The 57,671-nt window shown below is 38.0% G+C and carries 59 protein-coding genes (1 of these 59 running past the window's edge); 30 read left to right on the top strand and 29 right to left on the bottom strand.

What is annotated here, in order from left to right:
• The 3 genes in view from hisS to JWG40_RS04445 are tightly spaced (at most 30 nt apart) and all read right to left on the bottom strand, a layout consistent with a single transcriptional unit that may run on beyond the window.
• Positions 1–822: the 5' portion of a histidine--tRNA ligase gene (gene hisS, locus JWG40_RS04455; RefSeq protein WP_205284661.1), read on the bottom strand. It extends 492 nt beyond the left edge of the window; only the first 822 of its 1,314 coding nucleotides appear in the window; its start codon is at positions 820–822; its stop codon lies off the left edge, out of view.
• A 30-nt stretch (positions 823–852) separates the two neighbouring features.
• On the bottom strand, positions 853–1,977 hold the full coding sequence (locus JWG40_RS04450) for a DUF1577 domain-containing protein (RefSeq protein WP_205284660.1): 1,125 nt from the start codon (positions 1,975–1,977) through the stop codon (positions 853–855).
• Positions 1,978–1,979: 2 nt separating this feature from the next.
• Positions 1,980–3,992, bottom strand: a complete 2,013-nt coding sequence (locus JWG40_RS04445) for an OmpA family protein (RefSeq protein WP_205284659.1) — start codon at positions 3,990–3,992, stop codon at positions 1,980–1,982.
• A gap of 94 nt (positions 3,993–4,086) precedes the next feature.
• On the opposite strand from JWG40_RS04445, the gene folP reads away from it, so the two are divergent.
• Positions 4,087–4,902: a dihydropteroate synthase gene (gene folP, locus JWG40_RS04440; RefSeq protein ID WP_205284658.1), complete on the top strand. Its 816-nt coding sequence runs from the start codon at positions 4,087–4,089 to the stop codon at positions 4,900–4,902.
• A 36-nt stretch (positions 4,903–4,938) separates the two neighbouring features.
• Here the strand turns inward: folP and JWG40_RS04435 are convergent, their stop codons facing one another.
• Both JWG40_RS04435 and JWG40_RS04430 read right to left on the bottom strand, forming a co-directional pair.
• On the bottom strand, positions 4,939–5,862 hold the full coding sequence (locus tag JWG40_RS04435) for a tetratricopeptide repeat protein (protein ID WP_205284657.1): 924 nt from the start codon (positions 5,860–5,862) through the stop codon (positions 4,939–4,941).
• 1 nt (position 5,863) lies between these two features.
• Positions 5,864–6,769, bottom strand: coding sequence for a tetratricopeptide repeat protein (locus JWG40_RS04430; RefSeq protein ID WP_205284656.1), 906 nt, complete (start codon positions 6,767–6,769; stop codon positions 5,864–5,866).
• A 107-nt stretch (positions 6,770–6,876) separates the two neighbouring features.
• Here JWG40_RS04430 and mpl36 point away from each other — a divergent pair, with 107 nt between their 5' ends.
• The 3 genes from mpl36 to JWG40_RS04415 all read left to right on the top strand — a co-directional run bounded on the left by mpl36 (position 6,877) and on the right by JWG40_RS04415 (position 11,823).
• Positions 6,877–7,761 carry an RlpA family plasminogen-binding lipoprotein MPL36 gene (gene mpl36 / locus JWG40_RS04425; RefSeq protein WP_205284655.1) on the top strand — a complete coding sequence of 295 codons (885 nt, stop codon included), beginning with the start codon at positions 6,877–6,879 and terminating at the stop codon, positions 7,759–7,761.
• A 123-nt stretch (positions 7,762–7,884) separates the two neighbouring features.
• A complete protein-coding gene (locus JWG40_RS04420) occupies positions 7,885–11,112 on the top strand; it encodes a SpoIIE family protein phosphatase (protein WP_205284654.1) in 3,228 nt (1,075 codons plus the stop codon).
• Between the two features lie 186 nt (positions 11,113–11,298).
• The gene (locus JWG40_RS04415; protein ID WP_015681222.1) at positions 11,299–11,823 is read left to right on the top strand and encodes a DUF2147 domain-containing protein; all 525 of its coding nucleotides are present in this window, start codon (positions 11,299–11,301) and stop codon (positions 11,821–11,823) included.
• Between the two features lie 83 nt (positions 11,824–11,906).
• On the opposite strand, the gene dcd is transcribed toward JWG40_RS04415, so the two are convergent.
• Positions 11,907–12,431, bottom strand: coding sequence for a dCTP deaminase (gene dcd / locus JWG40_RS04410; protein WP_205284653.1), 525 nt, complete (start codon positions 12,429–12,431; stop codon positions 11,907–11,909).
• Between the two features lie 3 nt (positions 12,432–12,434).
• Complete coding sequence (locus JWG40_RS04405) at positions 12,435–13,208, bottom strand: enoyl-CoA hydratase-related protein (RefSeq protein WP_205284652.1); 774 nt, start codon at positions 13,206–13,208, stop codon at positions 12,435–12,437.
• A 69-nt stretch (positions 13,209–13,277) separates the two neighbouring features.
• Here JWG40_RS04405 and JWG40_RS04400 point away from each other — a divergent pair, with 69 nt between their 5' ends.
• On the top strand, positions 13,278–13,970 hold the full coding sequence (locus JWG40_RS04400; protein ID WP_205284651.1) for an LIC10067 family putative lipoprotein: 693 nt from the start codon (positions 13,278–13,280) through the stop codon (positions 13,968–13,970).
• Positions 13,971–14,088: 118 nt separating this feature from the next.
• Here JWG40_RS04400 and JWG40_RS04395 read toward each other — a convergent pair whose 3' ends face one another.
• The gene (locus JWG40_RS04395) at positions 14,089–14,439 is read right to left on the bottom strand and encodes a VOC family protein (RefSeq protein WP_205284650.1); all 351 of its coding nucleotides are present in this window, start codon (positions 14,437–14,439) and stop codon (positions 14,089–14,091) included.
• A 100-nt stretch (positions 14,440–14,539) separates the two neighbouring features.
• Between JWG40_RS04395 and JWG40_RS04390 the strand changes: the two genes are divergently transcribed.
• Positions 14,540–15,043 carry a DUF3347 domain-containing protein gene (locus JWG40_RS04390; RefSeq protein ID WP_205284649.1) on the top strand — a complete coding sequence of 168 codons (504 nt, stop codon included), beginning with the start codon at positions 14,540–14,542 and terminating at the stop codon, positions 15,041–15,043.
• Between the two features lie 3 nt (positions 15,044–15,046).
• Positions 15,047–15,967 carry a cyclic nucleotide-binding domain-containing protein gene (locus JWG40_RS04385; protein WP_205284648.1) on the top strand — a complete coding sequence of 307 codons (921 nt, stop codon included), beginning with the start codon at positions 15,047–15,049 and terminating at the stop codon, positions 15,965–15,967.
• 42 nt (positions 15,968–16,009) lie between these two features.
• Here JWG40_RS04385 and JWG40_RS04380 read toward each other — a convergent pair whose 3' ends face one another.
• Positions 16,010–17,233 carry an MFS transporter gene (locus JWG40_RS04380; protein WP_205284647.1) on the bottom strand — a complete coding sequence of 408 codons (1,224 nt, stop codon included), beginning with the start codon at positions 17,231–17,233 and terminating at the stop codon, positions 16,010–16,012.
• A gap of 87 nt (positions 17,234–17,320) precedes the next feature.
• On the opposite strand from JWG40_RS04380, the gene JWG40_RS04375 reads away from it, so the two are divergent.
• Both JWG40_RS04375 and JWG40_RS04370 read left to right on the top strand, forming a co-directional pair.
• Positions 17,321–18,100 (top strand): SDR family NAD(P)-dependent oxidoreductase, encoded by a 780-nt coding sequence (locus JWG40_RS04375; protein WP_205284646.1) that lies wholly within the window; start codon positions 17,321–17,323, stop codon positions 18,098–18,100.
• Position 18,101: 1 nt separating this feature from the next.
• Entirely contained in the window at positions 18,102–19,295 is a 1,194-nt protein-coding gene (locus JWG40_RS04370) for a pyridoxal phosphate-dependent aminotransferase (RefSeq protein ID WP_205284645.1), read from the top strand.
• Here the strand turns inward: JWG40_RS04370 and JWG40_RS04365 are convergent.
• Both JWG40_RS04365 and JWG40_RS04360 read right to left on the bottom strand, forming a co-directional pair.
• Positions 19,283–20,245 carry a patatin-like phospholipase family protein gene (locus JWG40_RS04365; RefSeq protein WP_205284644.1) on the bottom strand — a complete coding sequence of 321 codons (963 nt, stop codon included), beginning with the start codon at positions 20,243–20,245 and terminating at the stop codon, positions 19,283–19,285. The genes JWG40_RS04370 and JWG40_RS04365 overlap by 13 nt on opposite strands.
• Positions 20,221–20,496: an LIC_11321 family protein gene (locus JWG40_RS04360; RefSeq protein ID WP_232369169.1), complete on the bottom strand. Its 276-nt coding sequence runs from the start codon at positions 20,494–20,496 to the stop codon at positions 20,221–20,223. The genes JWG40_RS04365 and JWG40_RS04360 overlap by 25 nt, the downstream gene beginning before the upstream one ends.
• Before the next feature lie 181 nt (positions 20,497–20,677).
• Here JWG40_RS04360 and JWG40_RS04355 point away from each other — a divergent pair, with 181 nt between their 5' ends.
• Both JWG40_RS04355 and JWG40_RS04350 read left to right on the top strand, forming a co-directional pair.
• Entirely contained in the window at positions 20,678–21,634 is a 957-nt protein-coding gene (locus tag JWG40_RS04355; RefSeq protein ID WP_205284642.1) for a YjgN family protein, read from the top strand.
• A gap of 3 nt (positions 21,635–21,637) precedes the next feature.
• Positions 21,638–22,834, top strand: coding sequence for a M48 family metallopeptidase (locus JWG40_RS04350; protein WP_205284641.1), 1,197 nt, complete (start codon positions 21,638–21,640; stop codon positions 22,832–22,834).
• Here the strand turns inward: JWG40_RS04350 and JWG40_RS04345 are convergent.
• The gene (locus JWG40_RS04345; protein WP_205284640.1) at positions 22,792–23,712 is read right to left on the bottom strand and encodes an NAD-dependent epimerase/dehydratase family protein; all 921 of its coding nucleotides are present in this window, start codon (positions 23,710–23,712) and stop codon (positions 22,792–22,794) included. The two genes, JWG40_RS04350 and JWG40_RS04345, sit on opposite strands and share 43 nt — an antisense overlap.
• An 86-nt stretch (positions 23,713–23,798) precedes the next feature.
• On the opposite strand from JWG40_RS04345, the gene JWG40_RS04340 reads away from it, so the two are divergent.
• From JWG40_RS04340 to JWG40_RS04325, 4 genes are read left to right on the top strand one after another with little or no spacing between them, the layout of a single operon-like run.
• The gene (locus JWG40_RS04340) at positions 23,799–24,818 is read left to right on the top strand and encodes an LIC_10202 family protein (RefSeq protein ID WP_205284639.1); all 1,020 of its coding nucleotides are present in this window, start codon (positions 23,799–23,801) and stop codon (positions 24,816–24,818) included.
• Entirely contained in the window at positions 24,815–25,882 is a 1,068-nt protein-coding gene (locus tag JWG40_RS04335) for a glycosyltransferase (protein ID WP_205284638.1), read from the top strand. Before JWG40_RS04340 ends, JWG40_RS04335 begins: the two co-directional genes overlap by 4 nt.
• The gene (locus JWG40_RS04330) at positions 25,879–26,928 is read left to right on the top strand and encodes a glycosyltransferase family 4 protein (RefSeq protein ID WP_205284637.1); all 1,050 of its coding nucleotides are present in this window, start codon (positions 25,879–25,881) and stop codon (positions 26,926–26,928) included. The genes JWG40_RS04335 and JWG40_RS04330 overlap by 4 nt, the downstream gene beginning before the upstream one ends.
• Positions 26,929–26,930: 2 nt before the next feature.
• A complete protein-coding gene (locus tag JWG40_RS04325; RefSeq protein ID WP_205284636.1) occupies positions 26,931–28,100 on the top strand; it encodes a glycosyltransferase family 4 protein in 1,170 nt (389 codons plus the stop codon).
• Here the strand turns inward: JWG40_RS04325 and JWG40_RS04320 are convergent.
• The 3 genes from JWG40_RS04320 to JWG40_RS04310 are packed head-to-tail and all read right to left on the bottom strand — an operon-like array spanning position 28,081 to position 30,834.
• Positions 28,081–28,893: an inositol monophosphatase family protein gene (locus JWG40_RS04320; RefSeq protein WP_205284635.1), complete on the bottom strand. Its 813-nt coding sequence runs from the start codon at positions 28,891–28,893 to the stop codon at positions 28,081–28,083. The two genes, JWG40_RS04325 and JWG40_RS04320, sit on opposite strands and share 20 nt — an antisense overlap.
• A complete protein-coding gene (locus tag JWG40_RS04315; RefSeq protein ID WP_205284634.1) occupies positions 28,893–29,762 on the bottom strand; it encodes a magnetosome magnetite crystal formation protein family in 870 nt (289 codons plus the stop codon). Before JWG40_RS04315 ends, JWG40_RS04320 begins: the two co-directional genes overlap by 1 nt.
• A 1-nt stretch (position 29,763) precedes the next feature.
• On the bottom strand, positions 29,764–30,834 hold the full coding sequence (locus JWG40_RS04310; protein ID WP_205284633.1) for a toxic anion resistance protein: 1,071 nt from the start codon (positions 30,832–30,834) through the stop codon (positions 29,764–29,766).
• A gap of 192 nt (positions 30,835–31,026) precedes the next feature.
• Between JWG40_RS04310 and JWG40_RS04305 the strand changes: the two genes are divergently transcribed.
• The 4 genes from JWG40_RS04305 (at position 31,027) to JWG40_RS04290 (ending at position 34,129) form a co-directional block, all read left to right on the top strand.
• Positions 31,027–31,644, top strand: coding sequence for a tyrosine-type recombinase/integrase (locus tag JWG40_RS04305; protein WP_205284632.1), 618 nt, complete (start codon positions 31,027–31,029; stop codon positions 31,642–31,644).
• A gap of 55 nt (positions 31,645–31,699) precedes the next feature.
• Entirely contained in the window at positions 31,700–32,038 is a 339-nt protein-coding gene (locus JWG40_RS04300; protein ID WP_002975971.1) for an STAS domain-containing protein, read from the top strand.
• 7 nt (positions 32,039–32,045) lie between these two features.
• The gene (locus JWG40_RS04295) at positions 32,046–33,482 is read left to right on the top strand and encodes an ArnT family glycosyltransferase (protein ID WP_205284631.1); all 1,437 of its coding nucleotides are present in this window, start codon (positions 32,046–32,048) and stop codon (positions 33,480–33,482) included.
• A 119-nt stretch (positions 33,483–33,601) separates the two neighbouring features.
• The gene (locus JWG40_RS04290) at positions 33,602–34,129 is read left to right on the top strand and encodes an SGNH/GDSL hydrolase family protein (RefSeq protein ID WP_205284630.1); all 528 of its coding nucleotides are present in this window, start codon (positions 33,602–33,604) and stop codon (positions 34,127–34,129) included.
• Here JWG40_RS04290 and JWG40_RS04285 read toward each other — a convergent pair.
• Together JWG40_RS04285 and JWG40_RS04280 are read right to left on the bottom strand one after the other, a co-directional pair.
• Positions 34,118–34,909 carry a type III pantothenate kinase gene (locus tag JWG40_RS04285; RefSeq protein WP_205284629.1) on the bottom strand — a complete coding sequence of 264 codons (792 nt, stop codon included), beginning with the start codon at positions 34,907–34,909 and terminating at the stop codon, positions 34,118–34,120. The genes JWG40_RS04290 and JWG40_RS04285 overlap by 12 nt on opposite strands.
• A complete protein-coding gene (locus tag JWG40_RS04280; protein WP_205284628.1) occupies positions 34,910–35,665 on the bottom strand; it encodes a biotin--[acetyl-CoA-carboxylase] ligase in 756 nt (251 codons plus the stop codon).
• A 59-nt stretch (positions 35,666–35,724) separates the two neighbouring features.
• Between JWG40_RS04280 and JWG40_RS04275 the strand changes: the two genes are divergently transcribed.
• Positions 35,725–36,540, top strand: coding sequence for an SDR family NAD(P)-dependent oxidoreductase (locus JWG40_RS04275; RefSeq protein WP_205284627.1), 816 nt, complete (start codon positions 35,725–35,727; stop codon positions 36,538–36,540).
• A gap of 12 nt (positions 36,541–36,552) precedes the next feature.
• Entirely contained in the window at positions 36,553–37,440 is an 888-nt protein-coding gene (gene metF, locus JWG40_RS04270) for a methylenetetrahydrofolate reductase [NAD(P)H] (protein WP_205284626.1), read from the top strand.
• On the opposite strand, the gene JWG40_RS04265 is transcribed toward metF, so the two are convergent.
• Entirely contained in the window at positions 37,405–37,902 is a 498-nt protein-coding gene (locus tag JWG40_RS04265; RefSeq protein WP_205284625.1) for an MORN repeat-containing protein, read from the bottom strand. The two genes, metF and JWG40_RS04265, sit on opposite strands and share 36 nt — an antisense overlap.
• An 85-nt stretch (positions 37,903–37,987) precedes the next feature.
• Between JWG40_RS04265 and JWG40_RS04260 the strand changes: the two genes are divergently transcribed.
• From JWG40_RS04260 to JWG40_RS04250, 3 genes are read left to right on the top strand one after another with little or no spacing between them, the layout of a single operon-like run.
• On the top strand, positions 37,988–38,347 hold the full coding sequence (locus JWG40_RS04260; RefSeq protein ID WP_205284624.1) for a response regulator: 360 nt from the start codon (positions 37,988–37,990) through the stop codon (positions 38,345–38,347).
• Positions 38,348–38,349: 2 nt separating this feature from the next.
• Positions 38,350–38,952, top strand: coding sequence for a chemotaxis protein CheC (locus tag JWG40_RS04255; protein ID WP_205284623.1), 603 nt, complete (start codon positions 38,350–38,352; stop codon positions 38,950–38,952).
• Positions 38,952–40,562 carry an ATP-binding protein gene (locus JWG40_RS04250; protein ID WP_205284622.1) on the top strand — a complete coding sequence of 537 codons (1,611 nt, stop codon included), beginning with the start codon at positions 38,952–38,954 and terminating at the stop codon, positions 40,560–40,562. The genes JWG40_RS04255 and JWG40_RS04250 overlap by 1 nt, the downstream gene beginning before the upstream one ends.
• Before the next feature lie 24 nt (positions 40,563–40,586).
• On the opposite strand, the gene JWG40_RS04245 is transcribed toward JWG40_RS04250, so the two are convergent.
• The 3 genes from JWG40_RS04245 to prfA form a co-directional block, all read right to left on the bottom strand.
• Positions 40,587–41,174 carry a hypothetical protein gene (locus tag JWG40_RS04245; protein WP_205284621.1) on the bottom strand — a complete coding sequence of 196 codons (588 nt, stop codon included), beginning with the start codon at positions 41,172–41,174 and terminating at the stop codon, positions 40,587–40,589.
• A gap of 3 nt (positions 41,175–41,177) precedes the next feature.
• Complete coding sequence (locus tag JWG40_RS04240) at positions 41,178–42,869, bottom strand: S8 family serine peptidase (protein ID WP_205284620.1); 1,692 nt, start codon at positions 42,867–42,869, stop codon at positions 41,178–41,180.
• Between the two features lie 80 nt (positions 42,870–42,949).
• Positions 42,950–44,011, bottom strand: coding sequence for a peptide chain release factor 1 (prfA, locus tag JWG40_RS04235; RefSeq protein ID WP_205284619.1), 1,062 nt, complete (start codon positions 44,009–44,011; stop codon positions 42,950–42,952).
• A gap of 67 nt (positions 44,012–44,078) precedes the next feature.
• Between prfA and JWG40_RS04230 the strand changes: the two genes are divergently transcribed.
• On the top strand, positions 44,079–44,699 hold the full coding sequence (locus tag JWG40_RS04230; RefSeq protein ID WP_205284618.1) for a hypothetical protein: 621 nt from the start codon (positions 44,079–44,081) through the stop codon (positions 44,697–44,699).
• On the top strand, positions 44,696–45,826 hold the full coding sequence (locus JWG40_RS04225) for a hypothetical protein (RefSeq protein ID WP_205284617.1): 1,131 nt from the start codon (positions 44,696–44,698) through the stop codon (positions 45,824–45,826). The genes JWG40_RS04230 and JWG40_RS04225 overlap by 4 nt, the downstream gene beginning before the upstream one ends.
• Here the strand turns inward: JWG40_RS04225 and JWG40_RS04220 are convergent.
• From JWG40_RS04220 to JWG40_RS04190, 7 genes are all read right to left on the bottom strand, one after another.
• Positions 45,823–46,020, bottom strand: coding sequence for a hypothetical protein (locus JWG40_RS04220; protein ID WP_205284616.1), 198 nt, complete (start codon positions 46,018–46,020; stop codon positions 45,823–45,825). The genes JWG40_RS04225 and JWG40_RS04220 overlap by 4 nt on opposite strands.
• A gap of 99 nt (positions 46,021–46,119) precedes the next feature.
• Positions 46,120–47,259: a carbon-nitrogen hydrolase family protein gene (locus JWG40_RS04215; protein ID WP_205284615.1), complete on the bottom strand. Its 1,140-nt coding sequence runs from the start codon at positions 47,257–47,259 to the stop codon at positions 46,120–46,122.
• On the bottom strand, positions 47,252–47,674 hold the full coding sequence (locus JWG40_RS04210) for an NUDIX domain-containing protein (RefSeq protein ID WP_205284614.1): 423 nt from the start codon (positions 47,672–47,674) through the stop codon (positions 47,252–47,254). Before JWG40_RS04210 ends, JWG40_RS04215 begins: the two co-directional genes overlap by 8 nt.
• Entirely contained in the window at positions 47,671–50,121 is a 2,451-nt protein-coding gene (locus tag JWG40_RS04205) for a hypothetical protein (RefSeq protein ID WP_205284613.1), read from the bottom strand. The genes JWG40_RS04210 and JWG40_RS04205 overlap by 4 nt, the downstream gene beginning before the upstream one ends.
• Positions 50,122–50,125: 4 nt before the next feature.
• Positions 50,126–51,568: an MDR/zinc-dependent alcohol dehydrogenase-like family protein gene (locus JWG40_RS04200; protein WP_205284612.1), complete on the bottom strand. Its 1,443-nt coding sequence runs from the start codon at positions 51,566–51,568 to the stop codon at positions 50,126–50,128.
• Positions 51,568–52,230 carry a rhomboid family intramembrane serine protease gene (locus tag JWG40_RS04195; RefSeq protein ID WP_002972506.1) on the bottom strand — a complete coding sequence of 221 codons (663 nt, stop codon included), beginning with the start codon at positions 52,228–52,230 and terminating at the stop codon, positions 51,568–51,570. Before JWG40_RS04195 ends, JWG40_RS04200 begins: the two co-directional genes overlap by 1 nt.
• Before the next feature lie 2 nt (positions 52,231–52,232).
• Complete coding sequence (locus tag JWG40_RS04190) at positions 52,233–53,051, bottom strand: adhesin OmpL37 family surface protein (protein WP_205284611.1); 819 nt, start codon at positions 53,049–53,051, stop codon at positions 52,233–52,235.
• 82 nt (positions 53,052–53,133) lie between these two features.
• On the opposite strand from JWG40_RS04190, the gene JWG40_RS04185 reads away from it, so the two are divergent.
• Together JWG40_RS04185 and JWG40_RS04180 are read left to right on the top strand one after the other, a co-directional pair.
• Positions 53,134–53,757: a hypothetical protein gene (locus JWG40_RS04185; protein ID WP_205284610.1), complete on the top strand. Its 624-nt coding sequence runs from the start codon at positions 53,134–53,136 to the stop codon at positions 53,755–53,757.
• Entirely contained in the window at positions 53,754–54,791 is a 1,038-nt protein-coding gene (locus tag JWG40_RS04180) for a zinc-binding dehydrogenase (protein ID WP_205284609.1), read from the top strand. The genes JWG40_RS04185 and JWG40_RS04180 overlap by 4 nt, the downstream gene beginning before the upstream one ends.
• An 84-nt stretch (positions 54,792–54,875) precedes the next feature.
• Here the strand turns inward: JWG40_RS04180 and JWG40_RS04175 are convergent, their stop codons facing one another.
• Entirely contained in the window at positions 54,876–56,828 is a 1,953-nt protein-coding gene (locus JWG40_RS04175; protein ID WP_205284608.1) for a PP2C family protein-serine/threonine phosphatase, read from the bottom strand.
• 35 nt (positions 56,829–56,863) lie between these two features.
• Here JWG40_RS04175 and JWG40_RS04170 point away from each other — a divergent pair, with 35 nt between their 5' ends.
• Positions 56,864–57,160, top strand: coding sequence for a hypothetical protein (locus JWG40_RS04170; protein ID WP_205284607.1), 297 nt, complete (start codon positions 56,864–56,866; stop codon positions 57,158–57,160).
• Between the two features lie 18 nt (positions 57,161–57,178).
• A partial coding sequence (locus JWG40_RS04165) for an NAD(P)H-dependent flavin oxidoreductase (RefSeq protein WP_205284606.1) occupies positions 57,179–57,671 on the top strand: 493 nt, incomplete at its 3' end.

The following is a 57,671-nucleotide window of genomic DNA, read 5'->3' as shown; positions in this document are numbered from 1 at the left end:
TCCGCGAACCACTGAGGGATCAAAATAGACGATATCTTCTAATCTTATCGTTTTAAGATCTTCAAACAAAGTCTGGATGGCATTTAAAGTTTCTTCTTTAATACCAGGAATTTGATTCAATGTCTCGGTAGTAGCTGCCAAAAACAAATTGATTTTAGAGACCGCTGTTGGGTCGTTCGGAATTGTTTTCGAAACAAGGGCAATATACTCGTCTTCTGTAATTTTATTCTTTTTGTCTAAAATTTTAGAAACTTCATGCGCTTGGTTTGGACTTACTTTTAAACCATCTAACAGAAATTCGTCGAGAAGAGATCTATGAGAAATGGTAACTTTAAAACTATTCCTCGGTGCTCCGAAGGCAAAAAGAATATCACAAGCTAAAGACAAAATTTCTAATTCAGCTCTCTGGCTTGTCACACCAAACATATCTACATTCAACTGCCAGTGTTCCCGAAGGCGACCAAGGCCAGGTTGTTCATATCTCCAAAGGTTGGGAATGGAAAACCACCGGATAGGACGAGGAAGGTCGCGTAATTTTTTTGCCACCATCCGAGCCACGGTCGGTGTCATTTCGGGGCGAATTGCCACTTCACGATCCCCTTTATCAATGAAATTATAAATTTGTTTTCCTACAATTTCTTCCCCAGTTTTGGCTCGGTATAAATCCAATGACTCCACCATGGGGCCATCATACTCTTCATATCCGTATGACTTGACCACATCTTTCATTACTGAAAATAAATAATTACGAAGGCGCATATCTTCCGGATAAAAATCCCTTGTGCCTTTATAGTTTTCTGTTGTTAGTTTTTGTTCTTTCAATGTATGGCCCCTGTGAACCGGTAGCGAAGATCAGCCAAAAAACTCAATAAGACTATGGTAAATCTCTTTGGCTTTTTTATCTCCGCTGACACCTGTGATCCTGCCACCCAATCTAAAATAATCATTCACCTCTTCCAGATGTCGTAATTCTACTGCCATCCGAATCGGTGCCTGCAATTTGAAATTGATATCTAAAGTAAATGTAGGTTTCACTTTCAGTGCTTTGATAATTTCCATATCGTTAACTTCCAAGGCGACTCCACCTCGGGAAACGTTCAGTACGTTTTGTCTGATATCAAGAATATGGGTATTTGAGTCCATGATTCTTTCTTGAAACGTACGTTCAACCTCTTTAAACAAATCCAATACTTCACCAGGAATTCCTGGCCTTTCAGTCTCTAGGGAAAGATATGCAAAAAAATGCATGTCTTTCATTTGTATGAATAGAGGGTAATAAATAAAAGAACCGATTTTTCTCTTTTTGTATTCTTGGATTTTATCATCCAATAAAAACTCATCTTCGAATGTTTTTTTAGGATCAAACACATCTTCAGAAGAAAAGGATTCAAACGTTTCAGTATCTAAGATAAAAAGAGGTTTTTTATGTTCTTTCATTAAATCAATTTCATCACTATGAATTGATACAGAAAGAAATACCACTTTTGACTGCGGGTAATCTTTTAGGACAGTTCGTTGGATATCAGAAAGAATTACCTGCGAACTAACTCCAGTTAGTTTCGAAAAATCTATATTTGTTTTGGCAACTAAAAAGTTGGAGGCGACTACATTACCCCGAACCTTCTCATTTCTCGGATCTTGTCTCGTAGCATAGGTTTGTCTTCGGTCTATAATTTTTCCAAGAAGGAGATTATCTTTCTGGTTTATGAGTTCATAATCCACTTCCACATGGAATGCTGGTGTGGCCTGGACTGTAAAAATTGTCTCAATCAATTCAGGAATAGTTTCCAGTTCCCAAATATGGGCTCCGTCCTGTCTCTCACCTTTGAACTTAACACGGATAGGTGTGTCATATCCTTTCAAATACAATCCACCGGCACCCATCATTTGTTTGAAAAATTCAGGTAAAGCGCGTACCGCTTCTAAGGGAAGGTACTCTCTCTCTTGGTCGAAATGAATTTTAACACGATTGATCATAATTAGTCTATCTTTTTGAAATTCACACGTCTATTTCGAGATCGTCCTTCTTCCGTTTCATTTTCGGCCATTGGCTGAGAATAATGGTAAGCTTGTACCTTCATTCGTTCCTTGGGGACACCTTTGAGTCGCAAGTATTGATAAACAGAAAGAGCCCTATCTTCGCTCAAACTGATGTTGTATTCCTTATTCCCTATATTATCAGTATGTCCACCAATTTCAACTTTTTCATTTTTATGTTGTATGAGGAAGTCAGCAAAAAGATCCAATTTTTTCTTATCTCCATCACTCAAAGTTCGTTCATTGAACGGGAAATAAATAATTGCATTGTACAGATTATCAAAATCATTTAGATTTCTTAGATAAAGTACGGTCTCCTTTCCTTCCATGCTAGAAATTTTGTCTTTGGAAAAGAGGAAAGTTTCTTCTTTAAATCCTTTGGCTCTCACCAAAATCTCAAAATCCATGGTAGGAGATTTATCCAAATCAAAACGCGCATCTTTTGATTCTAAAGATTTTCCTTTACGAGTTAGGTCATCAAAATAATAACAAATAGCGTTCGGAATGACAAGGTCTGTTTTCCTATCTTTGACAATGAACCGAATTCCTTGGATGGTTTTGTCTGGTCGTTCGTCTTTTGTAGGGCGTATAGGCTGTAAGATGATTTGAGAATATTGTTCTTTTTCCTTACCCACGTTCCCTCTCAAATCTAAGAGTAATTCCGTAGGGTGGAATCCAGGAGAAGAAACTTCTACACGGTATAATTTTCCTGTTTTGATCGTTGTACGAAAATTCTCCGCATCCGCAATGGATAAGTCTCCTCCAATCCTTTTGGAAGTGATCACTTGGATGGGTTTTGTATCGTCATAGATTTTGAGAGTAGAATCAAGCCCAATCATGATGGCTTCTGATCCATCCAGAACGAGTCCACGAAAGACAAATTCATAACTACGTCTCAAGTCTTCTGGAACCATAGTTCTGTAAATATCGAACTGACCTTCCCCACCAGGTCTGTTGGAAGAAAAATAAAACCACAAATCATCAAAGGTGACAGAAATACCCTCGTTATCACTTTCTTCCCAAAGACTATAAGTGGAATAATCGGAGGGAGTATCAAATGGGAATCCTGTCGATTCACCTGACAACTGTTGGTTGGTATTAAATGGAGATCCTAATAATATAGGAGTTTCAAAAAGATTTTGTGCTTCATTGAACTCACTATAGTAAAAACTAAATTTACGATTTTTATCCCCACGATTGGAACTAAAATACAAACGAAGTCCATCCCAGTGGTAATTGGGACTAATCTCATCATCTTTTGTATTAATCATGGTTCCCACAGAAATCGGTTTTTGCCAAATTCCATCTCGACATTTAATTTTAGGTTTGTCCGGGATTATTTCTTTTGTAACTGTTGTAGGTTCTCTTTTCGAAATCCAAAGGTCAAATCCCCCAAGTCCCCCTGGACGGTTGGAAGAAAATACCATAGAACAACCATCAGGCGAAACTGCCGGCATTTTATCTTCAAAATGAGAATTGATTTCATTCACATGGATGGGTATAGACCAAAGACCGGTTCTTTGATTGATTTTTGTATAATAAATATTAAGGCCATCATACCCTTCTCGATTCTTTTTCGGATCAGCCTGTGATTTGTCACGAACAGAAGTAAAGTAGAGTTCGTAAGGTTTTTCCTCTTCATCAAAGAGGATGGAAAACATTCCTTCAAAATTGGTTGTATTGAGTTCGCGAAAGTTCTTTGGAGGAGACCAAACAGGTAATTTCATCCGATCAGGAAAACTTAAATTTTCTGAAATCCAAACATCCATCCCCCCCTCACCCCCAGGTCGATTGGATTGGAATACTAAATACCGACCTGTTGGAGAAATGATCGGGTTGTATTCCACATTTTGGGTGTTCAGTGGCTGGTAAAACCTTACGTCCTTCGCCTTTGGTAAAGGCTGCGCCAGAAGTGGGAATGCCAAAATGATTAAGGAAATAAGGAGTTTTTTCATCTGCCGTCTCTCCTATGTATCGGCTAATCGGAATTTTCTGCCAAGGGAAAAATAAGGCTTTTAGGGCAAGGTTTACCGATAATCCTTCTCATTCATGGCCGAAATCTTCGGAATTTTAAACATTACCACAGACTCATTTAGTGATGGGGGAAAATTTCTTAACCCAGATGACGCAATCAATCAAGGAATTAAACTGTTACAAGAGGGGGCTGATTGGTTGGACGTGTCAGGCCAATCTTCAAACATCGATGCCACTCTAGTTTCCGAAGCAGAGGAATGGAAAAGAGTCGAACCAGTCATTCATTATTTTGTTCCCAAGGGAGTGCGTATCAGCCTCGACAGTTTTCGTCCGGAAGTACAAAAGAAAGGAATTGAAGCAGGTGTTCGCTGTATTAACGACATCACCGGTTTTACCTATGAAGGTGAACGTAGTTTTCTAAAACCTGCGATTGAAAAACATCCAGACTTAAAATTCATAATCATGCATTCGCATAACAAAAATATTGCGAAATACAAATCAGATCTCACTCCAGAAAAAGTAGTTAGAAAAATCCAAACTTTTTTCAGAGACCGTCGTTCGGATCTTATATCATTCGGAATTCCTGAGCCTTCCCTATATTATGATCCAGGAATGGGTTTTTTTTTGAGTGACGATCCGATGGTTTCTTTTCAAGTTCTGCAAGAATTGGAAATCCTTAAATTAGAATTTCCGCAATTGATGGTGGGAGTATCTAGAAAGTCTTTTCTTGGGAATGTACTTGGTAATTTACCAATCGCAGATAGGGAGTTTGCCACTTTGGCCTGTGAACTCCATCTCTTAAGGTATAAAATTCCTTTCATAAGAACGCATAACGTTCTTAAACTCCGACAAGCAGAAAAAATTTGGAATTTATGCCAAGATCGGGAATGAACTCTATCTTTAGGATTTGAATTTTTAATTTAATGGCTAACTTCTTCCGGAACGAGAAGCTTTCCTTACATCCTTTCCTTCTTTGGAAAGAGTAGGAAAGAATACCGACTCTGGAACCGAATACCCTTTTTCTATCGCCTTACGGTAGTAAGGCAAAAGCCCATCCCATTTTGGGAAATCTTTCAAAACAAGTAAAGTATCACGCCAAATTTCTAAAAATCCGACTTGTGTTTTTTCACTCGCAGTAGCCGATTCTGCCCACTTCAAAGCCTCTTCATAACGACCCAATTCATAATTGGCCTTTACAAAGTAAAAATGAAATTCCTTATTCTTTTTAGAGGCAACTTCCAAGGATTTTGCATAATCCAATAAACTATACCAATTATTTTTTTGGACTTGGATGTCTGCCATTCCATAAAGTGCGTTCTCATGGAAGGGGACTACTTCTAAAATTTGATTGAAATAACTTTCCGCATAAGCATAGTTACCTGTTTGCAAATAATAATTTGCTAACTCTTCATAGGCAAACAATTCCCATCCCTTTACGCGCGATAGGGCATCAAGTAAAACAACCTTCTCATCATTCCGCAAACGAACTTCCAATTCTTTTAAAATATTGGTGTAGGTGACAGAAGACCTTGAGGGAGCTTCTTTCGCCACTTTTTGCTTTAAGAGTTCGTATTCATCTAACAAAAAATAAAATCGAATTCGGTTCAAATGGACGGCTACTTCGTTCGGATTGGTTTGAATGCATTTATCCCAAACGGATTCTGCTTGGTCCAGTTGAATGGTTTTGGACAACCGAATTCCTTCTGCATTGCACTCTGTAGCACGGGAACCCGTCACTTCTATAAACAAGGAATCGGATTCCAAATCCTCTTGTTTTGCAATAGGATATCTACATCCCATTAGAATTAAAATATTACAAAGAAATAGAATGTATAAAATACGAAATTTCAATCTAGGATGGCCTGTCTGGATCTGTCTTTTCCTTCATCTTTTGAGCAAATACCAAATATTGCATCGCTTTTTCGGGGTTGCCATTGAAAAGATATAACAAACTTAAATCCAAAGCTTCTTGTGCATCCGGTGGAGAAAACTCATCTGGATTCTCTTTAGAAAGTTCTAATTTGGTTTGGAATTCCTTTAATTTCATTTTGGCCTTGGATTGGATCCGATGCAAACTTTCATTTGCAATTCCATCTTCCTCTTTCCAAGCAGCTTGCAAACTTTCGTTAAAGTTTGTAAATCCCGCATCCTCTTTGACCATTGTGGCAAGCAAAGTGGCCGATGCTTTATAGTTTCCCTGTTTGGCGAGGATTTCAGATTGTATGATCTTTAATTGAGCATTTCCGGGATACAGAATCAAGTAACGTTCAATCATTTTTAAACTTTCTGGAAAACGATTCCTTTCGTAGTAAAACATCGCAAGCCCTCCTAAAGCTGATTTATGGTCTGGTTCGATTTTAATAACATTAGTTAGATATACTTCGGTTTTTTCATCATTGCCTAACTTCTGATAGGCCTGTGCGAGCAATAGGTGTGCAGAAATAAACTTCTTTTCGAAGGTTAAGGTTTGTTTTAAAAAACTAATGGCTTTTTCTGTTTCCTCGTGTTTGTAAAGGGAAACAGCTAAATTATAACAGTTTTTGACATTTGCATGGAGTTTGTATGCTTTAGAAAACAAAGGAATTGCTTCTGCATGTTTTCCTTGTTTGGCGTAAATTACACCCAAGTTTTGTAAGGCCAGATGATAATTCGGGTCTTTTCCGAGCAAAATTTTGTATTGGGTTTCGGCACGATCAAACTCCCCGTTTCGCTCCAAACGGACTGCCTCATTGAATAGAGTTTGGATTTCTTGTGCCATACTAGCCATTATCGTTTCAGAAACGAATCTCCCTCGAGAAAAATTATCAGGAGATTGGAAAAACCTTCCGAAAGGTACACACAAGAGTCCAGAGGAAGGGGAAAGTTATGCAAAGACTCATACTTATATCCATAGTATTGTGGCTAGTGTCCTGCAGTTCTGCAGATGCTACCCGAAGAGATTATAGTGCTTCCGGCGATCCGGAAGATATTTTTTTCGAACGGTCTGGAAAGTCAAAACCGGCAAGTAACACTAAATCGGAAGATCCAGTGGCTCGCTCCATCATTGACGATTTAGATTCTAATGCAAAAACAGCAACACCTGTTGTTGCCGCAGCAATCCCAACCAAAAAACCAGCGGATCAGTTTGATGAAGTTGGATTGTCTTCTTGGTATGGACAAAAGTTCCAAGGTCGTCCTACCGCGAGTGGTGAGCCTTTTGATCGAATGAAGATGACGGGTGCTCATAGAACATTACCCATCGGAAGTGTGATCAAAATCCAGAACCTGGAAAACAATAAGGAAGCGGTAGTTCGTATCAATGATCGTGGGCCTTTTGTGGATGAACGAATTGTTGATGTATCTGAAAAAACTGCGGAGATTCTTGAGTTTAAAGACAAAGGGATTACCAAAGTAGGGATCAAAGTTCTCAAAAAAGGGGAAGATGATCTTGGAGATGATTTAGATGATGCGGATCTTTTGGATGATGCTCCAACAAAACCAGAAAAACTGACACCGGTAAAACCAGGTGTAGCGAAACCAGTAGCAGCTGGGAAAGGTTTTACTGTTCAAGTTGGTGTCTTTCAAGAAAAAGAAAGAGCATTAAAATACCAAGAAAACATGAAATCTGAATACAACCAATCTGTGTTCGTAACTCCACGAGATGGAAAGTTCGTAGTTCAAGTTGGGGATTTTGCAGACCGCACAAAAGCCGAATCTCTCAAATCAAAATTGAAATACGACGGGATTGATTGTTTTATCGCAAATCGTTAATTTTTATCCTTCCCTCCGGGCAAAAAGGCGACTGACTGATTTGCTCGGGAAGGTAGGAAAATGGATTGATTTCGAATTTCTGCCTGTTACGATTTCGTATTAAATTAGCAACTAGAAGACCCTATGAGTGAAAGCATTTTATCCCTTGACCACATACTAACAAATTATTATACATTCGGTAGTTTAATTGTCACTGTCCTCCTTGCGGTCTTGACTACATTCTTTTTCTCGCTGAAAGACAAAACTGTGGCCACAAAACACATGGGGTTGGCTTGTTTGTTTTTGTGTTTGTTTCAGTTCGGATACCTTTTAGGAGCCTTTTACTACCATCCCATTGCTTCTTACCATCGCTGGATCACTGGCGGTTTTATCATCTTCGGGATCATTCATTTCGGACAGTTCTTTTTTCGTTTTCCAGATAACGAAGACCCAAAAGCAGCGACCATCCTCCAGGCTATCCTTTATGCCATCGCCATCGTTGTTGTTCTCTGGTTTCTTGTTACCGTTTCTCAAGGGGAAAGAAAGTATCACTTTACTGCCCACCATTGGGATTTTAACTCCGAAGGACCGAGCCGAATTTTAAGTCTATTCATTGCAGCTTATTCTTTTATCAACTTCCTTGTCCTTCCTGGGTATCGCATATTCCATGTTAGTAAAGACAAACGGGGAACTCTCATTATCATGTTGGTTGCGGCTCTCATTGCGGCTGTAGTACCAAACATAACCAACGTAATGAGCCGTGATGGTGCTATGGAGCGTTCTACTTACCTAACAGCGCTTGTATTACTTTTCACTTTTACCTTCTTTATTATCACGATTACTTTTATCAATAATAGTAGTGAAAGAACTACCTTCATGGTAAAAATTGTAGGAATTTCATTTGTTACAATTCTACTAATCATGCAGGCCTTCAGTTACTTGGTAGACCAAGAAAAAGAATCCTCTTTTGACAATACTGCCATCCAAAAGGCCCTTCGTGTTGCGGAAGGGGGCGAACGTTCCAAGGACATTTTATTTGTCATCGAATACGATTCCTCTGGCCAAAACCTTAAAAAAGCTTACCTGCCCTCTTCTGTAAATCTGGACCTTCCTCTTGTCCAAGCAGATCTTTACAATACAGCCCTGTATGATGAAGTAGTTTCGATTGGAGAATCTGATTACCGAAATTCTCTTAAATCTATTCTATCTAAAACACCCTATTATTTTGAAGGTTATAAGAATGCGATCAGTCAGTTTTTGGATGAAAATCCGGATTCTGAAGGTGCAGAATTAAAGACCGAAGTCTCTAAGTTAATCGAGAAACTTAACCGAAGAACCTTTATCAATACTAACAAACTCGGGGACATTCTACCTGATCAGTTTTGTGAAGAAGGTGTCAAATACGTCGAAAAAGTTAAAAACGTAGATTCATTTCGTGATGCTATTCTCAAACATGTAAGCGATTGTAAGTGGGACGGGAAGGAAATTTCAGGAAGGGACCTTCGGGTTGAGATGTTGAAATTCTTCCGTTATTTCAAACCAGACTTAACTAGACACTACAGAAAAGACTTAGACGGTGTTTCGCATTACGTAGCTTATATGACCTATGATTCGAAAAACAAAATCAACAGAGAAGTTGGTTTTAATTATCGAGATTACAGGGCTTATATGCACAAGTCGGCAAAACTCGAATTAGTAATTCTTGCGATCGTGATGTTCGTTTTATTAGTTGTTTTCCCGCTTTTCTTTCGTTCTGCACTTGTGAATCCACTCTATGCATTACTCGCTGGGGTGGAAAAAGTAAACCAAGGAAATTTGGAAGTAGAAGTTCCCATCAAAGTAAATGATGAAATTGGTTACCTTGCAGAATCCTTCAATGGAATGGTTTCTTCTATTCGTGACGCAAGACGCGAACTCCAAGACTACGCAGAAAACTTAGAAGAAAAAGTGAAGGAACGAACCAAAGAATTGCAGGAAAAAATGGATGAGATCCATCGTTTGAAAGTACAACAAGATGGTGATTACTTTCTCACTTCCCTCCTTGCAAAACCATTATTCTTTAACGCAAACAAATCAGATAACATTCGTTGTGACTTCTTTGTTCACCAAAAGAAAACCTTTGAATTCCGAAATAAAACCGGAGATCTTGGTGGCGATATTTGTATCACTGGAAACCTAAAGTTAGGAAAACCTGATGATTTCCATCGTTACACCATGGTGATGAACGGTGATGCTATGGGAAAATCCATGCAAGGTGCCGGTGGTTCTTTGGTAATGGGTGTGGTCATGAATTCCATCATGGCACGTTCCGCCGGTAATAAAAGAATTCTCAATCGAACCCCTGAAGAGTGGCTAACAGACGTATACGAAGAAGTCAATGCCGTATTCAAATCGTTTAGTGGAACGATGGTAATCTCGGCAACAGTCATGTTGATCGATGATGACAGCGGAAAAATTTGGTATTTTAACGCAGAACACCCTTATAGTATTCTTTACCGAGATGGTAAGGCTAGTTTCATAGAAGATGAATTAAAACTTCGTAAATTGGGACTAGATTCAGAATATCCATTCGAAGTACAAACCTTCCAACTTCTACCGGGAGACCAGTTGATTCTTGGTTCCGATGGACGGGATGATATCGATCTCACTCCAGATGAAGATGTTAGAACCATTAATGAAGATGAGACAATGGTCCTTCGCTTTGTGGAACAAGCTGACGGAGATATTTACGAAGTAGAGAAACTCGTAAAAAAATCGGGAGATATTACAGATGATATCTCTATGTTAAGTGTTGTTTTCAAAAGTGAACGATCTCCAATCCTCCATACACCAGAAAAAGAAGACTTATCAAACCAACCAATTGATGACTTTTTTGACACTCCCGGCGATGATTGGGATGAAGCACTCACAACTTCAGGTGCCTTTGAAGAAGGAAAAGTTCTTTATCAAAATGGAGAAATTGAAAGAGCCATTACGGTAATGAAAAAAGCCTTTCTCGGAGATGCAACCAACCAAAAACTAAATAAGTTTTTAGGTCTTGTGAGTTACAAAGGAAAAGAATACGACATTGCAGCAAAAGTTCTGACAGAATTTTTAAAGGAAAACGAAGGTTCAGGTGAGTATTGGTATTACTTAGCTATGTCCGAGAAAAAACTCGGGAATTATGAAAGTGCACTAAAAGCAGCACAGGAAGCTTTGAAATACGACCCAGAGAACTTTCAAAACTTAATTAACCTTGCCGATGTTAGCCGATTGCTTGGAAACGTCGACCGGGCGGTTACTTACGTAACTCGTGCCCAGTCCATTGATCCAACAAACAAAAATGTTCTCAAACTTTCAAAACTATTAGAAAAAGCGACTAGCCTCAATTAATTGAGGTTAGTCTTTTTCTTAATAGAACGATTTAGAATGAAACATAATACAAAATACGATTTAAAATCGTTATAATGAATCTGGCATTTTATTAAATTGTAACAGCTAATTTACAAAAACCAGCTTGCCAGAGATTCAAAATTCTGTCAGAATAAGCGAATCCAATTTTATAGAATAAGGATCCTTATGAATCAAAAACTTGTTTTAAGTGTATGGACGGCAATCCTCTTCGCCGGAAGTTCTCTACTTGCCCAAGAGGCCGACGTTGCTTTAGGCCGCTATCTACCCCCTGAAAAAGACTCAGTCATCGAAATTTTCAAATGTGGTGATAAATACTGCGGTAAAACGGTTTGTATCAAAGACAATGCTTACCCTGAAAAAGAGAAAGACAAAGGCGTTCCAGGTACTCCGTATCTCGACCATAACAACGAAGATCCAAAACTAAGAAACCGTCCGAACCTAGGAATGGTTTTTATTACTGGATTCGACTATGTTGGGGAAGGTGTATATAAAAACGGAAAGATCTATAACCCACGTGATGGTAAAACCTACTGTGGAAAATTCACTTCCTTAGAAGGTGGGAATCGTTTGGATCTGAAGGGGACACTCTGTTCCATTACCTTCATTGGAAAGACAAACAACTGGGTAAAACTTGGTAACATGAGCGTAGATGACGCTCGATGGGATTGTACCTTTAAAGCTAAAAAATAATTGTAATCATGAAATACCTGCCCTCCACCGAGAAGGCAGGTTCTCTATTTCACTTCCAAATTCTTCTCTAAAAACCCAAGAATCTATTTCTTTTCAAAGTCCTTATACAATAAAGATGGTTGAATCCCTTGGTTTGCTTGGTATTTTCCTGATTTGTATTCGCTGATTTCCCCTTCCACTGTATGGTAGAAAATCTGGCAAATCTGAACACCTGAATAAACACGTAAAGGATGTGTAACTTGGATTTCTAAAGTCCAAAAACCTTTAAACCCTACATCTCCAAAACCCGCAGTAATATGAACAAACATTCCCAGTCGCCCAATCGAAGAACGACCTTCTAACATGGGAACTAAATTATGAGTCTCTGTAAATTCGATGGTCCTTCCTAAATACAATGTGCCCGGTTCGAGTAACAAACCCTCTTCCGGTATCTTCAGAGTTTGTACAGGATTTGGTTTTTTCATATCTAAAGGAAATTCCGAATATACAAGAAGGTCTTCATGCAATCGCAAATTATATGAATTTGGGTTTAGTAAGTTAGCATCGTATGGTTCGATTTTAATATCGCTACCAAGTCTTTTTAAAATTTCTTTTCCGGTTAAAATCACGGATCATTCTCCCTTAAAATTAGGTTTTCTTTTTTCAGCAAACGCCTGTAAGGCTTCCATTCGATCTTTTGTACCTATTGTCTCAAAATAACACAACCTCTCCCACTCTAGGGCAGATTCTATTGGTAATTCCATCCCGCGATGTATGGCTTTTTTAGCAGCAGAAACCGCAATAGGTGCAGATTCCGATATCTCCCGTGCCAAGGCAAGAGAAGATTCCCGTAAATGGTCTGATTCAAATATTTGAGATACCAAACCTCGTGCTACGGCTTCCTTGCCCGAAAGTTTTCTTCCAGAAAATATCCATTCTTTGGCTGTGGATTCTCCCACAATTCGGGAAAGTCTTTGTGTTCCGCCAGCTCCAGGAATGATTCCTAATTTTGTTTCTGTAAGTCCCATCTGCGCGGACTCACTCGCATAACGAATATCACATGATAATGCCATTTCTAATCCGCCCCCGAAAGCAAATCCGTTGATCGCTGCAATCGTCGGAATAGAAAGACCTGCCAATTCAGAAAAACAGAGGTTGATATCTTTTAGGAATTGTTTTACCTGTAAGTCCGACATGGATTTTCTTTCCTTTAGATCAGCCCCAGAACAAAAGGAATCCCCCGTACCAATGATGACTAGAGCCCGTGCCTTGCTTGTTTTAACCTCTTGAATCCTTTCCCTTAGTTCTTCCAAAAGTTGGATGGAAATGGCATTTTTTGCTTCGGGACGATTTAGTTCCATCAATGCTACATAAGTATGGTGGGTTTGGAGAGTGACAGTGTTCATAGAATTTCCCCCGAATGAAAAAATAGAAATGAAAACTCTTTTGATTTTCCGATAATGGAAACAGTGATCATGAGAAGGATTTTATACACAATCGGATTCTCACTAGTACTTGGAAGCAGTTTTTCCTGTATATCTTCCTCATCGGAAGATCCTTTGGCCGCGCTTCTTACCTCTCCCCCTGTTGTGTCTTCTGTAACTCCACAAATTGGAACTCCTGCACAGAACAATCTAAATGCCCTCTATTCAGCTACCGAAGTTGTCATCAAAGGGGAAAACTTTGGAATCGATCCTGTGGTTCGATTCAATGACATCATTGCTACCATCAGCCTAAACATTGGAACCGAATTGTATACGAAAGTTCCGGATGGAGCTTATTCGGGATTCATCACAGTATCAAAATCCGGTGGCTCCTGTTTACCAAATTCGAAAGAAGGTGTGAATTGTGCTGGTATGGAATACTTTATCGACTGCTATGCGGTGACAAACAAACAATATGGCGCAGAAATTGAATTAAAACAAGGCCAAAGTTTATCCATAGAGTTTGATGGAAATGAAACGAAAGCCTTTCGCACAGATACATTATTATCATCTAGGAATTTGACCATCGGTTGCCAAAGTGTCGTGACTGTGAGAGTATTTGATAGATCGTGCCGAGCAACCGATTACGTTTTGCAAAACGACCCGGTGATTCCTTTTCCAGTAGGGGTTGCGACTCAGTTTTACATCACGGCTGAATCTGCGACTTGCAGCTTAGTCCTTTAAAAAAAATCGTCTATAAGCTTATTTAAATTGGAATTTAGGTTTAGGCATTCCCACCTCTTGGTTTCAGTTCAGAAGCCAAGAGGAAGATATTCATTGGGAATTTAAAAATCAGCAGGATTTAGTTGGAGTAGAAGATCTCGATTAAGTTTTGGCTTGGGTCCGCAAACGTGAGGGATTCTCCAGAATCAATTCCTTCTGGCCCTTTAATGATCTTCACGTTTTTCTCTTCCAGTTCGCTGATGGCTTCAGTGAAATCATCCACATCCATCACAAAACTTAAGGTTGGCAGAGATCTGTCTGAAACTTCTGCAACCACCAATCGGATTCGAAAGGAATCCAGAGAAAGAATTGCCTCAGTCGCCTTCTTTGTCTCCACTTCGAAGTCAAAAATGTCCCTGTAAAAATCGATAGAGGTGTCGAGTTGGGAGACTGGGATACTGACGTGGCCAATGCCTTCTACAATAATCATAATGGAATTACACCTTCGTGAACTTTTCTGTCATCATGCTTGAAAAACCGGCTTTGTCGAGAAAAAAGCAATTTCCCTCTAACAAACTCGAAACTAAAATTTGAATTCCAATTCCAACTTAGGAAAAAAGAATCAAATTATGAATGCATTTCGGATATTACTCATCGTTTTAGCCTTTTTTGCCCTTTCTTGCAAGGAAGAGGTCGTTCCTTTTGAAACTGCCCATGAAAACCTAGCGGCAAAACTCCTAGCAGAGAACCAAATCCTACTAGAAGAGTATCTAAAAGAAGACCCAAAACCGAACTGGAAAGTATTTTCAGAATCTATTGATTCCTTGGGGACGAGTGGACATCCCAAATTAAAGGCCTGGGCAGAAACTTTACGTCCACTCCTTCCCACAAACGGGGTAGATTTAGAATCTAGTTACGAAAAAATTTCTAAAATTCAGGAAATATTGATCCAAATCAAAACGGAAGTGCCAAATCAATCTAAGTACAATCGATTTTACTGTCCTATGGTCGATAAATCTTGGTTAATGACAGGGAGAGAAGTAAAAAATCCTTATGCCCCCGAAATGAGAGACTGCGGAGAATTAATACAATAGTCTATGCCTAAATGTTTCCTTGGTACATCTTTATATGAAGCCTGCCCACCTAGCTGCAGGCATTCATTCGCTAAACAAGACTTAGATGAAGATTGTATTGCAAAAAATAAACTAGAAGCCTTTTTACAGGATAGAGTTACATTTAAAATTGGGTTTTCTGCATTTTCTCAAATTCCTGCGAAAACATTAGAAAAATTTCTTTGGACCTCTAAAGACAATTTAGAACTAATTTCGTATTTTCTTTATATTGGAGAACCTACACTCGTTCGAGAGATTATTGAGTCCTTTTCAAACCACACTTTGAGTTATCTTTTCAAATGTGATTTTGAAAATTACATGAACATTCGGGATTCCATTAAAAGGGAAAAATCAATCAAACACATGTTTGATATAAGAAGTTTTAAATATTGGACTTTTGTTAGTTATTTACGCATTTGCGATCTAATTCAGTATTTTGTTCGTTACTTAAAAGAACCAGAATATGCATGTCAGTTTATAGTAATATTACCATCCGAAATTGTATCAAACCTTAACAAATATACTGGTTTGGATTTTGAAGAAGAAAAATCTTTATATACCGCACTCGGAGATTCAATCTACGAATTACCATTACAATCTCCAAAAATCTATGAACACATGATGCAATTATTTGCAGACGATCCTGAAGTTTCGATCATACTTTCCACAATGGAAGGACTCATTGAAAGACAACAATTGATTTTAGAGACGAGTGAAAAACTCATAAACTATATCGGAGAGCATAGAATTGATAAAAACTTTCAGTTTATCTTTTCAGAAATGAATGGAATGGAAATTGGAACTGCATCAGAAATTCTAAATCAATTATTAGAACGAAAAATGATTACTCCATCTCAAAAACAAATGATTATCGATTTTCTTAACACTGGTAAATTAGAATTGTAGAATCAACTAATCTTCGCTAGTTGATTATACAAAATTCAAAGTTTAGCCAGCAATTTTTATTTTTTTAGCAAGATACACGCTAAACAACAAACTAAATACAGAAATCATTCCTACCAATTCATAGTTTACTAGTTGATTATCAGAAGTTTGTACCAAAATGAGCCCGGCAACATAAGATGCTGCGCCCGAAGAAATCTGTTGGATGGCCGAATTCACAGACATAAAACTTCCACGAATTCTTGGTTCCACAGCGGAAGTAATCATAGCAAAGGCAGGAACCATCCTTCCAGAAACTAAAATCATAAATAAAGTTGTGATGGTAAGAACTACTGGTAAGGAAGTTTTTGTTAAGGTCACAACAATCACGATCGGGATCACAGCTATGATCGAAATGATTTGGTAAACAGTTAGTTTTCCATAACGGTCCGACAGTTTTCCAATGAATCTGCTAGTAAAAAATGTAAATAGTCCGCCAAAGAAATAAATATAAGGTAGATCACTAATCGCTAAACCAACGTTTGAGACTAGAAATGGACTAAGAAAAGGAATGATTGTAAATCCACCAAACATCAAAAAAACCATAAAAAGAAAAGGGGCCATATGGTCTTTTTTGGTAATCACTTGTTTTAATGATTTGAGTTGGGACTGTTTCGGGTGAACATCTGAATCTAAATGGTAACGGATCGATGGTAATACTTTGTAACCAATCGGTAGAATCAAAAAACCAGCAATAGCCAAAGAGAGGAATGGGAAATGCCATCCGAATTTATTTGCTAAGGAAAGCCCGATCGGAATTCCAATCACTGAAGCCACAGAAAAGGAACTCATCACAACACCGGTTGCTGCCCCTCTTCTAAATACAGGAATGATATCTCCAATAATAGAAAGAACAGTAGCCCCAATCATTCCCCCGAATCCACCGGCAACAATCCTTGCAAAAAGTAAAAATCCATAATTGGGAGCAAAAGCACATAACAATGTCCCGAAAGAAAATCCAAAAAACAATACAAGAAGGCTCATTTTACGATCATAGGAATCTAAAAACAAAGCTCCAATCAGTCCAAATAAACCAGCACTGATGGAATAGGAAGAAACTAGCAACCCAAAGGCTGCAGAATCGATTTTGAAACTGTCCATAAACACGGGGCCGAGAGGCATCATGATGACAAAATCCAGGATGTGTAAAAATTGGAGGGCCGCAAGGATAAAGATGATGGCTCTTTCTTTTTGGATGGTATGAAGCGGATGGGTGAGAGGTTGGCTCATAAAACTAATATTGACCAGCCGTTCAAAATTTCCAAAACTATTTAGTTTCGAATTGCCAACTTTTGCATTCAGTAATAAATTTCCCTAATGAAATATGCTTTAATTACAGGTGCATCCACTGGACTCGGAAAAGACTTTGCTCTGACTTTGGCTAAAAAGGGTTTTACTCCCATTTTAGTCGCACGTAGTGCCGATCGATTGAAGGCGCTCGCCACAGAAATCAAATCCAAATACGGATTACAAAGTGTCGTCATCGCCCAAGACTTGGCCAAACCTAAATCGGCAGAAGTTTTATACAAAGCGGTCAAAAAACTAAAACTAAACATCCACTGTTTGGTGAACAATGCTGGTTTTGGTCTCAACGGTGAATTTCATAAGAATTCCTTTGCAAAAGAAGCAGAGTTGATCCAACTCAATGTCACTACTCTCGCAGAACTTTGCCATTTGTTTTTACAAGATATGGTAAAAGTCAAAGAAGGTTATATTCTAAACGTTGCTTCCACTGCCGCTTTCCAACCAGGACCACTGATGTCAAGTTACTATGCTTCAAAAGCCTTTGTTCTTTCCTTAAGTGAAGGACTTGCCGAAGAAGTTCGAGATTATGGTGTTACTGTAACATGCGTTTGCCCAGGACCAACTCAAACTGAATTTTTCGAAAGAGCCAATATGACGAAAATCAATTTAGTTAAGTCATCTTTTCTGATTATGAAATCACAAGATGTGGTGGATATTGGACTCGATGCTCTGTTTGGAAAAAAGGTCGTAAAAATTACGGGATTCTTTAATTTCCTTTTAGCACAATCGGTTCGATTTTCTCCTAGATTTCTCGTTCGTTTGATTGCGAAATACTTACACCAAGCAGGATGATTTGGCTGATTTCCCTTTTTCATTTTCGAACCGCTTTCAGTTATTAGGTGATTTAAACTCAGAAAATAAAATCTACCAAACAAAACAAAATCTGGAAAGGTCAGGAAAAACAATTTTGGATCTCACCAATTCCAATCCTACAAAATTAGGATTGGAATTCCCTCCGGGAGCTTTGTCCCATATACTTTCCCGTTTGGACCTCAGCCAGTATGACCCTCTGGCAGAAGGGTTAGAATCCACAAGAGCGACCATTGTTTCCGAATATACAAACAGAGGAATTCAATCCAAAACCTCCGACTTAATTCTTACGGCCAGTACTTCGGAAGCCTATTCCTATATTTTTAAACTTTTTACAAATCCAGGGGACGAAGTCCTTACACCAAACCCTGGTTATCCGTTATTTAGTTTTTTAATTGGACTTGAAAATCTAAAAGAAGTCCACTACCCGCTAAAAGAAGATCCAGAAACTGGGAAGTGGATTTATTCTGCGGAAACCATTGCCAATTGTGTAAGTACAAAAACCAAACTGATTGTGTTGGTCAGTCCCGCAAATCCAACTGGTTCTCGAACCACTGCGAGTTTTTGGAAAGAATGGGAGGCATTGGAAGTCAAAATTCCAATTCTTTTAGACGAAGTTTTTGTAGGGTATGAGTTTTCTGGGCAGCCCCACGAGATTCCTGATTCGCCTAATTTTCCTCTATTAATCTGCAATGGATTTTCTAAAATGTTAGCACTTCCTCAGCTCAAACTAGGTTGGATCTTGAACCAAAGCCCAAAACTCTACAGATCCGAAATCCAGAAAAATTTAGGATTCATTGCCGATACTTACCTTTCTGTCAACTCTCCAGTACAACTCGCGGCCCCAGAACTTATACCTTGGAAATTTATGATCCAAAATCGCATCCAAACAAGAATTATGCGAAACTTTGCAGAATGTATTTTCTTTTCAGAAGAGAATCCGATAATCAAAAAAAAATCCGCAGTAGAAGCAGGATGGTATTTTTTATTTGAATTAGATTTGGAAAAAAAGGATGAAGATCTGGTTGCAGAGATTTTATTAGAAACCAAGGTGTTTTTACACCCTGGATCTTGGTATGGCTTTTCGCATAACCGCTGCATATTGGTTGTGAGCTTAATTTCAGAGGAAGAAACTTTACGAAAAGGTTTAGAAGCCCTTCAATCCTATCTTAAATAATTAAGAATTGCCGTTTTTTGGGCCAAGGCATCCGCTTTTCCTAATTCAAAAGTTTCTCTAACTCCTTTTGGATTGGTATAATCAAAAGAGGTAATAGGTAGAGGTTTAGAAGGAGTCATCAAATAGGATTTTGCCAATAATTCTGGGTCTTTACCCACAATCGTATTCGGTTCATAATGAATTCCGATGATTTTGGCGTTAGGCGAAAAAGTTTCGATGACCATATTATTGGTGAGTCCCCCATCCAAATAATATTCATCATCAACCGATTGAAAGTCCACAATAGGAGGAATTGAAGATGAGTTCATAATGAATTGTTCTATTGTTTCTGAATTCACAAAGTCTTTTTCTGTAAAATCCACATCCACCATATTCCATTTTTTAATCATCTCGGCAGTCCGGTTCGCAGGGATTCCATCCGACCGGTCTCGATCATCCAAAATAAAGGCCCTACCTGTTTCAGAGATAAGTCTCGCCAAACGGAACTTATTCTTTAGTGAATCTTCCTTGGGATGAGCTTTCACAGAATGGATCCAGACTTTGGCCCCTGATTCCAAAACCTTATCGAACTTCATTCCAAAACGAATGGTTCGCCGATACATATCTTCGTGTGGAAAGGTAGATTCTCCCCGAAGAAAATTCGAAAAATGAAAGTTACGCGAATTGCGTTTTGTGATTTCTTCAAAGTATTCTACCGATTCTTCTTCTGTTTGGGAGAGAATACAAAGGGCCATAGCAGCACCCGCAGACACTCCAGAAACCTCAGTGAAACGAACCCCCCATTCACGAAGAGTCTTTCCAACCCCCAAAGCATAAAAAGCCTTACACCCACCACCGGCAATGGCAAGAGAAGCATCATAAGAGGGAAATATTTTGACTAGTGTTTGTAATACTTGTTCTCGAACGCCCATAAAATCGACAAATTCTATTCCCCTTCCCAACGAAAGCATAGAGTGTTGTTTTCTCCTAAAAATCTGTCAAAGTATAAACTAGCGCGACAATCGTCTTCGGTCGCAAGAAAGAAATCATATCCACCGGCGGGATATTTGATTTTACAACATCCTTTTTTGTCCTTACGATCAGGCGGTTGACGCACGGACTTGTCTTGGCCCTTCAAATCACCAAGAGTCGGCGGCAGTTCTTGTCTCGAATCGGCAAATCCTTCGGATAAAAAAGCCACACTCAAGAAGAGAAAAATCAAAATGGTTCGCATTCTGTACAGGTAGACTTGATTAAAGATACACAAGTTCGGCGATTTCTAAAAAAGTCATGAATTAGGTTCAATCGTACAAATTGTATTTCTAATGAATAGGAAATATTTTTCTTTACCCATTTACAAAATCTTTTATAATCTCCCCACCAATCATCCTTTGAGGACATCAATGAACAATACGAGACTACAATACCATGCCACGGGAGGGCAACTCTTCATCCTTTTATTGAAGAATATGTTTCTTACCGTAGTAACTTTGGGGATATATAGCTTTTGGGCCAGAACCAATGTACAAAAATTTATGGCAGAAAATTTGGAATGGGCTGGGGAACGTTTTTCCTTTCATGGAACAGGAAAAGAGCGATTCATAGGTTTTCTGAAGGCCTTAGGAATTTTCATAGTTCTTTATCTCGGAATCTATATCATCCAAACCATCCTTGCTTATATTCCTATCCCATATTTTGGGATGATTGTTGGGTATGTCCTGACTCTCGGAGTGTTCCTTGCCTTGGTCCCGATTATTGTAGTGGGAGGTAGAAAGTATCTGACTTCTCGGACTGGGTACCGTAACCTTCGCTTTGGATTCGATGGAAAAATTTTGGAAGTGGCGAAAATTTATGGAAAAGGGATCCTATTAACCATCATTACACTTGGGATTTATTACCCTTGGTTTTTTGCAGAAAAGGAAGCTTACGTACAAAGCAGAACCAGATACGGAAATACAAATTTTGGATTTTCTGCAGAAGGAAAAGAGATCTTTTTCCTCTACTTAAAGGGATTTCTATTGAGTATCGTAACTCTCGGAATCTACTATTCCTGGTTTTTGGCAGATGTCCAAAATTACATTTGGAACAGAACTAGTTTCCAAGGAAAAAAATTCCGATCCGATATCACTGGCGGAAAAATTTTCATTAATTTTATCATCGCTTATTTGATCATCCTATTTACCTTAGGAATTGGATTTGCTTGGGCTGTCGTTCGTTTGACTAAACTATTCATTGAATCAGTTAGTTTAGAAGCAGAGGTCGATTTCTCTACCATTTCAGCAAAAGCAGATACAACAGCAAATGCCACTGCGGAGGGTTTGGAAGCGCTTGCCGAAGCACTGGAAGGCTTCCTATCATAAACATTGTTCCAAAATCAAACATTTACATCCCGATATTTTGACGGAGTATCAGCAGTCCCTGAAGAAGGGACTGTTCTGATTCATGGCCAAACCATCGACTTTTCGTCTGCAGAAACAGCACACAAACTGAACATTTCCCAATTTGCAGAATTCACCTTAACGCATAAAGGTTGTAAGTTGGTCTTACGACCCGATGAAGTAAAAGAAAGTCCTGTTTTAGAAATTATTTGTTCTAAGGGTGATGCAAAACTATTAGAATCCATCTGGATCCAATCCAAGAAAAACCAAAGTCATGCACATGCATTTTTCTATTCCATTAGAGAGATGAACCCGATTGTGCTTGGAACCTTGTCGATTGTCATTGTCGCAGTTATTGGCTTTTTCTATTTTAAAGGATTGGAACTTGTTACTAACTTAATCCCAGTTTCTATGGACAAATCACTCGGTGAATCGGTTCAAATGAAAATGGATGCCCAATTTCAAGAATGTAATACCAAGGCAACAGAGAGATTCTTTTCAGAAGCCTTAAAAAAAATTGCGCCCAAAGGCAGCCCTCATCAATTCAAAGTTTCAGTGATTGGCTCTACCATTCCCAATGCCTTTGCCCTCTCCAATGGAAAAATCTATTTTTTTTCTGGATTGTTAAACGAGGCCAAATCCCAAGAAGAAGTCATCGGTGTTTTGGCACATGAAGTGGCCCATATCGAAAAAAGACATCATATGAGAAACTTAGTGAAAGCTGGTGGTACATCACTTGCAATTAGTTTGGTTGTGGGTCCTGGTTTGGGAAATATGGAATTTTTAGAAACATTTACGGAACTTGGTTCCACAATTCTTGTTCTAAAGTTTTCTAGAGACTTTGAAACAGAAGCGGATGTTACATCCATCGAGTATTTACGAAACCAAAACCTTTCTCCATCTGGCCTTCTTACCTTCTTTCAACGAATGCAGGAACTAGAAAAAGAAATTGCAGAATCTGAAAAAAATCCATCCGATACCAATGCAAAAGATGATCAAGTGATTACAAAATCACTCACTGATTTTTTAAGCACACATCCTGCTACAGATGAAAGGATGAAAACGCTGGCAACTTTGATTGAATCTGGAAAAAAAGGAACAATCAAAAAAGTGGTTTCAGACAAAACATGGAAAGAAGTTCAATCGGTTTGTTTGGATTTCAAAAATTCTGATTCTAAATGATTGTAAATCTGTTGGAGAGTTTCGCTTAAGCTGTGTTTGTTTTTCCAACCGAGTGCTCTTAGTTTGGAATTATCTCCATACACCTTGGATGTTTCGGACGCTCTGACTCGTCCGGCATCCACTTCAAATTTTATATCATGACCTGAAATCTTTACTAATTCCTCTACCATAAAACGTATACTACGTTCTTCACCAGAACAGATATTATAAATTTCTCCAGACTCACCCTTCTCGATTAAGGTTAGATAACCACTGATAATATCTTCCACATGAGAAAAATCTCGTGTCGGTGCTAAATCACCTACAGCAATCGAAGTTTTTCCTGAATATTTGGCTTCGATAATTTGAGAACAAAAGTTAGGAATGACAAACTCTTTCCTTTGCCCAATCCCAATATGATTGAAAGGACGAGCAATGACAACAGAAACAAAAGGACTGTATTCCGCGTATTGGCGACAATAAGATTCGGCTGCCAATTTACTTCCCGCATAGGGGTTCAATGGTTTTGGCAAAAGAGATTCCTTTAAAGGAAGAAATGATAGGTTTTGTTTCCCGTAGACATCTGCGGACGAAACATACAACATTTTACATGGCTTCTGAATTCTATGCAAGTATTCGATTAGGTTCAATGTGCCACCAACATTGATTTCTTCTGTTTCCCAGGGGTTTTCGATCGCAATGGGAACAAATGCTTGGGCTGCTAAGTGGATCAGGATATCCGGTCGAATTTCTTCTAGATTTCTCACAACGGCCTTTCGGTCGCGAATGTCACCTTGAAAACAATGGATTTGATACTCGCCAACCGATTCGAGAGCGGGAAGTAGGTAACTTCCGACAAATCCACTGGCTCCGGTGACTAAAGTTTGTTTTTTTTTCATAGAAAAGGGAAATTTCCGATTCGGCCCTAAGATTTAGTTGCCATTCTTCCAATTTTTCAAATCCTCTCAACAAAAGAAAGAAAACTGTGGAAGACAAAAAGAAATTCAATCCCTCCCCCTTTGTCGAAGTCCGAGACCCACAGTTGAATGTATCAGAATTGATCCAGGGAATCGAATCAAAGATCCCTCTAGACCCAGGACAAACTCCCAATTGGAGAGAACTCACAAAGATCAGTTACAAACCCGAATCCCCACAAGGATTTCGAAAATTTGATCCTGCGGGCACCGCTCATCTCTTTGAAAAAGGCATTTCAAGCCCCAAATTTTCAAATCCAAAATTCTGGTTTATTAGAGGGCCAATTAAATACTTCATCAACCGCCTAATCTCTGTTTACGGACTTATCGATAAAAAACTTTCGGAGAATAGAATCCGTGCATTTTTTTCGGTTTTGCATGAGTTAGTTCGTTTGGGAAAAAGAATAGAACAAATCGAAAGTCGTTTTGATGGATTTTATCGGGATCATTTGTTGCATGAATCCTCAAATGAATTACCTAACTTTGGTTGGGCGATAAATTCATACTTTACTGATGCAGGTTCGAATCCGACTTGGAAACTTGCATTAGAAGATTTTTCTAAAACTAGTGAAATCACAGTTTTGTTTCCGGAATGGGGAGACATTTTAAAACAACTTTCTATAATGAAAATTCCTTTTCGTTGTATCACATCTCATGAAAGTGAATTTCAATTCATTCAAAGTAAAATTACCGCGACTGTCCAATTAGAAAAAAAAATATTTCCTTTAAACCAAATTTTAAAAAATCCAACGGATCTTTTGGTTTATTTACCACTCAATCGTTTTCCTTCTTTTTGGATCGAAAGGATATTTGCTGAAATTTCAAATTCGCTTTCCAATGGTAAACATTTGTATTTTTCCGTATCCATCAAACCCAACTTTTCCAATCGCCCATTCCGTGATCTGCAAGTTTCTGAAATCAATTTGGACCAACTACCCAACTATTTAGAAACTCTTGGTTTTAAACAAGTTCGAGATCTTTCTGTCACAGAAGATACGAAAATATACAGATATACAAAACTCGATACATGAATGTTTTCCAACATTTAGATGAACTAAAAGATTCTGATGGTGTAGGAAATGATGCAATTGGACTTGCAGATGTTTTTATTTCCCTTGGTTACCAATCGCATTTTGTAACAAGATTACCTCGGAAGGGAAAACAATTAAATAGCCAGTTCCACTTTGTAGATTCCTTTCAGCACCCAACAACTTCGGATGATATTCACATTCTACATTATGGTGGGGCGGGTTATCCTTATTCTCTTTTCCAAAACTTACCTGGCCGAAAGATTCTAAGATTCCACAACATAACGCCCGCTCAGTTTTATAGAGATACCACTACTCCCGATATTTTTTCAGCAATGGAAAAATTTGAATCTTTATCCTATTTAGAAATTGCTAGTTTATCCATATTTTGTGATTCTATCTGGTGCGATTCTGAATTTAACTTCCAAACTATTTCCGAGTACCAATTCAAAAATCCCTATATCATCCCCATTTGCAAATCTTATGAAACCGATTCTAAAATGGAATCCGTATCCCGAAATCAATCCTTGGTTTTTGTAGGTCGTTATTCACCACAAAAAAAATGGGAAGACCTGATTGAACTCTTCTCTTATTGGGTAAAGGAATTTCCTGAAGCCAACTGTTTGTGTATAGGTTCTGTTATTGGTGCCTTCGATGGTTATTTTGATAAACTGACTGCGAATGTGCAAAAATTCGGATTAGAAGGAAAGGTTCTTTTTTTGACAGGCAAATCTGATTTAGAAGTAATCGCAATTTTAAAAGAGGCAGGTGCCTTTGTTTCTATGAGCGAACATGAAGGTTTTTGCCTACCGATTCTAGAAGCGTTTGGTTCTGGAATTCCAGTCTTTGCCTATTCCGCCGGAGCAGTCCCTGGAACCATGAAAGGAGCAGGCGTTCTTTTCCAAACAAAAGATTTTTTTTCTATTATAAAACTAATCCAAGAGAATTTGTTCCAAATGGAAAAACGAACTTCCCTGATTGATAACCAATACAAAGTATTGCAATCTTATAACCAATTTCCATTTCAAGAAGTGATTTCAGGGATTCTTAATTCCGGTATCCAATGAACATACATCAATTTTCCGCAGGATTCCAATTAGGCGACGCCATCTCCCAAGAAATGTTGGAGATAAAACGTTTGTTGTCCAAGGAAGGATACAATGGAAAAATATTTGCAGAAAATGTATTTTCTTACGATAGAAAATATGCAGAAAAAATTACCAAAGCAAAAATCAAACCGAATGATGTACTGGTATACCACCATTCCATTCACAGCGAAGTACTAGATTTTATTCTAAAATTTCCAAATCGAAAAATCCTTATTTATCACAATGTCACTCCTGAAAATTTTTTTACCGACTATGACCTGAAATTTTCTTATCTACTGCGAAAAGGAAGAGAAGATTTGGAAATCATTCGGAACACCTTCCATCATTCTTTTGCTGTTTCTCATTTTAATTTAAGCGAATTAAGAGAGATCGGATTTGAACATGCTAGATTACTTCCACTTCACCTAAACTTTCAAAAATGGAAAGATGTTCCACGTGATCTCAAATTAAAATCATTTGTAAACCCCTCCTTTTTGTTTGTGGGTCGTATTGCACCGAACAAACGCCAGGATGATTTAATACGTTTTGCAAGAACATGGAAATCAAAAATGGGAAATCAATTCTCCTTGCGAATGCTTGGTTTCTGCAACCCAAACCAACAATCCTACTTGGATGAACTCAATTTTATGATCCACCACTTAGATCTTACTGAAGAAGTAAAAATTATTTCTTACGTTGATGAAACGATGTTAAAAAAGATCTACTCAGAAAGTAACATGTTTTTATCGATGAGTGAACATGAAGGATTTTGTGTTCCCCTTATGGAAGCAATGTATTTCCACTTACCAGTGGTTGCCTTTGCCGCAGGAGCTATCCCGGAAACCTTAAACCATTCCGGGATTCTTTTTGAATCGAAAGATTTTGATTCCCTTGTTCCCCTTGTTGATTCCGTTTTCAAAAAAACGGAACTTCGAAATTCAATCATTGGTTCTCAGAATATTAGGTTAGATGAATATTTACAATCCACTAGTATCCTACCCTTACTCGAAGTAGTGAGAGTTTAACTATGGCAAAAATTTTAATGATAACCGCGCGTTTTTTAGAACATGCTTCTGGCGGTGCAGAAAAATTAGCATACGATTACGCATCGATTCTTTCGGAATCCAACGATGTTACAGTTTGTACTTCTTCTGCCAAAGATTATGTAAGTTGGAAAAATGAATTTCGAGGAGGAGAAACCAGAGAAAATTCCATTCGAATCCTTCGATTTCCAGTATCCCAAACTCGAAATATGGTGAAGATGAATCGTATTTTAAATCAATGTTTAGAAAAAGGAGATTCTGTTTCCGAAAAAGAACAATTCGAATTCCTAAAAGAACAAGGGCCGTTTTGTCCAGACTTAGTAAACTTCGTTACCAAAGAACAGAATTCTTATGACATTGCGATTCTTATCGGCTATCTTTATTATCCTGTTGTCGCAAGTATTCCTAATTTAAAAATTCCCTTTGTCATCGTACCAACATTTCATGATGAACCTCCATTTCGTCTTCCCATGTATAGGAAGACCTATACAAAAGAGTATGTATATAGCTTCAATGCACCAGAGGAAATGTCTGTTTATGAAACCTATACGAAACAAAAAACAGAGTCTTATTTTTTAATTGGAACCTATATCGATGATAATTTTACAGATCTTAATCCACCAGATTTAGATTCCAATCAATTGATTACTATTGGTCGAATTGAACCAGCAAAGGGATACCCTGAACTTTTTGAAAACTTTCAAAATTGGAAGTTATATTCTAACCGAACAGACATTACGGTCAAATGTTTAGGTTCTATTTCCTCCATGGAAACTCCGAAGGACTCTTTGATTACTTTTACTGGTTTTGTCAGTGAAGAAGAAAAAATTTCCGAAATCCAAAAGTCATTTCTTTTACTCAATCCGTCAGCATTTGAAAGTTTTTCTATTTCGATTATGGAAGCATGGATACAAAAAAAAGCCGTACTCGTAAATGCAAAATCCTCTGTAATGAAAGGACATTGTTTACGAAGTCAAGGTGGACTTTATTATTCAGATTCTCTTTCTTTCCAAAGAACTTTGGATTTTTTGTTGGAGAATCGAGACATCGCCAATAGACTCGGGCAGAATGGTAGGGAGTATGTTCTGGCAAACTTTAGTAAAGAAGTGGTCCGGAAAAAACTAAACCAGATGGTTAGTATGCTACTCGATTGATTTGTCCCTCAAATTCAGCTAATAAGTATTCATGTACAAGACCATTCGTTGCAAGTAAACTGGGAATCATAATAGAAAAGTCGTTTCCATCCATGGAAGTAATTTTTCCTTTTGCCTCTAACACAATGAGACCAGCGGCTGCCATATCCCAAGGTTTTAATCCAAGTTCGTAGTATCCTTCAAACTTACCTTCGGCTAACCAACATAAATCGAGAGTTGCTGCTCCTGTTCTACGGATGCCACGAGATTTTTGCAAAATGGATTTGTAATACTGCATAAGAGTATCTAATGATAGATTCCGATCATAAGGAAATCCTGTGACAAAAAGAGAGTCCTTAAGAGAGCTCGTTTTAGAAACTTGAATAGGAGTTTTTTCTCGAAAGGCACCTTGGCCTTTGATCGCATGATAATAGGTATTTAACTCTGGAAAAAAAACCATTCCAATGAGAGGAGTCATTGTTTCTGTTTCGACAACACCAACGGAAATACCGTATAATGGTAGTCCATGAGTGTAATTGGTAGTGCCATCCAAAGGATCCACCACCCAAGTATATCCCGACTTACCTTCTATCTTTCCTCGTTCTTCAGAAAGAATCCCATCAGCAGGATAATTTTTCTGGATCTCATCCAAAATCATGGACTCTGCTTTTAAATCAGCTTCCGTTACTAGGTTGTATAGACCTTTTTCATCTACCTTCAATCCCGATTCTTTGTGTTTTTGCACTAAGAAATCAGAAACCGTTGGAAGGAAATTTAAAAAATGATAAGATCTATCCAGTAACTCTGATTGCATCAATACCCACCAAATTCGATGTTTTTCTTCATCGCAGTGATCTCAACATCTAAATTTAGGGTTTCATCTGCTTTCAGTTTATTTCTGACCTGTTCTGTCGTTTTGATTACTTCACTGAGTAATGAATTCAATTCTGTTTTTCTTTTTTCAGTTTCAGCAGAACCCGCATCGGCACTCACCTTATTGTACTGACTTAATATCTTAGATACAGTTTCAGGAAAGTAATTCAGAAATTGTTTTGCCTTTCGGTAAGACAAAGGATCTTCGGCGAGTCGAACACGCAAATCAGAGAGAGAATGTAAGTATTCATTACTAAGTCCTTGCAGTGTTGAATCCGTGAGTGATTTGGATTCTTTTTCTGTCAAAACTCGAAATCCATCCAATCGTTCCATTTGTGATTTGTATTCGGTAAACTCGACTTTATCTTCAAATTTTTTCTTTAATTCATTCCAATTCTCCTTCGTTTGGTTGGATGAAAAAAGAAGAGGGAAAAAACTAAACGGATAGTGGTGGGCTTTTCCAATGGTAGTTCTATAGATTGCAATTCCTAAAAAGATAACATGAAGGAATGCCATAAATACATAAGAAAACACAAGTAAAACCCGATCATCACCAAACTTTGCTCCAAACCCAAAAAACCCAAGTGACAACAAAGCCTGTAAATAAATAGCCTCTAGCGATTGTTTGGCGGAATAGGAAGATTTATTTCTCGAAAGCCACATGACAAATGGATAAACCATAGCACCAAGGGAAGAAATAAAAAAGGGAAAAGGCAATAAAGCCATTGGATAGGTTAGGATGGTCGAGAGATGGGCACGCCTCGCCCATTTCTTTTCTTCTTGGTTTTGTTCCAATTGCACTTCAGTCATTCTATTTCGATTCCAATAGTTTTTGTTTGATTTCTGATTCAATTTTAATCATTTCTTGTTCTGCAGATTTTCGTTTTTGACGACCATCTTCTTGGATTTTTAACGTTTCCGTAATGGTTTCAATCAACTGTTGGTTTACAGTTTTTAATGTTTCGATTTCAATGATTCCTTTTTCGGACTCTCTTGCGATCTCAACAGTTCCTGTTTTCAACATTTCCGCATTTTTTTGAATTAGGTCATTGGTGGTTTTCGAAACTTGTTTTTGCGCCTCTAATGCCTTTCTTTGGCGTAACAAACCTAATGCGATGACTATTTGGTTTTTCCAAAGAGGAATAGTGTTTAGAATGGAACTTTGGATTTTCTCCACTAGGACTTGGTTTCCGTTTTGGATGAGGCGGATCTGCGGTCCAGTTTGTAAGGAGAGAATTCGAGTGAGCTTTAAATCGTGGATTTTTTTCTCAAATCGATCCACCATTTGTACCATATCTTGGTACTGTTGGGAAGCCAAAGTATCTCCTTGGGCTTTTGCTTTCGCCAACATTTCTGGTAGGATTTTGTCTCTTAACTCCTTAACTTTTTGGTCCCCAGCGGCAATGTACACTTGGATTTCTTTAAAATATTCCAAGTTTTTCTCATATAACGCCTGTAATAATGTTATGTCTTTTGTGAGATTGGTCCGTGCTGTATGTAATTCTTCCACAATCTTTTCAATTTGGGATTGTAGGTCTTCAAATTTGGCTAAGAATTTCCGCGAGGCATCAAAAAGGCCACCAATGAGGGGGATTTTTGATAAAGTTCCACCCTCACCTGCAAAACTATCCAAATTCAAATCTTTGATTTTAAACAAGAGGTTATTTAAGAGTTCACCAGCATATCCCGAATCCTTTGTTTTGATTTCGGAAAGAACTTTGTCAGCAAATTCGGAAACCTTGGCCTGTGCAGAGGCTCCGTAGGAGACAACATCATTCGGATTGTTGAGTTTAATTTGTCCTGTAAGTTCCTCAACTTTCAGTAAATCTTCCTTTGTCAGTTGTAGTTCCGGGTCATTCGTTTTCAGTTCCAAAGAGTCCATTCGTGTCTGTCCTTTATCCTTTCTCCCAAAGATAGGATCGTTTTTGAAATATGAATCAAGCAGAAAATAGGAAGGTGCAAAAACATGAACAAGTAAATTTATTTCTTCCGAATTTTTGATCCAAAACTGCAGTTTGGTGACAAATTGATTGCATAGATTGTTATAACTGTTACATTCCTGCGAGAAAAATTTATGCTAAATAATGATTTGAAATTACCGGCCCTCCTCCCACAAGTTTTGACCGTTGATGTCATGACACTTGATAATCGTTTGATTGACCAATCGGAAGTTCGAACTCTTTTGTTCAAACTCCGTGATCGGAACTACCTCCATTACTTAATCATCAAGTTTTTGGTGTGTACAGGTCTATCACTCCCCGAATTAATCGATCTCAAAATCGCAGACTTCAACCCCGAAAGAACTCTCTTCAAATTAAAGAACGGCGGTCGTTTGCGCAGGAGAAAGATCTTCATTGAACCTAACTTGGCATTAGAACTCTATCGTTACTCATCCGAGTTCTCACCCACTGATTATCTATTTCCTGGTCGTTATGGAAAATTACGGACAAGAACCATTCAAAAGATTCTGAAGAATGCAAGTAACCTCATCTCAAAAGAAATCCATATCCCCTTTCTTCGTGATATGATCGCCTTGGATCTTTTCAAAAAAGGTTTTCCTGTTTGGGAAATCCAAGAGTTTTTGGGACATAGATCTACTCGTTCTACCAAACAAAGAATATTATTGCACATTCCGGTCGAAGAACGAACAGATCCGCGACTTTTTAACCGAAACAAAAACCAAGCAGCCTAAAAATTTCTTGAACCTTTGGTGTTTTCAGAGATTCTAGTCTTCAAGTAGGCTCGCTTTGGAAATTAAGACCAAAAAAATCGGAAAGCACACACTCGTTCACCTTAACGGTCGTTTGGACATTACCCATTCGGATGAAGTGGAGGCCAAATTGGCCGACGACGTGCAAAACGGCGAGGGCGACATCATCATCAACCTTGAGCTTATCTCTTACATCTCTTCCTCTGGAATTCGCATCTTTGTGGGAATGGTTCGAGAGTTGGACAAACAAGGTAGAAAGCTAAAGCTCTGCTGTATCACACCTCCTGTCAAAAAGGTGTTCGATGTAGTGGAACTTTTGGACTTGTTTGAAGTCTTTGAGACGGAACAAGAAGCCGTTAATTCCCTCTCCAAATAGTAACCACGTGGCTTACGCCTCGTTTTTCATTATCTCTGCACTCTTTTTCTTTCAGGTCTGGATCAACTTGGATATTTTCCCAGTTGTCTGGCCAGATGAAGTTTTGTTTTTTTCCCCCGCATTGTCTTTTGCAAAATATGGCCATTTACAAACCGATGTTTTGAATGGTCTCATCCCCGGTATGGAATCCAAAACCCTCTGGATGCCACCCCTGTATTTACTTTTCTCCGGCCTTTCTTTATCTATTTTTCCTGACACACTAACAACGGTTCGTATTGCAAACGTAGTAATAGTGTATTTCACGGCCGTAGGTTTTTATTGGTTATTGAGAAGAGAATCTCTATCCGAATTTGCCTGCCAAATTGCTTTTGTTAGTATCTTATGGGAACCTCTTCTTTTCCGTTTTGGAACTGCTGCCAGAATGGAAGGGCTCACTGCTTTTTTCTTTATCACAAGTTTACTTTTTTCAACTAATAAAGATAAATCCAAACAGTGGTTTGTTTTTTTAGCAGGTGTTACACTCTCACTTTCTTTTTTATCTCATCCCATTGGTGCTTCCTTTGGACTCGCAACACTTTTTTTGGTTTGGAGAAATTTCGGCTTAAAATCCATTCCTTGGTTTCTCCTCGGAGGAATTCTACCTATCTTGTGTTGGTTGTATTACATCCATCCGAATTGGGATTGGTTTGAAATTCAGTTCGGAGCACAACTCACACGCAAAAGAAATCTTCTCGAAACCTTCACGCTGATCGACAAGGTAAAAGTATTTTCCTTTGGATTTGGATTTCCAAAATTACGATTGGCCGTCATCCTAACAGAACTCATGGCTCTGGCATTTATTTCCTATAAACGCTTCAAACAGTTTGGGAAACTAGATCAGAAATGGATATTATTTTGGATTTGGATTCTATCAATCCTAATCGCATTATATACCTCTTCTGAAGGATGGTATGTTTTCCATATCCTATTTCCATTAGCATTGGGAATGGCTTTGTTATGCGAATCTGAAATATACAATTTGAAATTGCCATTTGTTGGTGTTTTATTATCTCTTTTTGCCTTACTCTATACCAATCACATCCATTGGTTTCAAACAGATTCAAAACAACTTTTAGAATCACATTACCAACACTTAGAAATGAGTTTGGTTAATTCTAAGTCAGTGTATTTACAAGCACTCCCTGATCCTTACTTCAGCTTACGAAAAAAACGACCTGATCTGAATATTTTGGAATTTATCCCAGGGGAACTAGACATTCCTTCGGAAGCATACATTAAAACTATCAAGTCACGAGACAGTTTTGTTTTCTATGATGACCAATTGATAAATCATGTGATCAAAGATTATTTAAAAACCTCCTCTTGGAAACGGGAGGAATGGGAGATTCCTGTTTCCGGTAATCATTGGCTGCACTATAAAACGATCGTTTATACAAAAAAATGAAAGTTTGGAAATCCTTCCCATCTTACGTAATTCCATGGATCTCTTTCTTTTTATCAATCGGGTGTTACCATTCGGATAAACCAACAAACCAATATTTATCGCTCCTAGGAGGAATTTCATTGAACCGTAAGATTACAATCGTGGGAGATTCGTTGGGGCAATGGTCAGATGGTTTTGGGCTAAAAACAAAACTACCTACCGAATTCAAAGTAACAGATGTTTCCGTTGCAGGTTACACTACAGAAGATTGGTTACAAAATAAAAATCGTTTGAATACAATTCCAACGGATCTTTGGCTTTTGGAGTTAGGCACTAATGATGCCATGGTATACGGTACCAGTGGATTTGAATCTAGAACAAGAGAGCTTATTTCTTTTTTGGAGTCTTCTCAAGTATCCAAGGTAATACTTACAACAATCCCCTTGACCAATATGACTTCCATTCGAGAAACCATTCGAACCAATAACCAAACCATACGCCAGCTTAAAGAAAACAAACCGAGTATCGATTATGTCGAAATTGAGTCGATTTTTGAGTCGAATCCTGGTGGTCTTCCTTTGTATCCCGTTTCGGACCCCATTCATCCCAACCAAATTGGTTATGAAATTATGGGTGAGGCTTATCGGAAAAAAATATTAGGAATTTAAATCCGCTAAAATTTTCAAACCCTTCAAAGTCATCATAGGATCAATTTCATCAAACACTTGGTTATGCGAAGCATGAATGGTAGTGACAAGTCCTCCCGTTCCTACGACTACATAATCTCCAGGATGTTCTTCCTTTATGGCTCTTACAATTTCTTTTAACAAACCAATCCAACCAAAGAAAAACCCTGCCTGAATAGACTCGACAGTAGATTCGCCTAATACTCGTTTGGGAGATCCAAAAACAATAGGAGGGAGTTGCGCTGTATTACGAGTTAAGGCATCCATGGAGATTTTTAGACCAGGTGCAATCACACCACCTACATATTCTGGTTTTTCGTTGATCACACAAAAAGTAGTCGCAGTTCCCAAATCCACAAGGATGGCTTTCTTTCCAGGATAGGTTTTTGCACAGTAGGCAGCATTTACCAATCGGTCTGCACCAATTTCGAAAGGACGAGGATAACTAATTCCAAAATTGAGTTTCATTTGGTAATGTACACGCAGTGGATTTACATTAAACCAATCTTCTAACATACGTTCAACGATTGGATTCAAAGAGGGAACTACACTTGAGTAGATCGCCGTTTTTACTCGATCAGCCTTTACATTTTCCTGAGTTAAAAACCCTTTTAAAAAAAGGCCTAATTCATCAGAAGTTCTATCTCTTCTTGTCACGGTTCTCTTGTGAAAATCGGGAGTGTCTTGCCCTTCACGAAACACACCAAATACGGTGTTTGTATTTCCCACATCGATAACTAATAATAATGGTGATTCTGACATTTATATAATCCGAAATTTTGGTGAAGTATCCATCAGCTCAATCTTTTCGCCGGTTTCGGTCATGATGAGAAGGAATCCTAATTCATCAATTCCCAAAACTCGTCCACGAACCATTCTGGATTGCCATTCTGTTTCAATTACTTTGTGTTTTAACAAGGAGTGGTTCTCAATCCAAACTAAATCTTTCAGAACTTGCCCCTGGTCTAATAACGAAATAACAGATTGATTTAGGTCCGTGATCAACTGATTTACAAATCTTTCTAAATCACCTTCCCCCAAAGCTAGATCACATAAAAAGGTAGCTTTCTCCTCTAAAGTATCGGGAATGGAGTTTCCAAAAAAATTCAGTCCAATGCCAATCACCACATCAAACACTCCGTTTATGAATTCGGATTGAACCAAAATTCCTCCCACTTTTTTTTCGCTTCGATAGATATCATTCGGCCACTTGACCGTTGTATCATTTTCACGCTCGGGAAAAAAATGAAAGATTGTTTTTAAAACCGCAGAAGAAACAAAAATAGATAATAAGGGAAGAGAAATTTCGGCAGCTGATATTCTGATTTTACCTGAAAAAATCAGAGGATCTTCGCCTAACGATTGCCAAACATTTTTTCCGCGACCTTTTCCAGCTGTTTGTTCATCGGCAATCACCCATGAACCAAAGGGAATTTTGACGTCACGAATCCATTCATTTGTAGACTCAACAGTAGAAAGTCTGTGACCCAGTTCCGATTTTAACAATCTATATTCCATGCGTCTATTTCTCATTCGATTCGGATTGACGAAAGTAAAAAATGCCTTAGATTGAAGGAATGAAATTATCGGGAAATACAGTACTTATCACGGGATGTGGTATGGGAATCGGGGCTTTAACAGCAGAGCGATTAGCAAAAGAAGGAAATGATATCATAGGTGTTGATATTCAATTGCCCTTATTAAAAGAAATTCAAACCAAAGTAGAATCTTTAGGAAGAAAGTTTTATGGCTTTGCCTGTGACCTTTCTAAAGAACCAGACATTGAATCTCTAATCAAACAAATCGAAAAGAAAAATCTGGTTTTCCAAATCCTTATCAACAACGCAGGGATTGCGCCGAGCGGTGCCTATGATGGAAAGGATTTTTCCGTTTGGAACAAGGCCATCCAAATCAATGTCGCTGGCCCCATGAAGCTGGTGTATCTCTCCCTTCCCCTTCTCAAAAAACAAAAAGAAGCAACTATCATTAATTTAGCAAGTATTGCCGGTAAATTTGGAACAGAAGGTACGGTAACCTATTCTGCAACAAAACATGCTATGGTTGGTTTTTCACAGGCGCTTAAAATGGAACTCTACGAAACACAAATTGGTGTTAGTTGGATTTGTCCCACAATGGTCAATACCAGAATGATTGATGGCGTCAAACCCTCTATTTTTACCCCGGTCATTGAACCCTATGAGGTGGCTGATGCGATTCTATATGCCATTAAAAAAAATCCTGGTGAAGTTTTGGTTCCCTCTTATTTACGGGCCTCCATTGTCATCCTCCCAGCCTTGTTTCCAAAATTTGCACTCTGGTTGGCAGTGAAAACAAAAGCATCAAAAGGTTGGCTCTTGGCTAACAAGGGGCTTGAGAAAAATATTCCTGTTTAGAGGATAGGTTTTATGCACATTTCTCAGGTACTCGGTAAAAAACAAACAACCATCAGCTTCGAATTTTTTCCTCCAAAAAATGCGGAAGCCTCTGAAGATTTGTTTCGAAACATCCAAGAATTGTCTCAAATGAACCCAGCTTATGTAAGTGTCACCTTCGGGGCTGGGGGTTCTACAAGGGACCTCACACACGATTTGGTTGTTAAACTCCAAGAACAAACAGGATTAACAATTATTAGTCATCTTACTTGTGTCGGATCCACCAAAGATGATATCCGAGATATCTTAAAACGGTACGAAAAAAGCGGAATTCATAACATCATGGCTCTCCGTGGGGATCCTCCCAAAGGACAAACGGAATTCCAAAAAACGGAAAACGGATTTGCTTTTGCCGGTGAATTAGTTGGGTTTATCAAAAAGGAATTTCCACAAATGGGAATTGGTGTTGCTGGCTTTCCTGAGGGACATCCATCCACTCCCAACCGCTTAAAAGAAATTGAATTTTTAAAATGGAAAGTGGACCAAGGAGCTGATTACATTTGCACCCAAATGTTTTTTAATAATAACTACTTTTATGATTTTGTCGAACGCTGTGAAATTGCAGGAATCAAAGTTCCTATCATCGCCGGAATTATGCCGGTCACTTCCAGAAAAGGAATGGCGAGAATGGCTGAATTGTCCTTAGGAACTAATTTCCCTGCTAAATTATTGAAGTCTCTTTCTCGTGCAGAAGATGATGTTTATGCAGAAAATGTTGGCATCCATTGGGCTACAGAACAAGTGAGAGATCTATTGGATCACAAAGTTGCCGGTATCCATATGTATACGCTTAATAAGTCTAAGGCGACTCTAAAAATCTACGAATCACTCGGGGTTCGAAATTTCGATAGCATTGGTTGATGATGTTGTCGGTGTGATACCCGTCCACCGACCATCTTTCCAAATTCCTTCCAATACCAAACTTTCTTTCGCATTTGTTATCCTTGCGTTTCCCTGCAACTGGTTGTTGTTCCAGTGACCTTCCAATACCAATCCATCTGAATAAATATACTTTCCAAAACCTTGCCGTTTGCCTTTAGCATAAGAGCCGATGAATTTGTCTCCGTTACCATAACGATAGACTCCCGGACCTTCTTTGTAACCAAATTGGTAAATGCCTTCAAAAATATCACCATTAGAATACTGGTAAATACCAGAACCATGTTTGACATCTTCGAAAAATTCCCCCTCAAAACGATCTCCGTTATCATAGGAAATCTGAAACTTTCCGTTTCTGCAATTTTCCCCCTCACAAATTTTTTGGTTCGACCTACAGAAGAAGAAAAGGGATAAAAATAGTAATAAAAAATATTTGGGTCGCATGTATGGCTGAGGATATAGATTTTTTTTCCGTCAATTACTAGGTGCAATCTCATATATAAACTAGTTCGGAATTAAGGCAATACATATGTCACAAAAAAAAGCGCTGATCGTAGACGATAGCACCGTTACCCGTTTAATGATCCGAAAGATAATTTTAGACAAATACCCAGATTGGGAGATTTTGGAGGCAAGTTCAGCTGACGATGCCAAATCACTTCTAAACGATCATCAAGATATCGATTTTTTTAGTTTGGATCAAAACATGCCAGGAACTTTATCCGGATTAGATTTAGCAGAAGATCTCAAAAAAGATTACAAAGATGTAAAAATTGTTTTAATCACAGCTAACATTCAAGATACAATTAAAAATCGTGCAAAGTCTATCGGCATTGATTTTGTAGAAAAACCTGTCACAGCAGATAAAATCATCCCCCATTTGGACTAAATATGAATTTTCTAACCGAAATAGAACGAGATTCCTTAAGCGAACTATTCAATATTAGTTTGGGTGGTGCGGCAAAGTTAATGAGCGAAATGATTTCTGATGAAATTTTGCTCACAGTCCCTAGCTTAAAGTTAGTTAGTCCAGAAGAAGCTAAAAATATCGAATATCTTGCAGACCAAGATGTATGTACCATAGAACAAAAGTTTATTGGTGGTATTGGCGAAGGATCAGCTTTTTTATTATTTCACAAAAGTGCAAGTTTGGAAATTGTCAAAATGATGATGAAGGATTATGTTGCGTTGAATGAAGTTTCACAGTTTGAAAAAGACGCACTGAGTGAAATCGGGAACATCATTCTAAATGCTATTCTCTCTAATTTAGCAAAAATGTCTGATTATAAAATTGAAACCAATGTTCCTGAATTTTTTACAGGGAAATATGAAGATTTGCTCCTTAGGAGAGATCAAAAAAAACACAACTCTATTCTTTTAGTTTTTATTGATTATAAACTAAGTGGAAAAGATATCAAAGGTTATATATTCTTTTTTCTAAATTTCGATAGTATAAAAAATCTTTCCAGAGTACTCATTGAAAAGTTGAAGTAGTGAACACCCTTAGTGAAAAGCATTTACTAACAATCATTAAAAAATCTGGGATTGGAATCCTCATCCTGGATAAAAATCTTAATATTGTTTTAGCAAATAGTTGGTTTCTTAAGAGTTCTGGATTTATAGAAACAGATTTAGAAAATTCTTTTTTTTTGGATGTATTCCCCGAATTAACGAATACGAGAACATTCAAATCGATTGAACTTTGTTTGCAATATTCACAATATTCTATATTAACTCATACCTTAAATCCTTTCCCTTTCCCACTTTATGATAACGAAAAAAGCAAAAAGACCGGAGAAAAAATTTATCAATATTTACATGTTATACCTATTTCAATCGAAAATGAAACAGATCATTTTTGTATGATTCAAATTTCAGATGTTTCCCAACAAGTTGTCCGAGAGAAACTTTTAAGGGAACAAATGAATTTAGCTAATTTAAGAGAAATAGAAGCACAAAAAGCATCGCAAGCAAAAACCGATTTTTTGGCCTCAATGAGTCATGAAATTCGGACACCGTTAAATGCAATTCTTGGTATGACCGAAACCTTAAATGAAACAGATCTAACAGAAGAACAACAAGAGTATTTGACTGTTCTTAAAAACTCAGGAAAGGCTCTCTTTAATATTATTAACGATATTTTAGATTTATCGCGCATTGAATCAGGAAAATTAGAAATGGAACATATCCATTTTTCAATAAGAGAATTAATGAGCGAAACTATTTCTCTGTTTTATATGAAGGCGAAAGGCAAAGGGATAGAAATAGAATTCCATGTAGATGATGAAATTTCCGAAAGTATTGCTGGTGATTCGACAAGATTACAACAAGTCCTGATTAACTTACTTGGCAATGCGATGAAATTTACTGAAAAGGGAAAAATATTTGTTAATAGTTCACTTTCTGAAAACAAAAAAAATCTGAAAATTTCCGTTGAAGATACAGGAATTGGTATTCCTTCTGAAAAGATTGTTTCGATTTTTGAAAGTTTTACTCAGGTGGATAGTTCAACTACAAGAAAATATGGAGGTACCGGACTTGGTTTAACAATTACAAAAAAATTAATCCAACTGATGGGCGGCGATATATCTGTAATCAGCCAAGTTGGAGTTGGTTCTAAATTTATTTTTGAAATACCGTATGAAGGGTTTATTAAACGTTTATCTGGAATCCACCGGCATTGGCTCAATTTAGAACTGCCTGAACCAGAAAAGTTTCCCATTTGCAAAGTCCTTTTAGCAGAAGATTCAGAAGAAAATATTTTTATCATTAAAACTTTTTTTCGTAAATATCCAATTGAGATTAGTATCGCTTATAACGGAAAGGAAGCATTAGAAAAATTTAAATCGCAAAAATTTGACATCATTTTGATGGATATGCAAATGCCCGAGATGGATGGGTTAGAGGCGACAAGAGAAATCAGAAAAATCGAATTAGCTAATCAGATTAGAACAAGCGACTCCGTACCAATCATTGCTATTTCAGCAAATGTTCAGAAGGAAGACATTAGCAAAAGTTTTTTAGCAGGAATCACTTCCTATCTATCAAAACCAGTTAGAAAACAAGAGATCCTAAAATTGATGTATTTTTACCTAGCTATGTAACTATTTACTGTGGTTAGGCGAATATTACTTCAAAGTTTTTTCAACAGCTTGATCTGGATATGCTTCTAAAACATTTGGTTCAGAAAGAACTTCATTTGCTTTTTCAGCGGAAAGAAAACCTGGTTCCGTTAGGAAACTCACCAAACGAGGAGAAAATTGATTCTGGATTTGAATTCCATACTTTTTAGAAATTCGATCCAGAGAATCCGCTGATTGGTCAGTAGAAAATGTTACAATTATTACTCCAGGCAACACAATGTTTGCACCAACACCAACGGATGTGGAATATACTTCTGTTACTTTAGAGTTAGTAGCCGATTTAGATGATTTTGGAAAAAGATCCTTCCCTGCTAGACGAACATTCCATCCAGCTTTAATTCCTTGTTTCCCCTGCGTTATTTTTTGGTTTGTCTGGACCTGTTTTTCATTCACAAATTCTGCAACAACACTGGGATTCCTATAGAAAGTTTTTGTGACTCCACCTTCCACAAAGGTAATGGAACTTGGAGGGTCTTTCGGTTCAGCACTGACAGAAACTGGTCCGAACACCCACCAAACTAATGCGAATAAATAAGTCCAACTGGTAACATTCATTCTTCTATGTTCGTTCATTGGTTACCTACCATAGATTCGTAATTGAATAGAATTGATGGAGCCGGTATCAGTAGCACTGGCATCATACACTTGGATGATCCAAGTTCCGTTCGGATTTTCTCCTAAATTACGAGCTAATCCAAAACGGTAAGTGGAAGATCCTGTCATTGTGGCAATAGAAGTATTTCCCGAGGAACATAGAGTATTACTATAGGGATTGGCACAAGCATGTGCTTCGGTAAGGAAACTAGTTGTTCCACTAGGTGATGTAATGAGGATGTATAACTCTGGGAAGTAAGTATGATTCGAAGTAAATTCGACATCCATATATTCAATATAACTAATGCTAGAGGTAACAGGATAATTTACTGTCGCCCCTGTTACTAAATCATTATCAGGAATAGGTGTATTGGGAGAAATAGCAAGCTGAGTATGTGTAACATGAGGTGCAGAAATCGGAGTCCACGAACTTGCTCTTGTCAGTAAACTTGCCGCATCCACCGCACCAAATCCATACTTATGATTGATGTTTAGACCAGCAGCATTCATGCTCCAATCTGTATCTGTTGGATCGTTTTGTCTTGCAGAATAAGCAACTAACTCGCGTACGTCGCGCCAAGTCAAATCAGGGTATTTACTTAATAACAGCGAGATCACACCGGCAGCTAGTGGAGTTGCTGAAGAAGTTCCATTAAATTTTTTTGTGTAGTTTGCAAGGGAATAATCACCAGAGGTTCCGCCCGCATTCAATCCTAATGCACCAGTAGCATCTGTTGTGGAAATAGCTGTTGTATATGCCGTAGCACTATTTCCTTGGGTATGAGCAACCGCCCATAAGTTGGCACCAGATTCCGAATAGTTTGCCTTTTTGCCATCTTCGCCAATTCCGCCTATGGCCATAACACGATTATAATTCGCTTGTCCATCGTAATTAGCGTTGTCTACAAGAATTGGAGAAACAATTGTCCCGCCATTCGCACCATTCCCTGCAGCCCAAACATAGACAGTACCTTTTCCGGACTTTCCTTTTAAGGTTCCTTCATTCACCCCTTGTTGCCAAAGAGCACTTGAAGGCCAGAGCCAACCATATCCATCAGGGGAACCCCAGCTGTTATTGGAAACAGAAACCCGAGTGGATTCATTGACCATAGCTCTATATTCGTCAGAAGTATAAATGGAAGATTTTTCTAGTAGGTTAACCCCAACTAACTTGGAACAGGGGGCAGCACCACGGACTCCAATATTATTTCCACCTCTAGCAGCAATCACACCACCGACCGCTGAACCATGGAAACTACTGGAGTAGGAATGTGTTGGATAAATCGTATTGTTAAGGAGATTCAAACCTCTTGCAGTCACTGAAATATTGGAAGATAAGTCCTCATGTCGAATGTCGAGACCATCATCGACAACACTCACTATCACTTGGTTTCCCGAAACACCTTGGTTCCAGACAGTATTTACATTTGCATCTTCCCCAAAAGTCCCGCCAAATTGGCCGATGTTTCGCAAATGCCATTGGTCATTATAAAGTGAGTCAGTGGTTCCAGCAGAAAAATTACAGTTTTCTTCCGTACCATTTGCTATTGCATTAAACAGGAGATAGTATAAAAGGGCATCACTGAACGGATCATTATTGTGAACTGATCTACAATTTCCAAAAGACATACTTACAAAAACAAGGATAGAAATTGCAGTTTTCATTTGATTCATCTGACGGAAATTCCTGACCTAATTCTTATAACAGATGAAACACTCGAATCAATCCAATTCCGATGAAATTTGGAAACTTTTTATGCTTTTGCTTCTGCGAGCCGTTTGGATCTGTCCTCTTGGATTAAGGCATCAATTAATTCATCCAAGTCACCTTCCATAATGGCTGGCAAATTATGACTTGTAAAACCAATACGATGGTCTGTACAACGTCCTTGCGGAAAATTGTAAGTACGAATTCGTTCGGACCTATCCCCTGACCCGACTTGGGCTTTTTTCAAAGCATCTGCACTTTGTTTTGCGGCATCGGCCATTTGGTCAACAATCCTTGCACGTAAAACTCGCATTGCTTTATCACGGTTTTTAATTTGAGAACGTTCTTCCTGTGAAGCAACTACAATGCCTGTGGGGATATGAGTAATCCTAACTGCAGAGTCAGTTGTGTTCACGTGCTGACCACCAGCACCTGACGAACGATATACGTCAATTCTTAGATCACTTTCTCTTATTTCTACTTCCTTTTCTTCAGCTTCAGGAAGTACAGCAACTGTTACTGCTGAGGTATGAATTCTTCCACCAGATTCAGTTTCAGGGATTCTTTGGACGCGATGTGTTCCCGATTCAAATTTAAATAGATCGTAAGCTCTATCATCATCTAGAGAAAATACAATTTCTTTAAAACCACCAATACCGGTAGGACTTGCATCTATAATTTCTGTCTTGAATCCTTGTTTATCAGCATACTTGTTATACATACGAAATAAATGTGCGCAAAATAAACCGGATTCTTCTCCACCTGTTCCAGCACGAATTTCAACAAGAATACTTTTTCCAGAATTTGGGTCTGGAGGTAATAACATAATTTCGAGTTCTTTAGCTAACTCTTCTAACTTTTTTTCGCCTTCTTCAATTTCCGATTTCAACATGGCATGCATGTCCGGATCATTATCAGACTCAAGAAGTGATTTTGCATCTTGGCAATCTTTCGTTATTTTTAAATATTCATCAGCCTTTGTATATACAGGAGTTAGGCGAGATCTTTCTTTCGATAGATTCTTCAATGTATCAGATGATGTGGCTTTCGCTAGCTCATCCTCAATACGCAGGTATTTTTCTTGAATTTTTTTCAATCTATCTATCATGTCTATGGAAAGGATATAGAATGCCTGTTTTTGATAAACCAAAATCTAAGGAGGATTTAAGAAACCCGTGAACGAAACACCATCTCAGGTCAAATCCGAAGGTTTTTTAGAGGGTCTAGTCGAATTATTCGCCGGCTTAGAGGACTACAGAAGTCCCTATGCGCCCACAATCCAACCTCCTGACGGTCTCATTCAGGAATTGGTCCAAAATGCTTCCTTTAAATCAGGACTGGTTAGTGCCACCTGCTCCCTTCCCCCAGGCCCTCTAGGGATTCTCAGTATCCTTCCTGAGTTACTTTTTGTGTACCGAATCCAAGGGCATTTGATTTTGGATATAGCTGCTCTCTATGGAAAAGAAGTCCAAGTCACGAAAGAACTGTTATTATATTGCCTTTTTAAACATGGCGGTGCCCAAGTTTTTCGTAAAATTATAGAGGAATCATCCTTAAAAATATTAATTCGCCCAACAACTGTTAGAGTATTTCAAACTATGTTAGAAAAATTGGGATTACTAATTTCTAAGTCTATCATTCGCAAACAATTTGCCCGTTGGATCCCGATCGGAGGCGCTGTGGTGACAGGAACCTTTGCTTATTATGACACAAAACGTGTTGGTCAAACGGCGATGGACCTTTTTTCAAAAGAAATCCACGCGGAAGAAATCAGAGAATATTTGGAGTCTCAGTGAAATTAGTTTCTTTTTTTATCCCTGCTGTTGTCTTACTCCTTCTTTCTTGCCAATCAAAACATGAATCTTTAGTTTCCGAAATAGAAGACTTAATCTCAAAAGAAAAATATGAAAAAGCCTTGGTTCTATTACAAGATAGACTTTCCTCCAATCGTTCAACATCAGAAATCCTCTCTAAAAATAAACCAAACCAACCTAGATTATTTGCACTTTCCGAAGATAGAACAAAGATTGTTTGGACCGAAAACAAAACCCTCTTTTTTAAAGATTTAGTGAATGACAATAGAAATTCTATTGAATTAAAACTAAGACCTGACTCAATTCAAGTTTCGGCTAATGGAAATTATGTGGCAGTTCAGTATCCATTAAAACAGTATGGCGGTTGTGCTTTATTTGGTTACTCGACATCGGATTCCTCATTAGAACATGAATCCATAGTTCACATACCTTGCAAAACGGGAATGACTATCTCTAATTCAGGGGATTTGTTATTATATTTCTTTGAAAATCAATTATTCGTTGAAAAAACAGGTGACAGTTCTAAACCCGAAAAGTTTATTTCTGGTGATCTTTTTCCTACCCCATTCCCAAAATTAAAAACACACTACCATATCACTTCTATTGGAAACGAGTTTTTAGTTTGGTCAGGAATTGCCGGTTCCTATAATTTATTCTTTCTGAATCTGGAATCCAAAAGAGTTGTTTTACTTTCAAAAGACATCATACTTCCAAGATTTTATTATAACAATGGTAATTCGGGCTATGTTGTAGGAGGGAAAATCGGTGATCTTTATTTAAAAGAAGTGGTCTATCATCAAGGTAAAACTCCCTCCATCAATCGAGGAATTCCCATTGTAACACGCGAAGCATTCTCTTGGAGATTGAGTGGGAAAGATGAATTTATCGCCACCAACCAAAATGATCCCAACCAACCCATGAAATGGAAAGTTTCCGGCAAAAAGGAACATTTCCCATTCTTTATTGAAAGACTATGGGGCGTTGCCGGTGATAAAATCGTTTATGAAAGCAAAAGAGGCGAACTAGTGTTAGATGATCTTATTTTTTCAGCAGATGATTGGATGATTTATGAATATTTCAAAAAAGTTAGAAAATTGAACGACGGCTAAGCTGCCTGTTCTTTTTCTTTTTTCGCAGAGAAGATATCGCAAACTTTGTAAGTGTCGGCAATACAATGAGATGTGAGTCTTTCCAAGTCGTCAGCCTGTAAACGATCTTTGGAACTAGGACAAACAGAAAGTCCTTTAGTATACAAAGGGCATTTTACATAAAACTCATTTTTTGGAAGCGACTTCTGTGCCATAACTCTGAAAATTTTTTGTGGAAAGGAATCCCCTGTCAAATCGATTTTAGGTCTGATCCCAAAATTAAAGGTTCAAAAAACGATTAAATCCTGTGAAAATTAAAAGTACAAGTTTAAGATTGTAGGATTTTCAACCGACCTTGCCTGATCTTCATTCGAAAAGTCTCGAAGGTTAAAAGTTTTTCCATTCCAGTTTTTACCATATAAATGCCCGGCTAAGAACACTTGTACAAGGTCTTGTGCTTTGGTTGATTTGATAAACTTTGCCAACCCTTCTTGTTTCCAAACATTGTTATCTTCCAAATCTAAGGATTGCCATTTCATATTTGGATAAGAGGCAGATGGTGAAATCAAACCATCAATAGGTTTGCCAACAAGCCGGTTGTAAATGTTGACATCAAAAACTTCTTGTCCGATAAATATCGCCACTTTCCAGCCAGGAACAATCCAAACCCTATCTTGAGTGATTTCACCCGGAGATAGTATTGTTAATTCTTCTTCTGTTAATAGAGTTTTTTTAACGAGCGGATCCATAAGCTTACCATCGGCTGAGAATGGGATAGCAACATTGTACAATGGTCCTTTGGGATCGAGAACAAGACTTCCTTTAACGATTTTTGGATTCGGTAAAATAATTGTACCAGCTAATATCGGTACGTTGTATTGTTTCGCTAATTCGGAAAAAATTCTGACATAAACTTCTGCCATTTTCTCCGCTTTCAAATAGAATAAATCGGAAACCGTAAAGGTTTCTCCTTTGGTTTTTAAAGCTGATTCCAAAGAATCCGCATTTAGAAATCTGGATTTTTCATCCAGGAACAACAATCCTGTTCCCGTATGTTCAGGAAAGATAACAATTGTTTTTCGATCAAAAATTCCAGATGATTTCCCTTTCGTTAAAGTCTCTTCAATTCGTTCTCGCCACCACTCTTCTTTCACAAAGTCTTCTGGTTGAAGAACTAATTGAATTCCAACTAAATTTCCATACTTTCGATCTGTTCCATTGGTTTGAATGGTTACGTCATTCCAGGATTTTGTAGGTTTCGAAATATCTTCATCCACTTCTGGTTTGCTGAGGCTAAAATCAAATTTAAAATCAAAACTAATATCTGGTTTTGGAATGTCAAATTTTGGTAATGTAGTCTGATCCTCTTTTAGAAGTGTGGCAGAAAAAAAACCAAAACCAAACAAAAGAATAAAGAGAAGAATTTTATAAGGCGGAACATATAAATTATGCATATTTTTTTAAATAGAGTTGGACTGCATCCAACATATACTCCGAAAAAAGATTGGATGGATTAAAAGTTGCAATATCAACCCAATCCATGTAGTCGTGTTCATCAGATAACTGAATTTTTCCGTCCACAAGTTTGGCCGTATAAGCAATGATGACACAAGGGAAATTTCCTTCATTGACCCTATGTTTATGAATAAAAATTGGTTCAGGATTTACATCAATTTTAATTTGGTCTCCCAATTCCTCGAAAACTTCGCGAAAAATACTCTCAGACCAATCAGAAAAAAATTCATCTTCGTTCATCCGACCACCAGGAAGATCGCCATGGCCGGACTTTCTATCTCGTAAAACCAAGAGTTGATTCCCATTGCGGAGAAACAACTTTTGTGTAATCTGAAAAAAACCGTGTTTACTCACAAAAACTTTCCCCAAACATCAATTTGGTGATCTACTGCATATAAATCAGGATTCGGAAGTTCCTGAGCTTTATATGCATTCACCATACCTAACGATACACTCGCAAGTTGTGAAATGATAGGATCCATTGATTCAGTCGGAACGCCGAAAAACAAAAAATTCACGGGACTACCGTCACTGACAAGAAACACTTCTTTTTCGATTTGTTTATTCTCTATCTTAAAAAGAATCCTAGATCCTAAATCCATTTGTGTTTGTGGATCTAAGATCCTATGAAAGGAAATAGTCAAATCCTCTCCACCTAACTTCGGTCTTGCTGATAAATTTAATTCATTAATCCATTTGATAAAATCAGCAAATTCTACGGTTTTCGTAGAACCTGAAGCGATAAATAATTGTTTGTGTTTACTATTTAGTATCCAAGATTCCCAAGTTTTGGGCAAAATAATGGATTCACCGGTAACACCGATAATAAGGTCAATTTCTGCAAATTCGGAATCAGATACATGAGAAAAATCTGATTTTAAATATCTCGACTCTGAGTTAAATTTTCGATCTATTTCTAAGATATTTAAATTATTTTCATGAAGAAAACCACCAATTAGGTATCGTTTTAAAAATCCACCAATGTTCCCTTTGGATCCGAGTAATAGGACTTTTCTTTTTGATAAAACCTTTCCTATTCCATGCAAAGTATTGTCCAAGGCATTCAAAATAGAACGAGCAACTTCCTTAGATTCTTCTTGTGTTTTTTCAGTAGAGATAGCAATCGAAAAGACGGGTAAAAATAAGGATTTTTTCTCTTGTTTCACTTTTACCAAACGATCATAACCGTTTCGCGTATGTTCAATTGTCCCAATGACATAGGACTTTAAAATTTCACTAAATGGTTTTTCTTTAATGGAACGATCTTTTGTTTCTACCCAAAATTCATCCAAAACAGCTCCGAACGAAACACTATCTAATGCACGTTCGTTCAAAATAGGAGCCACATAACCACCGTCTTCAATCAAAAGTAATTTTTCATTTTTCGGAATTATGGACACTAATTTGTTTAGAAACAAAAATACTGCCAATCTTCTCATTGCATCAAAAAAACCTAATTTAGCATCTTCTAGTTTATGACGAAATGTGGAATGGACTTCAAAATCACTATACAGTGGTGATACGCCATAATAGGGAGTATTGTTTTTTGTAAGTTTAAATTCAAGACCCGACATAAAAAACATTTCCGTTGGAATATCCAACAGAATATCTAAATATATGGGAGGAATGTTTCCACCATATTTAACAAAAGCTACATCCAAAGAATTTACCTTTAGTCTTCTAAAGGCTTCGATGAGTGAAATAATTTCAGAAGTTATGTGATGGATTAAAAAAACATTGATACCTTCAAAACTAAAATCATGAGTATTGGAATTTGCAATTTGTTCCAATAAGGGCATCCTTTTCAAATAAAAGGAAGAATCGAGTAAGGTTCTTTTCTGATTGATGCTAAAATTCAAAACACGATCTAAACGGGAAAGATCAACATAAACCGAAACCTTTCCAATGAGGGCTCGAATAGTATTCCCCTCCTTGATTTTTTTTGAAGCAGAAGAATCTTCCAATAAAAGAAAAAGTTTTTTTAGGATCGATAAAGATACACTCGGGTCCGAACTCAAAATTAAGTTTCGGTATTGTTCTTCCCAATAGAAATTGATGTTTGTAAGTTTTCCGAGAGGGGTTTTTTCGATTTGAGAAAATACTTTACTAAAATGGCTATTTTCTTCTTCGTAAAAAGTTTCGCCCTTTTGTGCGGCATTGATCATTCCATTACTGAGTGATTCACTAATTTTCGAAGCTCCCGCAATGTAAGTCCTTGTATGAGCATCGCTAACAATTTCATGTTTGATATTTGCCAAATTCAAACATCCATCCTCTTGTGTATCTATTGTTATACGAAGGAAAAAATCACCAATCCTGTATTGACTTGCAACTCTTTCCATCAGTATGTAATAACCTGAAGGATGGACAAAATCTGCTTCAAATGGAAATAATAATGCAACCGAAGAATTACGGTTGGGATCTTCTCCATAAAATTCTGGATGAATTTTTTTTGCCACCGATTGTTGTTGGAAAGATCCAAATACAAAACGCAAATTCTCTTCAAATTGTTCCCGAAATAAAACCCAATCTTTTAAAATTCCTGCTCTTGCAAAAACCTGAACATGTTGGATATGCATATCCACTAACTCATGGTTAATGTTAGGATTTATTTTATAAGTAAAAGATAAATCCCCAGGAAGGGAATGTAATTGGTTCCCAATCTCTTCCCCGATGGTTCGAGAAAGAATCGAAAGCCCAAAAAATATTCTTAAATTTGTAAGGTCTATCTCCCAAAGGCCATCTTCCACAGGATGAAGGACTGGCCCAAGAGATGTATGTATTTGATTCTGTTTGGTCATAAGGCTATTTAAAATCAACCACTACCTTTACACTAGAGGGATCTTTTGCTGTCGCATACGCGAGTTCTAATTGGTCTGATGAAAACCGATGGGAAATTAAATTTGTCTCTAGGGCATGAGTGATCTCAGGATTGTCACGGAGTAAAGAGATTGCCATATGAAAATCTCCACAACGAGAACTATGAATTTCTTTTCCATCTGCAAAAAACTTAGCCACCAAACTAGAGTTATCAGGCCAGATTTTAGAATGATTAGAGTCTACAAGGATTGCTCCCCTTGGGCGCACCAAAGAATTTTCGTGATGGGGATTGGGCCGAATGGCAAGACTTAACTCTTCAGGATTTGATACAACGACAAAGTCAAAACGCGGAAGTCGATTGGAGAATACCTCAGAGTTTAAGGTGTTTTCTGCATCCGAAGAACTACCTTCAAATACAGTGAACTGTTTTTTTAGATTTTCTTTGATGGTTTCCGATACACCGCTAAACACAAAAACATTTTGGTTTTTGCGAGTTTCCTTTTTCCAATGAAATAACGTATTAGATTCTGAATAGGGAAGAATGGAAAGTTCATCTACCACAAGTTCTGTTAAGTGAGCAATGCCTGCCATCACTTGGCCATTGGTTGTTTTAAGATGGACTTCGCGTTTGGCAATTTGTAATGCAGATTCGAAACCGGAAGCTGTCGAGGTTGTATCATAGACGATATCAAATTGATTTTTCAAATTGCTTATGTCAGTGTTTCGAAGATCCGCTACTTCGTCTGCACCCATGGCTTTGGATAAAGTCACCAAATGATCATGGCGAGTGATTGCTGTTATGCGAAAATTTGCTTTATTTGTTTTTCTATAAGAAGCAAGAGCCGCTAAAATGAGACTCCCCAAGCGACGTGGCCCAAGGACAGCGACATGATCTCCCGGTTTGGGAGGAGAAGCAAGGATCGCTTGTAAGGCGGCTGCAAAAGGTTCCATAAGAACCGCCGCTTTCGGAGAAACCCCTTCTAGGGAAATGGCTGCGTGGATCGGTGCTAAAATATAAGGACCAAAACCTCCGGGAAGTCGATCAATCCCGAGGACTCTTCTTTCTGGTGAATGGGTGGGGATTCCTTCTTTACAAAAGGCATCCAGATTTTTGTCTCCTCGAGCTTCAAAGGTGTCGTTAATTTCGACTACAAACTGTTTGCCTTCGTTCTCACCAAGGCCTTCTGCCAAAACTTCATGGCCAATGATTTGCGGTAGGGGGAAAGGTAAAAAACGTCGGTCTATGTCAGTGGAACAAACGCCGCAAGAAATGGTTTTTAGAGGGATATAGCCAGGCCCTAAATGAAGGTAGGGACTGCCATTTCGTTTGATCTCCCAACCTTCCCTTTCATTGCCAAAATACTCGTATTCTGCTGATTCAAACGAGTCATCGGATTTGTAATCCTTCGCTCGGAATTTTAAGTTCATTACCTATTGTTGATAAAAAAAAGAAGAATGATAGTCAATGTAAAAAAGGTAAAGTTCAAAAGAAAGCCTTGTCTAATTTCCCGCCTCTCTTTATCACCGAGCAAATAACTCGTAACAAAGACAGAGAAAAAACCTCCAAGATGAGCCCAGTGCGCTACTTGGTCACGTGCAAACAAATTAGTAACATCAGAATAAACCATCATCCAACCAAATAAAAAAACAGGAAAGGGAATGGACTTTGTTTTTGATATGGGAAAACGAAAAGGCGAAAGTAATGTAGCTGCAGATGCCAAACCAGAAATAGCCCCACTCGCACCGACAATCGGTGTTCTATCTCCCAATATTAGTCCCCTAACAATTCCATCACCTAACACAGATAGTATACCTGCCATAAAATAAAAGAGAAGCCACTTACCTTTACCGACCCGGTTTTCGACCACTCTTCCGAGCAGGAGAAGAAAAAATAAATTGGAGAGAAGGTGAGCGCCCGATCCATGAAAGAAGGTAGATAGGATCCAATTGATTGGTTCCAATTCTCCTGGCGTTGCGATAAAATAAGGTCCAATCAAATCTGGAAAAAAAATGGAAACAATCGGGTATAACAAAAAAAGAAATAATGAAAAACCGGCAGTGAGTGGAAATTCCCAAATAAATGATCGCATAACTATTTAAATGTGGGTGGAACAGGTTCTTCGGGATTTCTTACGTAAGAGGGATCAAAACCAGGAATCCCAGCAGCCAATTCATGTAAATCCGGTTGTTTCCAAATAAGCTCATAATAATCTAGAGTCCCATAAGAATCAAAATGGCTATCGTATAGCAAACGTAAATACTTTTCACGGTCAGTAACGATGATTCGGTTCACTTCATGAACAAGATCTTCAAAACTGCGACTTTCTTTATCTAATTCGTCTATAGAATCATGTAAAAGCCCAAGAAGTACAATGTACTTTTCCGCTTGTTTGAGGGATTTCAAGGAATAAGCCAACTCTTGGAGTTTCATCAAATACAAATAAGGACGGATATTCTTTCCTACGAGTAATTTCTGTTTCGCTACCGCGATTTCACGATACCCTAACCGAAGGTATGATTTCGTTTCTGTTTTTTCTTTGCCATTGGCAAGTCTTGCAAGACGACCTAATTCAATTTCCAATTCCTCTATTTCGTCTTCTAAAACAAAAATGTAAAGTTGGATAAGAAGCCCTTGTGTCCTTCTAAGTTCTGCATACGAACGTCCCAAATCCATTTGTAAATGGAGAATTTCTGACTCAATATGGTGTTGTACGCAACGTTTGAAGTATTTTTTTTGGTCTTCTGTTCCTCGATTGCTGATTGTAGAATTTAAAATGCGCAGAAACTCGTAGTTGTCCTTAAGTCCATAGCTAACACGGATTAACTGGGTAGCTTTGGAACTGGACTGGTCCGGTGTCATCTCTCCGATTGCTGTCAGAAAGAGCAGTATGATTACCGAAAAACGTTTCATCTATGAAAATAGTTTCGGTCGTATGAAGAAAACATTAGCATGATAAAAAAGAAAAGACATTTACGTCTCATATTCTAGTATTATGTCGAGAGAGGAACCTGTGCAAAAGTTAGGATCACTACCAACTTCCCCTTTGGAAGCCATTGACCTCCTTAAATCCGAGATGGACCAACCAGTCTGGGAATCACGTCTTTTGGATTTGATGAAATTAGCAGCTGATGGTGATAAAAACACCTGGGCTATGATCTACCAAATCATTCGAGAAGCCGACTCTGGTCGACTTAGTTGGGGATACCATAAAGCATTACTCTCTGGTATGGTTTATCTTCTCTCTTACGTGGGGGATTCAAAAAGTTATCGGGTAATACTTAATTATGTCAAATCTCTAGACCGAGCGATTCCCATCGGTGCTATGGAGCTGATCTCCGATTTACTTCCCACATTTGAGGAACTAGACATTCGCGAACTCTTTACGATTGCCTCTAATTCTGATGAATTAAAATCTGCATTCGCTGTTCTTGCTTTATGCAAACTCAATATGGAAAACCGACTTTCCGATGATGAAAAAGAGAAACTAAAAGAGTTTTTATCGACATATAAAAATTATAAATACTACCTCACCGATACAATCGAAGTAACGTTAGAACAACTGAATGAAACGGATGCAAGCGACATGTTGACGGAGTTAGATGGAATCTTTCAATGAAAGCAGCAGTTCTACCCGCAGGATCGAGATCCCTTGAAATTCAAGAATTAAACCTACCCACTCTCCTTCCCAACCAAGTAAAAATCAAAGTCAAAGCCTGCGGAATTTGTGGCTCAGACATCCATCTCGTTCTCCATGGAAAAATGAAGGCTAGTTACACTCCTTGTGTCCCAGGACATGAAACCTCAGGGGTTGTGGATGAAATTGGGGAAGAAGTCACTAAATTTAAAAAAGGAGACCGAGTGGTAGTCAGTGCCGGCACTTCCTGTGGAAAATGTAAACACTGTTTGGCGGGTAGGGAAAATCTTTGTGAAGAGATTGGAGTTCTTGGTTTCAACCAACGCGGAGGCTTTGCCGAATACTTACAAATCGAAGAGCGTTATTTACATCTCTTACCTGACGAAATTCCTTTTACAGAAGGGGCCATTCTTGCGGATGCCGTTTCCACTCCTTACCATGCAGTGAAATACCAAGGCGAAATCAAACCGGGTGATACAGTAGCCATCATTGGTTGTGGGGGACTAGGAATCCATGCGGTAGCCATTGCAAAAGCTTTGGGAGCCGGTCGTATCTTTGCTGTGGATATTGATAATGGATCTCTGGATAATGCAAAAGCTTATGGAGCCGACGAACTCATATTAGTTGAAAAAAACATGCAAGTCGGTAAAGTTTTAAAAGAAAAATCGGGTGGGATTGATCTGTTATGCGACTTTTCTGGTTATATGCCCAATATAGAAAACTCTGTTCGGGCCATGAGTCGCGGCGGACGAATTGTTCTAGTTGGAATCGGGCGTAACAAATTAGAAATTCCCATGCCATTTTTTCTCATCGAACGGCAAATCAGAATCACAGGTTCCTATGGTTCCGACAGAAGGGCAATCCCTGAGCTCATCCAACTTTATAAAGATAAAAAATTAAGCCTAACTAAGTCCATCAGTGGAGTTCATAAGTTAGAAGAAACCAATGAGTTTTTGCATGCTTTGGAAGAGAAAAAAGGAAACCCCATTCGATTTATCATCAATCCAGAATTATAACTTCCGGATTTCAGTTTGATGGTTTATGGCTCAAAGATTTTGATTCAATTTTCATGATATCAGGTTTTGAATTTAGAATTCATTTTATTTAATCTCTACTAATAGAAAACTCAAATCATCCATTTGGTATTTCCATCCTGAAGAAAACCGAAAGAGAGAATCTTGCACTATTGTTGCCAGTTCTTGAAATTTTTGGTATCGATTATCCCATAACAGTGATTTGAGTCTTTCTTCGCCAAAACTTTCACCATCCTCATTGAGGAGATCAAAAATCCCGTCGGTGTAGAGTAAAATCCTATCTCCCGGTTTTAGTTTCACCATTTCTTCTGCAAAAGGCAAATGAGAAAACAAACCCAAAGGTTTTCCTTTGGCATTTAAATAAATGACATCGGGTTCGGAATTGCGAATCAGAAAAAAACCAGGGTGACCCGCATTACTGAATGTTGCTGTATAAGATTCTGTATCAATAAACACATAGGATGCAGTGATAAAAAGATTTTTAGTTTTCCCAACCAAATGCCTGTTCATCAAATGAAACACTCTAGAAGGAAATTGTAAATAAGGTCCAGCCCCCACAAAAGCCATCTTAGACATAGCTGCCACCATGGCAGAAGAAATTCCATGACCCGAAACATCTGCCATAAGTATGGCCCAATTCCCCATACTATCTTTGGTATGGTCAAAATAATCACCACCCACCGACTCTAAGTTTTGCGAAAATCCAATGATGCGAATTTTTTCATCTTCATTGTACTTCGATGATAACAATGACTTTTGGAGTGCGTGGGCCAAAGCTAAATCTTTATCAATCTGAATTAATCTTTGTAGCTCTTTATTTTTTGTCCGCAATTCAGCATTCATTCTGTTGATTGAATGTAAAAGTTGCCAATAATGTTTGAAAACATAAAATCCAAACAAAACTAACATTAAAAAAAATCCATAATGAATGATTCTGTGTCCGTGTGGAAACAATTCAAGATCCATCAAAATATCATGTAATCCTGCAAACACAATGATGAGGAGTCCCAAGGTGATTGTACGCAGATTATTGTTACCTTTGATTAGAACATAAACGGAAGAAAAAATGGCTCCTATCGCTTCTAATACAATCACCCAATTGTAATCGTCTTCACTGTTGAGAAAAGAAATTCCATCTTCATAATTACTTAAAATGGATATGAAAAAGACAATGAGATGAATGCCAGCGAGTATCTTAAATAAATTGCGAAAGAATGGAGGAAAGATTCCAATTAAAAAAAGCAAAAGTGCAAAAGGAAAAAATGCAAAATTTAAATAAGTAAGTGGAACAACAATGTACGAAAATTGAGTCAGAGAAAAACCAACGAAACCGTTTAAAGCCTCAATGAGCGAGGTGGAAAACAAAAGAATAGAGAAATTTAAAAAGATAGTTTCTCTTTTTCTAAGAAAATAAAAACCAAGAAAAATAGTCGAGAGCACAAGTAAAATCGGAGCAAAAAATGTTTCAGAAAAGTTATCCAAAAACAAATCAACTAAGGCCATGGAATGGTCTTTCAAATACACATCTCGATCCATACCGATATAACCGCGATACCTGGATTGAAATTGGATGATGAGTGAACCTGAAGGGTTTTGGTTTAATGGAATGATATAAGGAAAAATATGATCTTGAAGTTTTGATTCGAAAACCAAATCATTACCTTGGAAAATTTTAAATTGTTCCAATGCAATTTCAGTATAAAGAACAGGGCTTTTGAGTTGTCTTACAAACTGATCACTAAATTTAACATATAAATATTGATTTTCTAAGGATTCAAATCCCAACCGGTTAGGTTCCATTTTTTTCCAAACAATAGCTGGAACTGAATGCGGATCTTTTAATTCCTCACTCGACCAATAATAATATCGATCGAGAAGGTAAACGGACTGCTGGAATTGGCGGTCAGGTGTTACTTCAGAATGTAAGTCCAAACATCCTGAGAATAAAATTTGAAATCCTAAATAAAGAACAAACTGCAAGAGAGCATGAATTGATTTATATGATTTGACTTCTTTCAAAATTTTATTCCTATAGGATAAGCAGGATATGTTCAATGAATCGAAGTCGATTCCTATCATTTTTTTACCTACTTCCCTTCCTATTATTGTCTCTTACCGCGCTTATAGCCCAAGAAGAGAAAACCGCCAAAGAACGATTCGTGGAAGATAAGATGGAATGTTATTCCATCGCCACGGAAATTGACGGACAAGAATACCAGAAATCACTCAAATGTATTTCCCAAGATTCTATCTGTTACATTATCCAAGGTTTTGCGATGAGTTGCATTCCTCGCACAGGAAGATATCCCGCTGAATTACCTAATCTGATCCCAAAACCGACCCAACCATAATCGTATAACAGGAGATTTATGAAAATCAAAACAAAAATCAGTGAAATGTTGAAAATTGATCTACCGATCATCGCAGCCCCCATGTTCCTCGTCTCCTATCCGGAGTTAGTGGTGGCAGTTTCGGAAGCCGGGGGAATTGGGTGTTTTCCTTCTTTGAACTATAGAACCCCAGAACAGCTCCGCGAAGGGATCCTGGAAATTCGTTCTAAAACAAAAAAACCTATTGGGGTGAACCTCATCCTCCACAAAGAACATAACCCGAATTGGGCCAAACAATTTGAAGTGGTTATGGATTTAAAAGTAGAACTCATCATTACGAGCCTAGGAACCCCAAGAACCATCGCAAAAGAAATCAAATCCAATGGATCCACTTTGTTTTGCGATGTGACCACATTAAAACATGCAAACATTGTAGCAAAATCTGGAGCGGATGCACTCATCGCCGTTTCCCAAGGTGCTGGTGGACATGCTGGGGCCATCACTCCTTTTGCACTCATTCCTTATCTAAAAA

Source organism: Leptospira abararensis (assembly GCF_016918735.1).
In the GTDB taxonomy this organism is placed as follows: domain Bacteria; phylum Spirochaetota; class Leptospiria; order Leptospirales; family Leptospiraceae; genus Leptospira_A; species Leptospira_A abararensis.
Note: the sequence above shows the minus strand (reverse complement) of the source record. Positions and strands in the feature narration are given on the sequence as shown.

Coding starts and splice junctions, on each gene's coding strand:
- JWG40_RS04450 (WP_205284660.1), bottom strand. CDS start 1,977: ATGATCAATCGTGTTAAAATTCATTTCGACCAAGAGAGAGAGTACCTT.
- JWG40_RS04445 (WP_205284659.1), bottom strand. CDS start 3,992: ATGAAAAAACTCCTTATTTCCTTAATCATTTTGGCATTCCCACTTCTG.
- folP (WP_205284658.1), top strand. CDS start 4,087: ATGGCCGAAATCTTCGGAATTTTAAACATTACCACAGACTCATTTAGT.
- JWG40_RS04430 (WP_205284656.1), bottom strand. CDS start 6,769: ATGGCACAAGAAATCCAAACTCTATTCAATGAGGCAGTCCGTTTGGAG.
- mpl36 (WP_205284655.1), top strand. CDS start 6,877: ATGCAAAGACTCATACTTATATCCATAGTATTGTGGCTAGTGTCCTGC.
- JWG40_RS04420 (WP_205284654.1), top strand. CDS start 7,885: ATGAGTGAAAGCATTTTATCCCTTGACCACATACTAACAAATTATTAT.
- JWG40_RS04415 (WP_015681222.1), top strand. CDS start 11,299: ATGAATCAAAAACTTGTTTTAAGTGTATGGACGGCAATCCTCTTCGCC.
- JWG40_RS04405 (WP_205284652.1), bottom strand. CDS start 13,208: ATGAACACTGTCACTCTCCAAACCCACCATACTTATGTAGCATTGATG.
- JWG40_RS04400 (WP_205284651.1), top strand. CDS start 13,278: ATGAGAAGGATTTTATACACAATCGGATTCTCACTAGTACTTGGAAGC.
- JWG40_RS04395 (WP_205284650.1), bottom strand. CDS start 14,439: ATGATTATTGTAGAAGGCATTGGCCACGTCAGTATCCCAGTCTCCCAA.
- JWG40_RS04385 (WP_205284648.1), top strand. CDS start 15,047: ATGCCTAAATGTTTCCTTGGTACATCTTTATATGAAGCCTGCCCACCT.
- JWG40_RS04380 (WP_205284647.1), bottom strand. CDS start 17,233: ATGAGCCAACCTCTCACCCATCCGCTTCATACCATCCAAAAAGAAAGA.
- JWG40_RS04375 (WP_205284646.1), top strand. CDS start 17,321: ATGAAATATGCTTTAATTACAGGTGCATCCACTGGACTCGGAAAAGAC.
- JWG40_RS04365 (WP_205284644.1), bottom strand. CDS start 20,245: ATGCTTTCGTTGGGAAGGGGAATAGAATTTGTCGATTTTATGGGCGTT.
- JWG40_RS04355 (WP_205284642.1), top strand. CDS start 20,678: ATGAACAATACGAGACTACAATACCATGCCACGGGAGGGCAACTCTTC.
- JWG40_RS04345 (WP_205284640.1), bottom strand. CDS start 23,712: ATGAAAAAAAAACAAACTTTAGTCACCGGAGCCAGTGGATTTGTCGGA.
- JWG40_RS04335 (WP_205284638.1), top strand. CDS start 24,815: ATGAATGTTTTCCAACATTTAGATGAACTAAAAGATTCTGATGGTGTA.
- JWG40_RS04330 (WP_205284637.1), top strand. CDS start 25,879: ATGAACATACATCAATTTTCCGCAGGATTCCAATTAGGCGACGCCATC.
- JWG40_RS04325 (WP_205284636.1), top strand. CDS start 26,931: ATGGCAAAAATTTTAATGATAACCGCGCGTTTTTTAGAACATGCTTCT.
- JWG40_RS04320 (WP_205284635.1), bottom strand. CDS start 28,893: ATGCAATCAGAGTTACTGGATAGATCTTATCATTTTTTAAATTTCCTT.
- JWG40_RS04315 (WP_205284634.1), bottom strand. CDS start 29,762: ATGACTGAAGTGCAATTGGAACAAAACCAAGAAGAAAAGAAATGGGCG.
- JWG40_RS04310 (WP_205284633.1), bottom strand. CDS start 30,834: ATGGACTCTTTGGAACTGAAAACGAATGACCCGGAACTACAACTGACA.
- JWG40_RS04305 (WP_205284632.1), top strand. CDS start 31,027: ATGCTAAATAATGATTTGAAATTACCGGCCCTCCTCCCACAAGTTTTG.
- JWG40_RS04285 (WP_205284629.1), bottom strand. CDS start 34,909: ATGTCAGAATCACCATTATTATTAGTTATCGATGTGGGAAATACAAAC.
- JWG40_RS04280 (WP_205284628.1), bottom strand. CDS start 35,665: ATGGAATATAGATTGTTAAAATCGGAACTGGGTCACAGACTTTCTACT.
- JWG40_RS04275 (WP_205284627.1), top strand. CDS start 35,725: ATGAAATTATCGGGAAATACAGTACTTATCACGGGATGTGGTATGGGA.
- metF (WP_205284626.1), top strand. CDS start 36,553: ATGCACATTTCTCAGGTACTCGGTAAAAAACAAACAACCATCAGCTTC.
- JWG40_RS04265 (WP_205284625.1), bottom strand. CDS start 37,902: ATGCGACCCAAATATTTTTTATTACTATTTTTATCCCTTTTCTTCTTC.
- JWG40_RS04260 (WP_205284624.1), top strand. CDS start 37,988: ATGTCACAAAAAAAAGCGCTGATCGTAGACGATAGCACCGTTACCCGT.
- JWG40_RS04255 (WP_205284623.1), top strand. CDS start 38,350: ATGAATTTTCTAACCGAAATAGAACGAGATTCCTTAAGCGAACTATTC.
- JWG40_RS04245 (WP_205284621.1), bottom strand. CDS start 41,174: ATGAACGAACATAGAAGAATGAATGTTACCAGTTGGACTTATTTATTC.
- JWG40_RS04240 (WP_205284620.1), bottom strand. CDS start 42,869: ATGAATCAAATGAAAACTGCAATTTCTATCCTTGTTTTTGTAAGTATG.
- prfA (WP_205284619.1), bottom strand. CDS start 44,011: ATGATAGATAGATTGAAAAAAATTCAAGAAAAATACCTGCGTATTGAG.
- JWG40_RS04220 (WP_205284616.1), bottom strand. CDS start 46,020: ATGGCACAGAAGTCGCTTCCAAAAAATGAGTTTTATGTAAAATGCCCT.
- JWG40_RS04215 (WP_205284615.1), bottom strand. CDS start 47,259: ATGCATAATTTATATGTTCCGCCTTATAAAATTCTTCTCTTTATTCTT.
- JWG40_RS04205 (WP_205284613.1), bottom strand. CDS start 50,121: ATGACCAAACAGAATCAAATACATACATCTCTTGGGCCAGTCCTTCAT.
- JWG40_RS04200 (WP_205284612.1), bottom strand. CDS start 51,568: ATGAACTTAAAATTCCGAGCGAAGGATTACAAATCCGATGACTCGTTT.
- JWG40_RS04195 (WP_002972506.1), bottom strand. CDS start 52,230: ATGCGATCATTTATTTGGGAATTTCCACTCACTGCCGGTTTTTCATTA.
- JWG40_RS04190 (WP_205284611.1), bottom strand. CDS start 53,051: ATGAAACGTTTTTCGGTAATCATACTGCTCTTTCTGACAGCAATCGGA.
- JWG40_RS04185 (WP_205284610.1), top strand. CDS start 53,134: ATGTCGAGAGAGGAACCTGTGCAAAAGTTAGGATCACTACCAACTTCC.
- JWG40_RS04180 (WP_205284609.1), top strand. CDS start 53,754: ATGAAAGCAGCAGTTCTACCCGCAGGATCGAGATCCCTTGAAATTCAA.
- JWG40_RS04170 (WP_205284607.1), top strand. CDS start 56,864: ATGAATCGAAGTCGATTCCTATCATTTTTTTACCTACTTCCCTTCCTA.